Source organism: Haloarchaeobius caseinilyticus, assembly GCF_051207395.1.
GTDB lineage: Archaea > Halobacteriota > Halobacteria > Halobacteriales > Natrialbaceae > Haloarchaeobius.
This window is the reverse complement of sequence record NZ_JBPJZC010000002.1, coordinates 111,361-166,097: the sequence shown is the minus strand read 5'-3', so window position 1 is coordinate 166,097 and position 54,737 is coordinate 111,361. Positions and strand designations below refer to the sequence as shown.

Genomic DNA, 54,737 nt, shown 5'->3' with positions numbered 1-54,737 from the left:
GATGAGCACCAGCGGCGTCTCGGTCATCTCGGCGAGGCCGAGCGGCTCGGACATCAGTGCGAAGCCACCACCGGAAGACCCGGACATAGCCTTTGCCCCGGCGTGACTGGCACCGAGTGCGAGGGCGGCCGCCGCGATCTCGTCCTCGACCTGTTCGGAGATGCCGCCCATCTCCGGCAGGTTCTGGGACATGATGGTGAACACGTCAGTCCACGGCGTCATCGGGTAGCCGGCGATGAAGCGGCAGCCAGCGTCGATGGCACCGTAGGCGATAGCGTTCGAACCCGAGACGAGGACCTGGTCCTCGTCGTGCTCGCCCGTCGGGACGCGCAGGTCGTGGTCGAAGTCCCACGCCTCGGCCATCTCGTAGGCCTCGCGCAGGATGTCGACGTTCGCCTGCAGGACATCGCCGGACATGGCGTCGTCCATCAGGTCCTCGATGTGGTCGAGCTGCATACCGAGCAGTGCAGCGGTGACACCGACACCGGCGGTGTTCCGCATGACCTCGCGACCGTGTTCCTTGGCGAGGCCACGGAGGTCGACCGGGTAGAGGTTCCAGCCGTTCTCCTCGGCGCGGGCTTCGAGGTCTATCTCCTCGATGTCCTCCTCGTCGAACAGGCCGGTGTCGTAGACGATGACACCGCCCTCACGGAGTTCGTCGAGGTTCTCCGTCAGCGGCTTGATCTCCTCGTCGCCGTAGACGGCTTCTTCTTTGGGGTTGCGAGCGAACGAGTCGCCCAGTGCGAGCAGGCAGTTGTACCCGTCCCCTCGAGACTGTACGTCGTGCCCTGCGGCTCGAATCTCCACGTACGTGTGGCCACCACGAATGCGGGATGGGTAGTGGCGGTGTGTGAAGATGTTCAGACCCGAGCGCATCAGGGCCTTCGCGAAGTTCTGACTCGTCGAGTCGATCCCGTCACCGGAACCTCCTGCGATTCGCCAGATGAGTTCGTCATCAGTCATTCGAAATTCACGGCCCCCAGTGAGGCCTCAGTATCCGAAACTTCGACCGAGTTGGACTAAAGCCTTTGCTATACATTAGCACAGATTAATTGTGATAAACACGAAAACAAGTTTCAAATTCACCACCGAGTGCACAACGGCTCACCCCACAGTAAGGGGCTTTTCAAGGCCCTCAGCGACGTATTGTACGCATGAGTCAAGAGACGAGTCGACGAAACCCAGCCATAGGGTTGCCACTTCGTGTCACGAAGGCGAGACCGCTAGAACGACGATTTCGGTATCAGTTACTCGGCCCACTCCCGAACGTACTGCTTCGGTCACCGCTCCGCGGCCTCTACCCGGAGTCTCTCACACTCGCCCGTGTCACCGACCTCGTCGAGGACCAGACGACGATAGCGCGCGTGAGCCTGCACCGACTTCCACACACCGAAGAGACGTATATCGTCGCCCGCGGCGACTGGTGGCGACCGCTGTTGGAAGCCGGCACACTGGAACTCCTCGTCGACGGCGAGTGGGTTCCGGTCACCGTCTCGGTGACAGAGCGACGACGCAAAGTCGCCGAGTTCGCTCGTGACTACGTCGACGCACACGGCAGACCTGCCGGGACCGACATCGGCGTCCTCGTCGAAGGAGACGGCGACGCGCTACGCGCGCACTACCTGCGGGCGCTCGAAGGCACAGTGCTGCTCACCATCGAGTCGCGCGACGGTGGCAAGCGGGCGGCGGCTCCCGAAGCTCCCACGGTCTCCGCCGGCAGCGAGCGCTGAGTTTTCCCGGCTACGCCCCTATCTCTAGTATGGCTGCGCCGGAACGGTGGGAAGAGTCCCCCGAGGAAAACCACGCAGACTCAGAGTCAGAATCAGAGTCAGCGCCAGCCAGCCAACCGCCTTCTGAGGAGGAAGCACCTGAAACAGCCGAAAACACGCTGCCGAGGGAAGCGGCTGGCGACGCCGACCAGACACGGCGGCCGGTCCGGGTCGAGCGCGTCGAGCCAGCGCCACGACTCTTCGTCCGATTGCTGAACCCGTTCGTGAAGCTATGGCTCCGTTCACCACTGCACGTACTGTTGAGCCACACCTTCTGCCTCCTCTCGTTCACTGGTCGAATCTCCGGAAACGAGTACGTCGTGCCGGTCACCTACTGGGAGGACGGCGACCGAAATGGTGGTGACGACCACGACCTGTCGGTCGCCACCCACTCTGGCTGGTGGAAGAACTTTCGTGGAAACGCCCCGCTTCGACTCTGCTTGCGTGGCGAGTGGGTCGACGCCACAGCCTGGGCCGTCTGCGACGACGACGAAGTCGCCACCTTCGTCCACGAGCGCCTGGTCGAAGAACCAGCGGACGCTCGTCTCCTCGGCATTCAGTTCGAAGGGTACGACGTTCCGACGCCTGCAGAACTACAGCCGGCTGTCACTGGAACTGTCCTCGTCAGAATCCGACTCGCTGTGCCACCCGAACCGACGAGACGGCATCATCGGGCACCGCACTCGGGTCGAATCGGGTGATGGGATGCACATCAGACGAGTCAGGGAGACCCCTACTCGGGCCGACTCGGGTGATAGTCGGTCCGGTACTCACCAACGTCGCCGTCGAGTCTGTCGGGGTTGACGCGCCCGCTCAGTAGCATGAAGTCGACGAGCGTGAGCGAGAGCATGGCCTCGACGACCGGGACGCCGCGGGGCGGGAGGACGGGGTCGTGGCGACCGATCACCTGTGCTTCGACCTCCTCGCCGGTCTCCCAGTCGACCGTCTGCTGTTTCTTCGGAATCGAGGTCGGCGCGTGCAGCGTCACCTCGCCGTAGATGGGTTCGCCGGAGCTGATACCGCCCTGAATCCCGCCGTGGTCGTTCTCGACCGGCTTCGGGTCGCCATTTTCGCCGAACTCCCAGTCGTCGTTGCGCTCGCTCCCGGTGTACGTTCGCGCCTCGCGACCGAGACCGAACTCGAACGCCGACGCCGCGGGCACGGCCATCATCGCCTGCCCGAGTCGTGCAGAGAGGGAGTCGAACCGCGGCGCGCCGAGTCCGCGGGGGACGCCGCGTGCCTCGAAGTAGATGCTCCCGCCGATGGAGTCGCCCTCTTTCTGGTACTCGCTGATTCGCTCGCGCATCTCCTCGGCGGTCTCGGGGTGGGCACAGCGAACCTCGTTCTCTTCGGTGTGTTCGAGCATCTCCTCCCACGTCACTTCGGGCGCTTCGATGTCGCCGATCTGGTTGACGTGGGCTTTCAGTTCGATGCCCTGGCTCGCCAGAATCTTCTGTGCGATTGCGCCACCGGCGACCCAGTTGACCGTCTCGCGCGCCGACGACCGGCCGCCGCCGCCCCAGTTGCGCGTGCCGAACTTCGCGGAGTAGGTGAAGTCGCCGTGGCTCGGTCGCGGGGCCGTGATGAACGGCTCGTACTTCTCGGAGCGCGCGTCCTTGTTCTCGATGACCATCCCGATGGGCGTCCCGGTGGTGTAGCCGTCCTGCACACCGGATTTGATGGACACCGCGTCGGGTTCGCCCCGACTCGTCGTAATCATCGACTGGCCCGGTTTGCGTCGGTCAAGTTCTTTCTGTACGTCGTCTTCGTCGAGTTCGAGACCGGCGGGACAGCCAGAGACCGTCACGCCCATCGCCTCGCCGTGGCTCTCGCCGAAGGTCGTCACCTGAAACAGACGACCGAATCGATTCCCGTTCATACCCCCGACTCCGGTTCCCGGGAATATAGGGTTTGTACAAGCCGCAAGAAGCACCCCCGTAGAAGACGCGCCGACGTGTCGACGTGTGTGCGTCGAGGTGTGCGTTCAAGTACGAAGCCGCGGCCAGCGTCGTCGTGCCCTGACGACCTGTTCCCGTGTGGTCCGCGGGTGTGCGACGAGCCCCACGGGAAGCTCACGAAAAGTCGCCTGTTCGCCTCACTCAGTCAGTTCCGAGAGACGTACGGCCGCCACCTGCGTCAGCATCTCGTCGGGGTGAAGCCCACCGTGCATCCCGACCAGTTCGAGGTCCTTCGGGTCAGTGTCACCCCACCACGCCATCAGGTAGCGGTGGGTAAGTACGAGGTCGCCAACCCGTCGCAGGAACGGGTCAGACGGTTCGACATCGCCGAATAACTCTCGGTCGAGGACTGCTTCCTGCGTGAACACTTTCGCGTCTAGTTCATCGAGCAACAGCTCACGAACGTCTCCGATTCGGTCGGGTTCCAGATGGAGGTTCACGTTGCGTGGGCTCCCGGAGAGTCTGACTGGTTCCCCCGTCGCATCCGTCTGGAGCGCGTCGACGAGTTCGTCGTACTGGTCGAGGTTCACGTTCAGGTCGGGGTCGGTGTTCACGTGGCCGTGATCGGCCGTTACGAGCACGAGTGTCTCTTCGGCGACCGTGTCGTCGACCTCCCCGAGCGAACGCTCAATCGCATCGAACACGTCATCTATGGTCTTGCGGTACTCCGTGGAGCGAGTCCCGGTGTAGTGTGCCTGATGGTCGACGTGGGGCAGATAACAGAAGGTGTACGAGGGACCATCGGCAGCAGTGAGTGCCGCTTCGACCGTCCCCGGGAACTCGTCCAGCGACTCGTACCGGTGTGTCGTCGCTCCATCGTACGTTCCCGGGAACGGCAGTACGTGATGGGACTCGACGCCAGCCTCGGCCAGTGTCGGATAAATCGGCTCGGCGTTGCACACGTCGTCCTCGGTGAGACCGTCCGGGTCTGTGCCGGTCTTCGGCTGGAATTCCAGCGCAACGAACGGCTTCGCTCCGAGCGGGTCCCACACGTCCCAGCCGACGATACCGTGTTCTGCTGGGAGCGCGCCCGTGTGAAACGTCGTGATAGCGGCCGCAGTCTCGCTCGGGTAGATGGACGTGAGCGGCGTCACTCGCGCCGTCTCGCTCAGTTCGTCCAGAAACACGTGATGTTCGCGCTCTCGTTTCCACTGGTTCCAGCCGAAGCCGTCGACGAGGAAGACGAGAACGTTCTCCACAGCAGTGTCCACGCCATCGAACACGTCGGTGGGGAGCGTCCGGCCGGTTTCAACGCCGAGAAGCGACGCGACCGTATGCGGGACGCTCGCGAAGCAGTAGCCGTCGTAGTCGGGAAAGAGGTAGCCGTCTTCGAGCAAACGCTCGTTGAGAACTGTCTCGATAGAGGTCCGAAACATGGATACCAGTTCGAAGACCGCGTAAAAGGGTATGACGGTGGTACGTCACGACGAGTCACCGTCACGACCCCGTCGTTTCGACCCGCCTTACCGTCGAACGTCCGCACCGAGGTCGTACAATACGTCGAAGAAGTCCGGGAAGGACACGTCGACGTGTTCGCCCCCCGTGACGGTCGTCTCCCCGTCCGCGACGAGTCCGGCGATGGCGAGCGACATGACGATTCTGTGGTCGTGGCGGCCGTTGACCGTCGCACCGGTCAGGTCGCTTTCGTCGCCGTGGACGACCAGCACGTCCTCGTGTTCGGTGACGCTGGCACCGAGTTTGGTCAACTCCTCGGCCATCGCGGCGACGCGGTCGGTCTCCTTGTAGCGGACGTGTTCGACGTTCTCGATCCTGGTCTCGCCATTAGCAATAGCACCGAGCGTCGCGATAGTCGGGAGCAAGTCCGGCGTGTCGCCCACGTCGACCGTGACGCCTGTGAGGTCGGCCTGTTCGACCGTAATCTCGCCGGCGTCGCGGTCCCACTCCACTGGGGCACCCATCTGTTCCACGATATCGACGATGGCGGTGTCACCTTGCGAACTCGGCTCCGCACCGCGAATGACGACCTCGTCGTCGCCAGCGACAGCACCGGCCGCGAGGAGGTACGAGATGGAGGAGAAGTCGCCCGGAACTGCGTACCCGTCGCCAGCGTCGTAGGTCTGTCCGCCAGCGACGCGGAAGCCGTCGTCGGTTCGCTCGGCCGTGACGCCGAACGCGTCGAGCACGTCGAGCGTGATGTCGACGTACGGCGCGGACTTCAGTTCGGTCTCCAATTCGACCTCGATGCCGTCTTCGGTTACAGCACCGGCCATCAGGAGCGCAGTGATGTACTGGGACGACACGTCACCGGGAATCGAGACGCCGTCGCCCGAAATCGGTCCCTTCACGACGAGCGGTGCCTGTCCGTTGCCGCGGGTGCTCTCGGCTCTCGCGCCGAGGTGGTCGAGTGCGTCGAGGAGGGGACCCTGTGGCCGCGAGCGGAGCGAGTCGTCACCAGTGAGAACCGTGATTCCGTCAGCGAGGCCCGACGCGGCGGTCACCAGTCGCATCGTCGTCCCGCTGTTCTCACAGTCGAGTACCTGGTCGGGCACGCCCGGCTGCCCGTCGAAGCCGGTCACGTCGAGGTGGTCATCTTCGATATCCACCCCGCCACCGAATCCTTCGACTGCTCGCATCGTCGCCCTCGTGTCGGCACTCACGAGTGGTGCGGAGACGGTCGTGCCCGCGGAGAACCCTGCGGCGAGAATCGCACGGTGTGTGTAACTCTTCGACGGCGGTGCTTGCGCAGTTCCCTGCACCCGTGACCGAGCGATAGTGACGTCCATGTGCTTCGCCACGAAGGGTCCCGGCAAAGACCTCCCGGTTGCGGTGACATTCTCGGCGCTGTCGATGAACGACACCAGTGACGGCTCCCGTGAAAAGCGACGTGTGCGACCGACCTCGAGGGCCGGTTCACTTCTGTTTCGTGGCGATTTCCTTGACGACTGCATCCGTGGCGTTCCGTTTCACGCCCTCGATGCTCTTCTTCGCGTTCTCCTTTCGGGTGAACCCCTCGCCCGCTGTCGCGAGTATCTGCCCGTTCGCGTGGCGCAACCGCCAGCGGTACTCGCCACGCTTGTCCTGGTACAACTCGAACGTCGCTGCCATAGACTATGATAGGTACTAGCGGCCGATAAACAATCCTCTCGGTCGCTGAGGAGTGCTCGGAAACCTACTCCCGTCCGGGTGTCTTCCCGAGGCGCTCGATACCGATGCCTTTGGGCGGAAGATATTCGACTGCCCACTACAGACGTAGTATCATGTCGGGTAGAGAGGATTCACTCCTCGCGCTGGACCTCCACGTCCACAGCGACGCGTCCTACGACGGGCACGAGCCGGTCGAACTCATCCTCGAACACGCAGCCGACATCGGCCTCGACGGGGTCGTTATCACCGACCACGACCGTATCGAGGCGTCCCGTCGGGCAGCCGACCTCGCGGCCGAATTCGGACTGGTCGGCGTCCCCGGCGTCGAAGTCTCGACGGCCGACGGCCACCTGCTCGCCATCGGTGTCGACGAACGGCCACCCCGGGGAGAACCGCTCGCCGACACCGTCGAGACGGTCCGACAGTTCGGCGGAGCCGCCGTCGTTCCGCACCCGTTCCAGCGAACCCGACACGGCGTCCGCAAGTCGAAACTCAGCGACTGCGACGCCATCGAAGTGTACAACTCGATGCTGTTCACCGGCTACCAGAACCGCCGCGCGCGCCGCTTCGCGCGAAACCGCGGCTACGGCGAAGTCGGCGGGAGCGACGCGCACTACCTGATGAACGTCGGACGGGCCTACACGATTTTCGAACTCGACGACCCCGTGGATAGCCCCGCCGACGTCACCGCCGACCAGATCGTCGACGCGCTCCGCGCCGGACAGACGCGAGTGAACGGCATTCGCACCCCGATTCTGCAGAGCACACAGCAGTACGCCATCGGAGCCGCGCGTAAGAGTCTGTACGAAGTGACCTCGCGGATTCCCCGGATGGCGGCGCGGCCGAAGGCGGTCGCCGAGTTCATGTCCGAGTCGTGACCGCGATTCGCTGAGAGTGATAACGAAACCCCAGTGACAACGCTCCCAATACGTCGGTGGGTGTGGGTTTCTCCTGTTTCCTCTGGCATCTATCGCGAATACGCCGCGGTATAGTCCAGCACACACTATAAAGAATTTAACGAAATAGATATCTGATTATTTATAACGTATGCCGATGCAATTCCAGACTACTAGGTGATGAAAATATATTTGCTCGTGTCACTGTTCGTGGTGACACAGACGGTAGTTCCGCCCGCTGGCGTCGGGGAGACTGGACCGCACGCTCGTGGACTGCTCGACGACAACGAACGCCCGCTCACCGATGCTGGCCTCGACCAGCGCGTCGAGTTCGGGACCACGGTCGTACTCGATGGACGGGGAAGTAACGACCCGGACGGTTCGATCACCGCCTACGAGTGGCGTATCGAGACGCCGACCGGAGCGATACATTCGCCAGCGTGTGCGACCTGTGCCGAGACACAGTTCCGCCCGAATCAGACCGGCCGCTACACGGTCACGCTGACCACGACCGACGACGACGGAGCGACGAGTACGGACTCACTCTTCGTGACCGTCACCGCGGGCAGCGGGCCGAGTGTCTCGCTTTCGGGGACCGATACCACGACGGTGGGGACACCGACGACAGTTCTCGCGTCCGTCTCCGCAGGGGACGGCTCCCTCGACCGAATCGAGTGGTTCGTCGACGGCACATCAGTAGGTACGCGCCCGGCCGCCGCGCCCGATTCGAACCGTCTCCGACCCGCGTTCCCGCTAGCTGGAACGCACGTGGTCCGCGCGGTCGTGTACGACGAAGTCGGTCGCACTGCAGCGGCGACTCACAGCATCGTCGTCAGTACCCCCACTCCCCCGCCGAACGGGACCCCACCCAATGGCTCCGTCCCACCGGGCGGAACCCCACCGAGTCCACCTAGTGGCCCGGGGAACGGCTCTGCATCGCTCGCCTCGATTTACGCTCCGACCGTCAGCGGGCCCCGGGTCGTGACCGGCGAGGCCCCACTGGCCGCCACGTATTCGCTCGACGGTCTGCCACCTGCGTCCGACCTCCACGGTCTGACGTGGTTCGACGCTGCGACCGCCCGAGGAACAGCACAGACCCTCTCGGTCGAGTGGGAACCGGGCGACAGGCAACTGTTCGCAGTCGTCGAGTACCGGGATGGCTCGACCGATATCGCGACGTTCACCGATGGCTCCACGCGCGTCGTCGCCGACCCCAAGCCCGACGTGTCGCTCTCGAATCTCGACAACGCCAACCACGTCGCCGGCGACATCGTCGCCACTGACGACTACGCGAACCTGCTTCGGGTGACAGTGACCGTCGACGGAGAGATACAACTCAAGAAGGACGGTTCAATGAGAGGACGAAACCCGACACTCGGTGACCACGTCGCCTCGTCGTTCTCCTTCGAAGACATCGACCCGAACGAGTCTCACACGGTGACGATAACCGTCGTCGACGGCCGTAACCAACGAACCACGATTACCCGTGAGGTCGAACCCGTCGGCGAGATCGAGGTCGTCCGCGCCGGCTTCGTCAACGGTCCCGTCGACTCGATGCACCGGCGTATCGACCCATCACGATACATCGCGCACCACGTAGTCGAGGTGGAGTTGAACGGCAACGATGCTGAGGATATTACGGCGTCGTACTTTAATCCAAGAGAACAACTGAAGAGGTTGGATCCAATCATTCACGCGGGCACAGAAGTAGTTGATAATGACACAAAAGTTCTGCTCCATTCTTATTGGGCAGGTACAAGAGCCGATGATTATACCATAAGACATAAAATCTCGCGTGGGGGTTGGAGGAATACCACGGTAACTGGTGAGTCTACACTTGACGTGGAGCCAAGCGATCCCGAGTTAGTTCTTACAACCGAAATAACGGGGACTGAGCCGGCAGAAAGGGACTGGGGCATAATAGTAGACGCAAGCCGGTCTTTCGACCCAGACCACACCCAATTGAAATTTGACTGGACAAAAGGGGCAAACGCTAGAGATGGACAGTCCGGGATCGGAAAGTTCTCTTCCCGAAAAATGGGCGGCTTAATCGTCACTGACCACAATGGTGGGCGAAGTTCCCAGATGTGCTGTTTCCTCCAGTACTTCGCACCCCAGATCCGAGATATTGAAGAAACAACTGAAGGCCCATACAACGACACAGATACCGTCCGATTCAATGTGACTTCGGACTGGTATGCGTTTACTAAGGTGTCCTCTGAATATTCTATTCCGCTCTCATATGAATCTGAATCACCAGCAGTAAAGATCGTCAGACAGGGTGTCCGAATGGATTATCCAGATGATGTTCCTCAGGATTCAACGTCGAATCGACTTCGACGATACGTCGGCATCATTGAAATCAAGGCAAAGGCGTTGAATGGACCGGATAAGCAGCCAGTACTTTGGCTCGTGAATCAGGAAAACCCCAGCCGGATTCGAAACGGGATGACTCTTTCTGGTGTCGAAATCAACAATTCTGAGCAAAAACGGGTCTTCCGGACGAATGCGACTATCAATAGCATTGTATATCAGGTACGTAATCAAAATGGAGAAGATAGCGTAACTGTAGACAGTCATCAGGAAGTTCAGAGGTATCTACAGAACGACTATACTGTGTCGAAGGAGGGTAAGGAGATTACAGGAATTCAATTGGAGGAACTCGTTGAAGTCACAGAACAAGTGAGTGAGACTAGAGAGTTCGATTCTATTGAGGACCGAAAAGCGTTCGTCATGGCCTCAACGAAGTGGCAGGCAGACGGTCGAGAGATTACAAAAACTACGGAGTTAGATACTCAATTCGAGTGGCGTAATGGGGTGTGGGGACATGGAAACTACACGGGAAAAACACGAATCGTGGCTGTCCCAGCCCAGAGGCAAACAATATACCAATATCTCTACAGAGTTCAGCGTTCCAGTTCCAAGACGATCACCGTCAAAAAGCCAATAACTGTGGCGAAAAACGTCACAAAAGAGCGACGAGAGCGTGTCTGCAACGGTCTCGTTGGTTGCTATGTTCGAACAGTTGAGTATGAGACGACTGTTGAGGTGACAGTCATGAAAGAAGTGACCAAGCAGGTGACGGACACATACTGGGATACGGAAAAGTACTGGGCTGAGATGCCGAGATCACCTGGCCACCGGGCTACTGGTAAGCAAGACGAGGTTATTGTTACACCTGCAAGTGAAAATAAGCAGTATCAGTATGAGATAGAGCGAAAAGTTACAGAGTCTAATACTGTGTTTTTTGCAACCAAGACTGTCGAACGGGTCGTCCCTGAATGGAGAGATTACCTGCTCGTGTCTGATCCAATAAGAGCAAATGAATTAGCGAATATGAATGGTGTCCGTATTGGTCAAACCAGTGCTGAGAAATACTGGGTGATGACTAAGCCGGCTACTACAACAGAGATGGTCTACGAGTATGAGAGTAAAGATAACGTCATCAGAACGATCGCGTTCGTTAGTGGGGACGAGAAGATAGAGCGATTTGGTCAAGAAAGTGAGGGGCTAGTAGTAGAGGATGCTGGAACATTTGTGGAAGAGATGAGCAGAGAGGGTGCGATATCTGAGAACGAATTCCTTTCTATTATTAGAAAATATTATATTAATTCGGAGTGTGGTGATAGAGATGACTGCTGAGAAAATAAAATCGGCGGTACTGGTGGTGTTACTACTCAGTTCGATCTCTCTAAGTGCTGCTGGAGTAACTGGCTCTGATAAATCCGACGTCGGATATGGAAGCGAGTACTCAAAAGAGATGGTCTCAGTAGACGGGGTTAAATTCAATATACAATTCTCAAAAGAGAATCTTTCCGTAACAGTTGTCGGTGAAAACACAAAGATGGATCGCGTAAGTTCGTGGCTAGCCTTGTCAATAGGACGAACAACCATACGAAATGAGTATGTGAACCTGACAGGAGGTGAAACATGGACCAAAAAATTCGACCTACGCAGCTACATACCTGCTGATAAGCAGAACCATTCTCTCTCAATTGGCACATTTGGAAACCATACTTCGTTCAACTTCTCCCTCGACGTCTCCTCTGCGGACCCGAAAGGCGTCGAACTCCCCGAGATTCAGAACGTCGAAATCGACTCTGTAGAGGTCGACGGCGAGGAGACGGCGGTCGCCAGAATCACGGTACGGAACGAAGCGAGAGTGCAGTATCTGACGAATATTCGCGTCTCGACGCTGCACACGAACACAGACGGACCGGACTCACGGGTACCGATGGAGAACGACACGAGGGTCGTCGTCGTCAGACTCAACGAGGACCCGGACATGAAGGTGGCCGGAGAGGTCCGCCTCTACACGCGGTGGATTCACAACGACTCGTTCATCCAGGACCAGGTCGAGTTCGTCGGCACGCCAGACGGTGAGACGGCGGTGTGGAATCGGTCGTACGAGCCGATAATGGTTGAGTACGCAGACACGGACCCGGACGAGGTGTATCACTACCAGAACGCCAGCGTCGAAGAGCAAAACGACGCGATTTGGCGAGAACGGCTCGAACCCATCGCCATCGTCGCTGTGGGGTTCCTCGTGGTGTTTCTCGTCGTCGTCGCAGTCGTCACTAGACTGCGGCGGTAGCGAGGCTACAGCTGGCTCTGCACGTTTCGCACGATTTCGTCCACGTCGAACTCGTCTTCGCTCTTGTCGAACACCGGGTCGCCGTCGACGCGGACGACGAAGACGCCGTGGTCGCCGGTTTTCAGGGTCACCGACTCGATTTCTTGGCCGAACGTTTGCAACAGCACGTGCTGGACGTCTTCGGCACGGTTCAGGAAGCCACAGGGGTGACAGTACTCGATTTCGACTGCGGTCATAGTCGACCTAGTCTGGCGATAGGGGAAAGCGCGTCGTTCGGGGTCAGTTCTGTGGGTACGTCTGGGCGAGGGCGTCGAGCGATTCGTGGTGTTTCGTCGTGTGTGGAGCGGTGAGCGGCGAGACGCTGACCTGTCCGTCGACGACGGCGCGGCGGTCGGTTCCTTCGGGGTCGGGGATGTCGCCGGTCGCCATGCGCTCCCAGACGCGGTCGTGGAGCGAGACGGTGCCGGATTCGACCGTCGCGTCCATGTCGTAGAGGTGCGACGGCTGGGTAACTGCGATTTCGGCTGGTTCCTCGCTCGGCAGTGGCGCGTTGACGTTGAGGTAGTCGGCTTGTTTGAAGACGCCAGCGCCGAGGGCGTGCCGGGTGAGGTACGTGGTGACTCGCGCTGCCTCGTCGTAGTCTTCGAGCGGGACGGAGATTTCCGACCACGGTCTGTCGTCTTCCGGGTCGAAGGGGACGTACAGCGAGACGGCGATGGCGGGGACACCGAAGAATGCGGCCTCGACGGCGGCACTCACGGTCCCGGAGCGACCGAGGACGTAGTGGCCGAGGTTCGCACCGCGGTTACAGCCGGAGACGACGATATCGGGGTCGGGAAAGAGCGCTTGCAGGCCGGCGACGACACAGTCAGATGGCGTCCCGTGGACGGCGTACCCGAGTTCGTGTTCGTCGACCTCGACGTCGTTCGATATCGACCGGCCGACGGCGCTCTGGTCGGTCGCGGGTGCGACGGCCGTGACGTTTCCTACGTCGGCCAGTGCGTCGTAAATGGCTCGAAAACCGGGGCTGTCGATGCCGTCGTCGTTGGTCAACAGGATTTCGAGGTCGCTCATGCGCGAGGCGACGGCGGGGGTCTCTAAAAGCCCACCGTTCAGGCGATGGCGGGGAGGAGAATCGAGCGCAGCGGATGGGGGTCGCTCAGACTGGCTTCGGGATGCGGTCGATGACGGTCTCTTCGTCGACGACGAGGTTGTACGATGCTTCGTCGTCGTTCCAGAGGGCGAGCACGGACTCGAACGCGAGCAGGTCGCCGTACTCGGCGTCGTTGAGCCCGCGATTCAGCGAAGTCTCTTTCACGCACACCGCGTAGTGGTCGGTCGATTCGGAGCCGTCGCTGATTTTGAAGAGTGGGTTCGCGCCCGATTTGGAGTCGGCGAGGTTCTGTGACAGTTTGACCGCGAGCAGGTCGATGCGACCGGAGATGTGGTCCTCCGAAGCGGCCATCTTCGCGTACGTGTTCACGTTCGGCGTCACGTCGAGGATTCGTTCGTCGTCGTGGCGCAGAATCGTGTACGAAAACTGCACGTCGACGTTGACGAACTCACCGGGTGCGTGGTCTTCGTCGTCCTCGGGCGTCGCCTCGTCGAGGCGGCGCTGGAAGTCGGGGACTGCCAGGTCGGGCCGTACGTCGAACGACCAGCCGCGGTCGCTCGGTTCGTGGCCGGGCCACAGACGAACCGTCGGGGAGTAGACGGTCGCCGTGTCGGTGACGGCGCGCTCTACTTCCCGGAGTCCAGTACTCGTGTTCTTGTCGGCGGGGGCGAGCGCGACGAGCGAGCCATCGTCTGCGACCGCGTCGAGGTACTTCCGGAGGACTGCCTCGGGGTCGTCGAGTTCGTTCAGGACGTTGCCGAACAGGACGAGGTCGTAGGGGCCGCGTGGCTCGAACGCCTCGGCGGTCGACTCCGTAATCTCGGTGTGGAAACTCGGCGCAGTACAGGCGAGAAGGCGTTCGAGAACGGTCGTCGCCGACGACGGTTCGACTGCGTGGTAGTCGACGAGCACGTCGTCTGGCAGGAAGTCGTGGAGGCCGAGTGCCGGGCCACCGACGCCTGCACCGACGTCTAAGACGCGGAGTTTGCGCGGGAGCAGTCGCTTCGACACGAGGTCGTTCAGCACGTACTGCATCGCCGCGTAGAAGTCCGGCAAGTGGTAGAGGGCGTATCCGAGCGAAGCGACTTCGTCGTACTCGACGTTCCGCCGCCGGTAGTAGTCGTCCTTGAGTCGCCGAATCGCGGTTCGGAGCGTGTCGCCAGACTCGCCCTCGAACCAGGCGTAGCCGTACCGGTCGGTCAGTAGGCCTTCGAGTTCTGTGCCGTACACGTCGGGCAGCGCTTCGACCTGTTCGACGGTGTTCGTCACCGGGTCCTCGCCGACCGGGACGAACGTCCCATCGTGTCGTTCGACCAGTCCCAGCGATAGCGCCTCGTCACGGAGGGTCTGTTTGACCACCGCCGGATGCGGCTGGCTGCTGACGTAGTCTGCAATCTCCTCGGGGTCTATCGGTCTGACCTGTCGCAGGTACTTCGCGTTCTCGACTATTTCGTCTCTGTCACTCATGTCGTGTCATCGTCGTCTCTATCGTCGGTCTGTGTCTGCGTGCTGTCTGTCAGTGGACTGCCTGCTTGCGGACTCCCGGCCTCGCGGTACAACTGCTCGAACGTCGGTTCGTCGGCGTCCGCGATTCGTCGGGCAGCGTCGGCGACTTCGTCTGCACCGTCGAACGCGGCCTGAATGCCCGCGTAGACGTGGGCATCGCCGCCCGTCACCTGTGCGGCGAGACCGTCGAGACCGGCCGAAATCGGCGTGTGAAATCGCTCGTCGACCTCGTCTGCGGCGAGAGCGAACGCCAACACGGCGGCGTGTGTCTTCGCCTGCACGGTCGACATCGCCTCGTCGTGTTCGGCCGGCGTCGTCTCGAACAGTCGGTTGCCCGCCTCGGTCATCGCTTCCCGGATTCGGTCCGTGACCGGTCCCGGCGAGTCGGCGACGAGCGGGACGTTCCCGGGGGCGTTCGCGGGTGCGAACAGCGGGTGAAAGCTGACGCGTTCGCAGTCGGCGGCGTGTTCGCGCATCGCCTCGACTGGTGTCTCCATGGTGCCCGTCACGTCGAAGACGGCTCGTTCCGCTCGGTGTGCGTGTTCGGCGATGGCCGCGCGAACGACGCCCATCGGGACGGCGAAACAGAGGGCGTCGAAGCGCTCGTCGGTCGGCTCGTCGTCTTCGCCGTCCGCAGAATCGAGCGAGACTGCACGGCCGTCACACTCGTCGGCTGCGGCTTCGGCGGCGGCTACGTCGGTGTCGGCGAACGCCACGTCGCCCGGGACGGTTCGACCGACCCAGCGACCCATGGCACCGGCTCCGACGACGAGTGTCTGCATCGATTTCGGATAGCTCACCGTGCCGGAAAAGGTGTTCGGTCGGACTTACATCCAGCCAGCGAACATGAACAGACCGGTCGTGACGACGACCAGCACGAGGAGACCGATCATCAACCAGTTGAACGCGCCGTGGGGGGTGAACAGGCGAAGATTCATTGCTATCCGAAGGTTGTCCAACCGACGGTTTAACTGTTGATATTCACCGCGCTGGCAGCCAACTGCGAGACGACACCAACGGCGGACCGTGTCTGGTCAGTCGACGACCAGTTCGATGGGGTAGTCGGTCAGGTTCTCGTAGCCGTCCTCGGTGACGACGACGATGTCCTCGATACGGACGCCACCGACTTCGGGGTCGTACAGGCCGGGCTCGATGGTGATGACGTGGCCCGGTTTCAGTTCGTTGTCGTCGAAGGAGATAGACGGGCCTTCGTGAACGTCGAGTCCGACGCCGTGGCCGGTCGAGTGGATGAAGCCAGTCTCGGTCGACGGGTCGGTGAACACCGTCGGGAAGCCAGCGTCTTGGTACACGTCGACGACTGCCTGGTTGACCGCTTTCCCGGTCGCGCCGGGTTCGACCGCATCGAGTGCGGCCTTGCGGGCCTCGTCGGTAATCTCGTACCACTCGCGCTGGGTCTCCGTGGGTTCACCCTTCAGGAACGTCCGGGTCATGTCCGAGTGATAGCGCGACTCCTTGTTTCGCGGGAAGATGTCCACGATGACGAACTCGCCCTCGTGGATGGGACCGGAGCCACGGTCGTGCGGGTCGGCGGCGTCGGCCCCGGCGGCGACGATGGTCGTATCCAGCGAGCAGTCGTTGCGAAGCAGGGAAATCTCGATTTCTTGCTTGACGAACTCGCTCGTGAGTGCGCCGTCGCCTTCGGGGTTCTGGAGGACGCCGTCTTCGACGCTCGCCCCACGGATGAGTTCCTCCGCGCGAGCCATCGCTTCCTCGTTCGCGCGCTGGGCCTCGCGCACGTGGTCGATCTCCTCCTCGGTCTTCACGGCCCGGATATCGTCGATGACCCCGTCGGATTCGGGCTGCACGTCGAACCCACGCTCTCTCAGTTGGTCGGCGACGCGGACGCCGAAGTCTGCCTCGACCGCGACCGACTCGACGCCGAGGTCTGCGAAGAACTCGACGAGGACCTCGTACAAGGCGTCGTCGCCGTGTTCCTCGCGCTTCGCGTGCAGGTCGTAGTCACTGTGGCGCTTGACCACGTCGGCCCGGCCCTCCTTCTTCGCGCGGCCGTACTCCAGTGAGGAGACGAGCAGTCCAATCGCGTCAGGTGTGTACACCGCGACGAAGGGGTCCGGCGCGCCGAAGCCGGTCGTGTAGTAGAGGTTCGAGTTCGACTCGTCGTCGTAAAACGCGTAGCCGTCGAGGCCCTCGTCCGTGAGGAAGTCGTCCAGCGACGTGAAATCGGGTTCCATGTCCAATCTCTGTTCAGGCAGCGATAAAAACGGTCCCGGTTCCCGCCGTCCGGCGCACTCCCGCACGACACACTTGCTGCTCAGCCCAGAATCGCGACGTCCACCCGGTGTGGGCCACTCGGGAGGTCCACGTCGACCGCATCGACGAAGTGACCACGAACCGCTTCACGCCACTCGGCGACGACGGTGGCGTGGGCCTCGTGATGTGCCTCCACGTCGTACTCGCCCTCGCCAGCAGCTGCGGGTTCCGTCTCGTCGGCGTGTGGGTACGCTGGCGCGGCCTCGTCGACGAACTTCTGCGCCGAGATGTGAAGCGGTCCAGGGCCACCACTCCCGTCGTCTGCAGGTTCGGCACGCTGCACGAGGTGGATTCGTGCGCGGGTTCGCCCTCCGAACGGCGCGGTGATTCGTAAGACCACCTCTCGGCCCTGTGCGGTCGCCTCCAGTGCCGTGAGGACGTCGTCGGCGTGGACCGCGATGGACCGAATGTCGGTCGGGTCGTCGCTCTCCCCTGGCATACTCTCGTCTGTGGGGGCGACGCTATTCAGGACAGCGGTCGACGCAGCGTGTGGGGGACGACCGCAGCGAATCAGGAGTGCGACTTCACTGCTTGTGCGTGAACAGCAGCACGTCGCCCTCGTGCGTCGTCACGCACAGATTCAACAGCTTGCTCAGTTCGAGACTACTGTACTCGTCTTCGCACACGACGAGGTCGTCGAACGGTTCTTCACAGGCCGGACACGCCATCGCGACCGTGTTCTGGTAGTTCTTGATGCCACCGACGTGTTCGCGCGGCGTCACTGACCGGACGAGTTCGTCGTACGTCTCGTCGTCCATACTCCAAAAATTGGCGGTCCCGTGGCATAACTCTTGACCGTCGACGCGGAGCGTGATGGCCCGACACTCCCGTCGGGACCGAGCCAGCCGCCTCACTCGATGCTGAACTCGTCGTCTTCCGGCACGTCCGCTTCGAGCCACGAGAGCGAGAAATCGACGTACCGGCGTGTCTCAGAGTCCATCAGCGACGAGTCGTCGTCGATGGAGACGTCGAACTGGACCATCTCGGGCGGTACGACGGTCGCGCTGTCCTTCCCGACGAGGAACGTGACCTTCCCCAGTCGTCCGGAGTCCGCAGTTCCCTCACCGGCCGTTCGCTGCGTCTCCGTTCGGTCGTCCGACGTGTGGACCGCGTCGTCGACGTTTCGTGTTGTCGATTCAGCAGTGCTCGACTGCCTGCTGGGTGCCCCCGTCTTCGTCGACTGGTGCTGGTCGAGCTGGTCGGCGAACGCACGCAGATACTCGGCGACTTCGGACCGTGACAGCTCGCGGGTTGCTTCGATTTCGGGCATGTGGAAGGGTTCGTCGGGCACTCTGTTGAGATGGGTGTTTGCGTGTGCAAGTCGCACTCAATCGTCGTCGTAGAACGATTCGACGAGGCGACCCCCGGCGTCGTAGTAGAAGACCCGCTCGTCACCGTCGTCGTCCTCCTTGTACAGGTATCGGAGCACCCCGTTCTCGTCGTATCCGTACGTCCTCTCGTCGCCGTCGTCTTCCTCCCGGCGGTAGTACCTGAGCACGCCATTCCCGTCGAAGCGGTACTCCTCCTCGTCGCCATCGTCTTCCTCAACGTCGTAGTAGCCGCCCGCTGGACCGGTGCAGAAGTGGCCTTCCTCGTCGCCGTCTTCCCACGACGCGTACTCGACGCAGTGCGGTCTGACGGTTCGGGTGCGTGGCTGGGCGAGTGCTGGCACAACGGTGACTGAGAGTGCGAGCACGCCGACGCCGGTTTGGAGGTATCGGCGTCTCGAAATGCCGGTCGGTTTAAGCGAGTTCCACATCATCTCCCATGTATAGTAAGGGAGTCCAGAGATATCACCGGGACGTAACCGGGATGTAACAAGAGTACGCGCCCGCCGAAGCCCGTCGCTCGTCGGTTGGTCTCCGTAAAATTCTGATGGACTCGCCGGGGTATAAAAACCCGGAAGGTCCTGTACAGGTTCAGGGATGCATTTTCACTCGTCTTCGTGACAGTACTCAGATGGCTGTGCTCACAGCTGGTGAGGGGTTCTTCTATCATTTATCCGTCAAAAATTCTCGGCGTAGTTCCATCCGCTCGCGCTCGGTGCGTTTGTCGTAGTGCTGCTCGAGGACTTCCTTCGAGGCGTTCATCCGGTCGGAGACGATTTCCTCGGGGACGCCGTCGCGGAGGTGCGTCGTGATCGAACCGCGCCGGACGCCGTGAGGACTCCGCGAACTCGGACACTTGCCTGCGGTGTCCGATTTCATCGCCTCGCACGTGTCCGGGTCGCGGTCGTGCGGGCACCCCCTGAGCATACACGGCCGGGTCCACTGGTAGACGTAGTTCCGAATCGTCCCGCCCGCGATTCGTCCCTGCACCGTCGTGATGAGCGGTTCGCGGCCGTAGTCGTCCGTGGTGTTGACGCGGTTGTGGTCGATGTAGTCCTGAATCACGTCGCAGTAGTGCTCGCCGACCGCGATGATGCGCTCGGCGGCCTCCTGATTTTTCAGCGGTGTGTCGCTCTCCGGACGATGCCGGACCTTCATCGACTGCTGCTCGTAGCTGAAGTCTCTGAGGTCGAATCCGCGGAGCGTGCCGAGTCGGATTCCCGTGTGCCACAGGACGGAGAAGATGACGTGCTCGCGACCCGCGTACTGGAAGCGCTCCAGGTGGTCGATGATCGCGTCGGCATCGTCCTCGTCGAGTTTCTCTTCGCGGCTGGCTTCGGCGGCCGAGACGTTCGGGAGCATCACCTTCTCGCGGAGACCCTCCTCGACGGCGTCGATGGTCGCACAGAACTCGAGGAACATCCGGACCGTGGCGAGGATGCCGCGGAGCGTCACCTTCGAGACTGGCCCGTGGCTTTCGCCGCGACCCTGTCGTCGCCAGACGCGGAACTGGTGCAGGTTCCGTCCGGTGAGGCGGTTGATGTTCTCGATGTCTTCGTCCTCGCACCACTCGACGAACGAGTCCAGGCGGTAGCGTTGGTTCTGGATACTCGACTTCGACAGCTCGGGCTCGCGGTGGTCGAGGTAGAGGTCGACTGCAGTCCGTGGGTCGAGGGGCTGAAGCTTATCCGACATCCTTTACCCCCAGACCTCTCGACACTGCCAGTACTCGTCGCAGGTACGCTCGCGAACGAATCCGCGACCGTCACACGTGACGCAGGTGTCGTTCCCGTCGTGGACGCACTGCCCCTTCGCGTGGCAGATGTCGTCGATACAGCCGACGACTTTCCCGCGACCGTCGCAGCGCGGACAGTCGACGACCGACTCCGAGCGCTGTGGTGGGATGTCGCGCGTGAGGGCTGCGTGGAACCAGCACAGGCCGCCGTGCTGGGTATCGTCGAAGCAGCCGATTCTGTCGAAGTCGTCGTAGTAGGTGCAGGTCTGCGAGCGCGTGCTGGGTCCGTCGGTTACCCCCGTAACGTGGTCGGACTCGTGGAGTGTGCTGGTGTCTGCGTCGACGTCGGCGAAGTACTCGGCTGCGCGCTTGCGCGGGTCGAAGCGGCTATTCATCGAGCATCGCCTCCTTCGCGCGCTGGACGCGCTTGAACTCGTCTTCGCTGCCGCCTGCATCGGGGTGGGCTTCCGAGACGCGTTCTCGGTAGGCCGAGCGAATCGCACTGCGCTCGGCGTCGGCCTCGACGCCCAGGACGGCTTCCGGTGCGGGGTCGCCCGCGATGGCGTCTTCGCCAGCGCCGGGGAGCCGGGCCGCGGCGAACTCCGTGTCGCCCGTGGCGACTTCGCGCTGTGAGCGCATCCGGGTCTCTTTGAGCCAGAGGTAGACTTCGCGGACGTTGTCGCGTAGCTCCTGGTAGGCGTCACAGCCGACGGCGAACTGGTCGCCGTCTTTCGACCACTGGAAGACGAACCCGGGGTCCTCCGGAATCGCGTTGTGGAGCGGCAGGCCGTTCGACTTCGTGTGTTCGTTGCCGATGGAACACCGCCAGTCGTCGGGGTCGAGGCGTTCCAGTTCCTGCTCGATGTCCGTCGTGGTCCGGCCGAGCGTGACGCGGAAGTTGCTGGTCCGAGATCGCTCTCTGGCTGGGGTGCGCTCGCCGAGGCTCGCAGGCCAGTCGAGCGACATTAGGCGTCACCTCCGTTGCCGTCGCAGGGGAGATGATTCGGGAGATTCCCGACATCGTCCGTGCAGAAGGGGCAGGTGAGCCGCCGGTTCTTCGTGCCTCTGGCCCGCCCAGGGTGTTCGTTCGAAACTGACTCGCCGCCGTCGGTCTCGACACGCCGGACGGTCGCCCAGCGACCGAGTTCCGTCTCCAGGTCGTCGTCGCTCTCGGGGAGTTCCGAGACGAGGCCGTCCCACATGATGCGGACGGGCCGGAGTTCGAGGTCGACTTCGACGCTCGACAGCGGGCGCGTGCCCTCCGTGTTCTCGTGTAGACCGGTGACTGTCCCGTACTCGGTGACGATGTTGCCGTTCTGGTGGTACTCGACGGCGACCTCGTCGTCGACGGTGAGCGTCTGGATGTTCGACGGGTCGCGGTGGTCGTTGTCGGGCTGGGCGTCGAACTGGCCGGTGACCTCGCTCGCGCGGTGGAACTCGTCGACCGCCATCAGTTCTCACCTCCGTCGACATCGAGGTCGATACCGAGTGCTTCGAACTCCGCACGCGGGAGCGCGTCACGGTCGATTTCCGTAACTCGCTTCGCTTGGAAGTCGCCGCCGTTCCACTCTTCTTCGGTTTCGAGGTAGCCGATCTCCGCGACGCGCCACGCTGGTAGTTCGCCGTGGCGACCACCCCACTCGATGAAGCGGTAGGAACCGGACTCGGTCATCGCGATGTTTGCGACCGAGATGTGCTCGGTTGTCCCGTCCGTAGTGCAGAGGACTTCGACGAACGCGGGCGTGTGGGGCCGCTTTAGGTCGTCTGGACTAATCGGGTCGACGTTGGAGTTGAGGACGTCCATCAGTCCTCACCTCCGTCGGTCGCGGTCTCGCGAACGTCGACGCCACAGACTTCCGCGAGTCGGGCCGCGCGCGCTTCGAGCATCGCCTCGGCCGCAGTCGTCAGCACGTACTCGTTCGTGCGCTTGTCGAGCGGTCTCTTCGCGAGCAGGCCACGGTCGACCAGCTCGTCGAGGTTCTGGTAGATGCGGCCGTGGTTCAGGTCCTCGCCGTAGCGGTCCTGTAGTTGCTCCTTGATGCCGAGTCCGTAGGCCGTCTCGTCGTCGGCTTCGAGGCAGTAGATGGCTTCGAGCGTGTCGCGCTGGAAGGCGTGGAGGTCGGTCCAGTCCGAGCCGCCGTCGGCGATGAGGATGCCGTCCTCCTGCAGAATTTCCGCGTCGTCGTCGCAGTCGTAGTCAGTCGTCTGTGCGGGCGTCTCGTCATCATGCGAGACACCACCGTCAGTCGTCGATGCGGGCGATTCAAGGCCCGCGGGCGTATCTTCGTACATGGCTTTCGTGCCTGAGTCACGAAGGCCCACGCGGGCCGATGCTCCAACATCGGGCCCGCAGTTTCTCAGCGAACCCGTGCTCGGAGAGCGGCGGGTCCGCGCGGAACCTTCGTCACCCATCAGGTTGTGGGTCCATAACTTAACTCTTACCCACAGCTTGATGGGTGAAACCCACCAAGTATTGGGCGTAATGTCTGACATGAAAACGCTAAAACCACCGGGCAACGGGCTATGCGCCAATGCGCCCGCGTCTGGCTTCGTGGATGACTCCCGTTGACCGCGATATTCTGGAACTGCTCCAGAATGAGCCAGGCGTCCGTGAACTGGTTCTGACCCCCCGGCTGATTGCCGAAAATACTGACTGGGGACGAGATACGGTGCGCGAGCATCTACTCGTTCTTCGTGACCAGGGTCTGGTCGAATACTACGACGAGTCCGCAGGCATCTACCAGCTCTCCGACCGCGGTCGTTCGTACCTCGGCGGCGACCTCGACGTCGACGAACTCGAAGACGACGAGGAATAACTGGGCCGTCGACCCGCCGGAATGTCTCTGTTTCGTACGTCACGCCCCCTTCTCAGATAGCTACTGTAAAAGGCGAAGGGCGGCAGTCATCGGAAACAATCGTTTAGAGCGTTGAGATATTGGGCTCTGACCAATTATTGGCTGAAAATTACTCTGCCCAAAAGACTATCCGGCGGCGGCAAGCTCTTTTCATAAGATATGAGCCCGTATACGTCCGCTGAATCACTCACTGAGTTAGTAACTATTCAACTGGATGAAGACCGGCGATCTGCAATAAACAAGTCTCTCTCAGAGATAAAAGAGGCTTTTAAACCGGAACCCTCTGATTGGAAACCCGGCACACCAGCCAATGATGTAACGTTGTGGCGGTATATGGACTTCACTCAATTAGTTTCAATCTTAGAAAATGAAGAGCTATGGTTTAGCTGTTTATGCCAGTTCGATGACCCCTATGAAGGACTGTTGCCGAAAGGAAGTCGAAACGAAGGAAGAAGAGATATTGACATTCGATACTATATAAAAGAGAATTCAGGAGAAGAGTCTGTAGAAGTTGATGAAGAGCTCTTGAAAACCTTCTTTTCAGACACTTCATTCGCTAATTGCTGGAATATTAAAGATATTCAGTCTGTCGCTCTTTGGGAGCAATATCTCCAAAGCGATGAGGGAGTGGCAATTAAAACAAACATTCAAAATCTAAAAAATTCAATTGATTCAGACGAAGACATCATCTTTGGAGAATTGAAATATATCGATTTCAACGACCCTGACAATTCTATCCCTTCTTCTCCGCATGCCCCTGTATTTCATAAGAGAGAGTTTTTTGAACATGAAAATGAATTCAGAGGGGTCGTGATCGACCACTCTGCCCCGTTCAATGATGAGATACCAAAATCATCTGATGGGAAGCCGAAGGGAATTCCAATAGATATTGATACAGATACCCTAATCGAAGATATTTACGTATCGCCAACAGCACCTAGTTGGTTTTCTGAATTGGTTGAAGATATTGTCAGTAATTACGGCATCGATTGTGAACCCATCCATTCAGAACTTTACGATAGCCCTTGAAGTAAATCTTTGATGGCAATATTGTGGAGCTCTTGCGCCGCTCCAGCACCCTCTAATTCTGGTCGAAGTTAGTTAAAGGAGCAACAAAATACTGGACTAAATCACTACTACACGTTCGAGTGGTGTGCCCGCGTGAAGTGGTTCATAGCTGGGTATAATACCCCTAAGCGATTGCCTTTCCACAGCTCTCGATTCTCTTCGGTGTGGAGGAGACAACGCGGCCTCGAGCATAGTCTCGGCTGCGCGCGTCAGCAATACTTGTTCGTCCTCGGATAGACTCTTCAGACCGATCGGTTCGGTCTTCTGCTCCCGATGCCACTGACAAAGATACCATTCTGGTCTTCTAATTCTCGGGTTGGTATTTACGGAGGAACGACTGAAGGATGGTCGCGAGGCTGCCGAAGACGGTTCCGAGGATGAACGCAAAGCTACTACCGGGGAGGGTTCCGGTGAAACTGAGGATGCCAGACACTCCGATTACGACACAGAACGCGAGAACACCGATTTTGATGATGTATTGCTGGAAGGCGTATTCAGCTTCGTCACGCTGTCGGCTAATCTGTTGCATCTCCCGCCATTCCTTGAGGGCTACCTTGATTACCTCAGTGAGGCTTTCCCCCTCTGCGAGTTCGTTGAGCGCGGTCGCAGCAGGCGGTTGGTCTGGAGTGGGCCTGTTTTCTTCCTCGACCCGGTCGACCATCTCTTGACTGTTATCCGTACCATCGTCGCTCTCGAAGAGAGGTTCGGACTCTGAGGCGTCGTCTCCGGTGTCGCCTTCGTTCGATCCCGAAGAATCAGGAGCGTCCTCGGGCGTATTGGCCACCTCTGCTTGTTCGTCACGCCGACCCTCCCGCGGTTCGTCTGACATGAACGGAGACATGGGTGCGGGTGCGTTTGAACTCTTCGCACACTGTTTCAGAGGATTTGACCGGTAAGAAGGTGTGCGCACGGACGGCACACGATCTGCAGTGCTTTCGGATAAAATCGACCGTAGTTTGAATAGTGCCAGTGGAAAGTAAGACCACATGACCGACTTCGCCCTCCAACGAAAGTTAGAGATCGGAGAAAATCTCTCTCAGGAGGAAGTCGAGGACGCCTTCGGAACCGATTTTGGCTACCAATTCAAAGGAATCACCTATCGCCACCCCGATGACGGGAAGTACGTAATCCTGCTCGCCAACGAGGGAACGATCTACAACGACGAGTTCGGAGGCGGCGACGAATTCGTCTACACTGGAGAGGGTGTCAAAGAGAAAGGCGACCAGTCGGAGACAGCCGCCAATAAGGCACTGCTCGATGCCCGTGATGACCCAATCCCCATCTATCTCTTCACAAGCAAAGATGGCGTCGACGCCTACGAATACCGGGGTATTGCGACAGTAGAAAACCACGAATATGTGAGCGATGGGACCCGGATGATCTACCGGTTCCACATGCGCGAGCGAGGAGCCGATAGCTGGGAGGAATACGAGCAAGGCCCCGAAGCACACGACGACTACACTACCGACAAGCGACTCACGTGCGACCGATTCTTCGGCGGTGTTCAGAACCGTGTCGAGAACCTCCACGAGTTCCTCCAGTTCGTCGACCAGGAGTCACGCTCCGAGGCCGACGTCCACCAGTGGCTCCGAGATTCGTTCGATGCAGAGGGCGAATCGACGAGGAGCAGGTATCTCAACTTCCTCCAGAGCCTCGGCTTGCTCGACGCATCTGGTAGCGAATACCGAATCGGAGCAGCGGGAGAGCACTACCTCACCGAGCCCGACGACGAGACGCTCTTTGCACTCCTAGATGGTGCCGTCGCCGGATTCGACCTCCTGCTTCATGCACTCGCCTCGCGGGATGCACTGACCGACGAGGAACTACGCTTAGTCCTCAACAGCGGTCCGTATGGTCACGACATGGATGGTACTGGCGTCGCCGTACGCCACCGTGAATGGCTCCAGGCTCTGGGGTACGCCGAGCGGGAGAATATGGGGACAGGGCCGAAGAGAGCCAGACTCACTGAGTCCGGGTACGAACTCTGGGAGGCCTACGAAGACGGGCTCGTCACTCAGATACAGACCGGCGAAGACGACAGTGGACCGACGACCGCTCCACTCCAGGATATCGCCGACGACCCAACGCCCGAGTCGACTGGAGAATCACCAGGAGAGGAGACCATCTCCTACGAATCGAACAAAGAACACCAGCGAGCAGCAACTACTGAGCACGAACAGGCGGTCGGCCGGCTTCGTTCCGAATTTGAGGACCGTGGGTTCACCTGCAAGAAGACCCGTCACAGCGACCTGATTGCCTATAAGGAGGGTTCCCCGGTGTTCGTGTTTGAAGTGAAGTCAACTGGGACAGGCGACCTGTGGGCTCGTGTCCGGAAGGCTGTCGGGCAGGTTCTGGAGTATGAATACACCGACGTGATCCAGCGAGAGGAGTTCCCGGGAGACTCGGTGCCCGGCCTGTTCCTGAGTAGCGAACCGCCTGAGCCGATGAAGGACTATCTCTCACACCTCCAGTCCGGACACGGAATCGAAGTGATGTGGTGGGATGACGGGCTCGCGGGACCGTCATTCGGAGACCTCGACGTCGACGAGCTTGAGGGCGAAGAGTAACTGGGTCGTCGACCCACCGGAAATCTCTGTTTCGTGCGTCACGCCCCCTTCTCAGATAGCTACTGTAAAAGGCGAAGGGCGGCAGTCATCGGCAAATGAGGCCTCTGAGAGGAACGTGATTCATTGGCAAATGGCAAGATTTACTGGAAAATTCAATTTGCAACAAATACTTTATACTGCAGTATCATATCTGACGGCCTACGGGTGCATTTCAATGGAACTCAAGCAGTGGGAAACTCGAAACTATAAATCTATCAAATCTGGAGAGTCAATCGACTTTGGAAACATCAATGTGCTTGTTGGAAAGAACAACACAGGAAAGTCGAGCGTAATAGATGCAATCCGCGACTATCGGGAGGCCTTCATCGTTGGAAACAGCGTTAATGCCGAGTGGATTAACAAGAGGGTTACCCGAGACGGCGATGCTCAGCAATTAGAATTCTGCTTTACCTTCAGATTGGATGACAAAGAACGAGAATCGCTATTTCAGGACTTAATTGAAACTGACCAAATTTCGGAGCGACAAAAGGACCTGTGGGACGAAGATACGTTCCGTGAAATTACTCACGAATTGAAACTCAAGCCTTCATTTGGAAGACGGAGTGAGATATCTGGCGAGTCGAATATGTATTCAGAATTTGAGGGCAATCGTGTGAAACTTCGAGAGGGAGACTTAGATGACGAGGAAGTCTCATACCTAAACTTCAACACACTCGCCAATATTGAGTATGACGGAGAGAGAATAGATTGGGTTCCTGTGAAGAAATTATTCGAATCTACACTAGATTCGTGGGAATTCATTGACGCGTTCAGACGTCCGGAAAACGAAAAAGACGCAGTTGAAAGGGACGACCTTGACGAGGGAGGTGACAATCTATCGCAAGTGCTGCTGACGCTTGCTGCAAACAACTACAAGCAATTCCGAAAAGTATCGGATACCTACAGCAATGTGATGGAAAACATCGACTCAGTCAAATCACCACTCAGAGGTGATCAAACAACTGTTGAGATTAAGGAGAAGGGATTCTCGGGGTCATTCGACCTTAGTGAGATTTCCGCTGGGTCGAAGGAAGTTCTGACCCTCATTACACAAATTGTCCTTGCTAACGAAGGTTGTAACATGGTCTTCGTCGAGGAACCCGAAATTCACCTGCACCCAGGAGCGCAGAGAGAGATATTCAATCTCATATTAGAGGAACTGGGTAGTTTAGATGGCCCTCAAGTGGTTCTGTCCACTCACTCTAGCGTATTTGTTGATCACGAACGAGCAGATACCATAATCAGCGTAAAGCGTGATGGGCCGACTACCCTCTCTCAGTCGGAAGAAGACGACATTAATAACGATCTCAAGGACCTTGGTTACCGCTTTAGCGGAATGTTGAGATGCGACGCTATTGTAATCGTCGAGGGGACATCAGACAAGACGATTTTGAAAACCGTCGCTGAGCATTACGGATTTAATTTCGAAGAAAACAGAATCGGGGTCGCAGACATGGACAATAGCGTAACCTTGGTGAAACATTCTCGATCATTGGTTAAGATTCTATCTGTGTTTTCGATTCCATACTTGTTCATCTGTGATTCGGACCTCACCGAGCACCTTCCAAATTACGATGTAAGTGGTGACGATGATCACCTCGCGCCAATAGCTATCGAGGGTAAGATTCGAGATTACATCAACCGTGCTGATGATGGTGAGGTTTGGTGGGAAGAAGCAGACGAAGACCAAGTCTATGTCTGGAGGGAAGAAGAGATTGAAGCATACTTGCTGTCGGACAGAGAGGCAGTAATTAATTGGTCGGCGGTCGATGAGGATACTATCGACGGAATATTGGATAATGAGGAGTTGGATCCCGATGAAAAATTAGAAGAGATTTGTAGAGAGAAGAGGCCGCATCTAAGTGAAGACCTGGACTCGTTTATTAAACCCACTGACACATCTGATCTCGCCAGCCGGGTCGGTCTGGATCGAATCCCTGGAGAATTTCATAATGTGATGATTCGGATTGGAGAATTAGTCGGAGAGGGCGAAACGATTGAGGAGAGAATACCGGAGTAATTCATGAGTCCAAACAACAATAAGAATCAGCGTTCCGAACTGGAAATGCGATTCGACCTAAACGTGCTCAAACACTTAGGTCTGAAAATGTACACCAGCCTGCCTGCTGTAATCTCAGAATATGTCGCAAATGCGTGGGACGCTTGGGCTGAGAACGTAATCATTTCTGCTCCTCAGGACGAGAGTATGAGTCCTGATTATTCCATCTCTATCTCAGACGATGGGAAAGGGATGACCAAGCAGGAGGTGAACAACGCGTTCCTCGTTATTGGCCGAGATCGTCGCCAAGACGAGGAAAAAGACACCGTTGAAAAAGATGGTAAACAGCGGAAGGTTATGGGGAGGAAAGGAATCGGGAAGTTGGCCGGGTTTGGAGTGGCAGATGTTGTCGTTATTCGGACAGTTAAAGATGGCAACTTCGTCGAGTTCGAGATGGACTATGGCGAGATGAGGGAAGAAGCAAAAAACGATCCTAACGCGACTACGACGTACAATCCCCGCATCATCGATGAGGGGGCCACCAATGAAGACAGTGGCACTACGGTGACTCTCAAGAAATTCGAAAGGGAGAACCGTCCTCGTGAAAACTATATTAGGCAGCGAATTGCCCGTCGGTTCAGCGTAGTCGGCGACAATTTTGAAGTCTACGTCAATAGCGAGGTAGTCTCTGGCGAGGAGAGAAATCTGAAAGACCGTTGTGAATTTCTCAGAGAATATGACGAGATACCGATTGATGAGGAAGAGAAGTACAAAATAAACGGCTGGGTCGGAACTCTTCCAAAACCAACTCCTTCGAACGTCCAAGGTGGTGTGACGGTCATGGCACGAGGAAAAACTGCCCAAAAGGCGTCCACCTTTGGAGTTGCAGAAGGTGGGACGCGCGGTCAGATGGCTCTTCAGTATCTCGTTGGAGAGATTCACGCAGACTTCCTTGACGATAATAATGACCTCATCGCAACCCACCGAAACGAAGTACTGTGGGACAAGCCGATCGCATCCGAGTTGCGGGATTTCATCGTTGCAGAAATCGTAGATATCTGTAAACAGTGGCCCGATAAGCGGAGAGACGAGAAGGTCAAGGAGATGAAGAAGGAGGAACCGTATGAGAGATATATCGAACCGCTTGACGACCGAGAAAAGAGTCTTGCAGACAAGTTTTTAGGAAAACTTGCTAGGCAAGGGGATTACGACGACAACACGGTTCGTGAAATGGCTTCGTACGTTTCTTCTGGAGTACAGCAAAAGTCATTCCAAGAACTTCTACGAGAGATTGAAAAATCTGACATCTCCAACACGGAGCAGTTAGTCGAACTTTTCGACCAATACGAAGTTTTAGACGCGATGAATTCGCTTCGAATTGTGCGAGGGAGGTACTTTGCCATTCAGAAGTTCGAGCAGCTTGTGGAGCGAGATGATGCAAATATCAAAGATCTCCACGGGTTCGTGAGTGACAACCCTTGGCTGATCGATCCGAGATGGGACTATTTAGAAGAAGAACTAGATGTGCGTGAAGAGATTCACGACAGCTTCGATAACACGAAATCCAACAGCCGTGTCGGATTTATTTGCCTTGGAGGTGCAGATACAATCCGCTTAATCGATATTCGGAATCCAGACCATGTTTTGGATGTCGATGACCTCAACCAATTCAAAGATTACGTCGACTATCTTAGAGCAATCTCGGATATGAGTCCAATTGACGGGCGTGGCGTAGAGGGCTATATTATAGCGAACGACAAAGAAGATAACCGCCAGGTTGAGTCCGAAATCAAGCGAATGAAGATGGACGACATGAGAATCCGGACTTATGATGATATCAAACAAATCGCTCGACGTTCGCACAAAGCGTTCTTGCAAGTGTTCGAACGGAAGGCGGACAGGACAGATAGCGAGATGCTGAGGACGTATATTGATGGCCAGTCTTCACTTTCAGAGTTTGGCGTTGATCCTTACTGAACCTCTGGGGAACTCGCTGTTGACAAAGGGTATCTGCTCGGTCTCTCTCATCTCTCAGAGGTACTCTGAACTGAATAACACACACGATGTCCCAGGTAACTGCTGAACATTGTGGTTGGAAACAGGGCTTTGCATTTGGTCTCGATTATGAGCGCACCCGTTGAGCGGACCGATAGATGTACCCAATTGAAGCTTAGAACTACCATCAGTGAACTCCCCAGGAAATCTTAGATGCAGTAGAAATTTTGTGGAAGAAATTAGACGTCGGACTTTTATCCGAGGAGCCTGATAGACCCTATAACGAGGTGAGCATCTATGTCTAAGCCGAAAGTGGTCGATTTGTTCTGTGGCGCAGGTGGTGCGTCGATGGGGTTCGTGAGGGCTGGCTATGAGGTTGTTGGGGCAGTCGATGCGGACGAGACTGCTCTCGACACATACAAAGAAAACCTCTGTGGCGACCAAACTGTAATCGACGAATACCTTGGAGAGGTCAGATTTGATGAACCACTGCGTGCAGACCTGAGCCGTGGGTACATAGACGATGAGGTAGACGAGGGGCTCCCTGAGATTACCTTCGAAGATATCAGGGGCCGTTTCGATTTGGAACCGGGAGAGGTAGACGTAATTTGTGGATGTCCGCCGTGCCAGAATTTTAGTAGTCTACGGGATACGGAACCCTGGCCCGAGGAGAAGCCGAAAGATAACCTCTTACGGGCGTTCGTAGAGTTCATCGAGGAGGAGGTTCCTGATGTGGTCTTCTTCGAGAACGTACGGAACATCATGACTGCTGGTGACGATGTCCCGTCGATGTATGTCGACTGGCTCAAGCGGTCGATGTCCGATATTACTCGTGAAGGGGACTCAGAGGATGAAGGTGGATACGGTGTTGCGCTTGATGTCTTGAACACGGCGGACTACGGTGTTCCACAACGTCGTGATAGGACCATCGGGCTGTTCGTATACGGGAAGGATGACGAAGAGATGTCCCTACCGGAGCAGACACACGCCGAAGAGCCATGGGAAGACAGCACGCTTCAGGAGTGGGTTTCAGTCAACGAAGCTCTCGGTCGACATGACGACCTGAAACAAAACATCGAATCTGGAGAAAAGCAGATAGATGTTGAAGGATATCCCGACGACCCAGAACATCGCTCACGTCGGCATCAAAAACGAAGCATTGAGCGAATGGAAGCGATTCGCCGGCACGGTTGGGGCTGGCGAGACCTCAAAGGAACTGACGATGAAGAGTACATCGTCAAGGCCCACAGGAACTTAGAAAGCGGAGCAGACGCAGCCTACGGAATTATGGATGGAGAAGTTCCTGCACCGACGCTGACGACGCGGTGTACGACACCGAGTTCTGGACGTTTTACCCATCCGAGGATGAACCGGGCCCTCACCGCACGAGAGGCAGCTTTACTCATGACCTTCCCCCGATGGTTCAAACTACCAGATCAGAACGATGCCGCCGAGCGTGTCGTGGGTAACGCTGTCCCGCCCTTACTGGTCGAACGCGTTGCTGAGTCAATTTTGGACGTGACTCTTGACCCGGTTACAGCGGACTGAATACGCCAGCGTGTTCAGCCACGGAAACGATTGCACCATCGATCCTCGGGAAGGTACTTGGAGAGATTACCCGTAACTGTCGCAGTTGTATCTGATACCCTTCCCTTTTCCTCTTGACTGAACCACTCCTGCTTCCTCCATCGCCCGCAGATACTCTCTCCTCGTACTCTTCGCTCGCACCTCACTCGCCTGCTCCTCGTACAGTTCGTGCAACGTCGACGCCGACACCTCGCCCTGCTCACGGATAATCTCGTGCAGCAGTCGCTGATGCGTACTCAGGGTCTCGACGTACCGAGTCGCAATCTCGGCCCGAGCATCGTCAGCCACAGCGACCACGTCGTCGAGGCCGACCGTCTCCCGATCTGCATCCAGACACCGCTGGGCGGCGTGGCGAAGTAACGAGATACCCAGCCGCGCGTCTCCGGCCGCCACGTCCGCCACTCCTTCGACCACCTTCGGCTTCACCGAGCCCTCTCGAAAGCCGACCTCGACGCGGTCGTCGAGGATGTCCACCAGCTCGGCGTGACTGTAGCGTTCGAGCGTCACCGACCGCGCCGACCGGAGCCGCGAGGCGACCCGCTGGTCGAGGTCGCGGAACAGCGTGTCCTCGTCGACGCACACCAGGACCATCGACACGTGCGGAATCTCGTACAGCGACTGCAACACGCTCTGGTCGTCGAGGATGTCCACCTCGTCCACGACCGCGACGAACTGCCCGTCGAAGTCCCGCAGGCGCTGGAGGAACAGCCGCGACGGCGTGCCCTCCATCCGCAGGTCCATCGCGAGGTTGCCCGACCGGGTCAGCTCGAACAGCGCGCCCGTTCGCGACGACTCGCTCATGCAGTTCACGTAGCCCCAGTTGACCCCGAAGGCTTCCCCCTCCAGTCGCTCGCAGGTGTACTTCGCCAGCGTCGTCTTCCCCACGCCGGACGGACCGGTGAGGATGACGTCCTCGCCGTTGCTCCCATCCGCGAGCGGAGCCAGCGCGCTCGTGAGCGCGTCGATGGCTCCCTCCCGGTGGTGGAGTTCCTTCGGCACGAACTGCTGGTCGAAGGCGCGTGCGTCCTGTATCATGCGTCCTCCTCGGCCACTTCCAGAGCGGCCTCGAGTTCGTCGACGCGCTCGCGGAGGTCCCGAATCTCCTGCTGCTGGCAGGTGTCGATAGAGAGCATGATGGTCTCGCGGTGGTTCGGACCGTACCAGTAGCCTGCAGCGTGCGCGACCCGATGCACGTGTTCGACGACTTCCTCGAACGACTGTTGGTTCTGGTACACTAGGGCTCGCTGGAACTCTTCGACGTCGCTCTCCCAGTCCGCCACCTGCTCGCGGTAGGTCGGTATCGTCTTCCCCATCGGAATCACACTCGCTTCCGTTCAGCTGGGTCCATCGCGTCGACCTTCTCGCGACACCTCTGCGCGTAGTCGATGACTGCCGCCTGCGGGTTGTCGCCGACGCCGACCGTGTCGGTCGAGTCCTCGGTCGCGCTGTAGGTGTCGTCGTCTTCTCTCGATACTCGGATGCTGAATAGTCGACTGTTCCAAGCCATCACGAGGTGGGAGGTGAGGGTATCAGATAAGCTTCAGAGTGGTCGTTCCGGAAGTTCCGGAAGTGGGCTATCCCTCGACGAGGGGGTGATTCAGAGACTAAGAAGGGAGAAATGCTGCGTTCCGGAAAGGGGCCGGAAAGCGTTCCGGAAAAATTCCGGAAGTGAACTACGCTGTTGGTGTCGGGAGTAGCTATGACCGCCAACGTGTGTTCAATAAGTGTGAACTACCGCGTCAGTCCCAGCCGTCCTGATCGTCGTCGTCCTCGTCCCACACTTCGTCATTATCGAGCGGGGATGCGTAGCGGTCTATCCAATACCCGATGTGCCACCCCGTTACGTCGCCCTCGAGGTCTTTGATGTAGATCGTTCCGCTCGTGTAGTACTCCAGTGCATCATCCGCGTCTGGTGAGTCACCCCAGAAGCTGGGGCAGCTCCCATGTTCGAGATCACACTCACTCCCTGGATCCTCTCTCACTACGATGTCAGCGTCCGAATTGATGCCGACGTACTCGATGACCAAGTCGTCTGGCTGACTCGGACTATTCTGTAGGTGCTCCACGACCGCTTTCGTCTGTGACTCCAGGTCACTGCTGGCCGAACTGGTGATTCCGACCGTAATCGGAACCTCCTGCCAGCCGATACTCCTGTTCCGGGCGTCGGTAATCGGTTGCCGGTCCGCGGGACCTGATGCAGCCATCAGTGGCATCGGCTCTACTCCGTGACCGAGCCCGAGGATATGACCAAACTCGTGCTTTATCGTATCTGTAGTCGAGTCGTCTGTGTAGCCATCTGTAATTCGTACCTGAATCTCGTTGTCAGCCGGTTCAGTCTGACTTAATCGCGGGGCACAGCCGAGAGTAGTAGAAGGTGATATCGAGTATCCGCAGTCGTCAATCGACTCGACGAGTTCTACCTCGATGTCGGGGCTCTGGGCATTCGGTCTGTACTCCCAGATGATGTCATAGTCACCGTAGCTGGAATTTGACCAGTACTCCAGTGAATCACGTACCAGAGGGCTAATATCGCGGTCTGAATTGCTCGAGCTATCGACGCCGACGATGACCGTGTCCTTCTCGGTCCAAGGGTCTCGGAGCGACGGGCTGTTGACTTCCCAGCTGTTGTAGTCGCTCACTTCGTAACCGTATATTCCAGCCAGTGCCTCTCTAGCGAGCATTTCTGTGTCCTCGCTAGTGTACCGACTCGATACGTTGAGCGTGAGCGTCTCCTTGATGACGGAGTCAGAGGTTACTCGTTCGGTGCAGAAGAGGAAGGTGTCACTGCTGTACTCGCCAGCACAGCGAATTATCGTCGGGTGGAAATTGAGTAGGAGATCCGGATTCGAAGCATCGGGAGCAAACTCGAGTTGCACTGGGTCTTCCCGATAGCGAGATGCGCTCTCACGGTCGGTCTGCCAGTGAGATACCGCGTCCTCCGCAATGGCGGTGAAATTCACGGTTTGGTTCGTTGGCGCAGAGACACCGACAGTGATAGTCTCCGAGTCGAAGGGGTTCAGCCGAGGAACAGCGGTTGCCGTCGGAACCGAGGTCGCTGTTACAGTGTTCGTTTCCGTCTCGGCGGTGGTGGCCGTATTCGAACTCGATTGGGTTATCGTAGAATCAGGTGACTGAGTCGGCGGTTCTGTTTCTGATTCGGTTACGGAACTACATCCGGATAGAACGAGGAGGACAGCAAGCAGAATGGTGAGCAGTTGCTGACGAGCCATGAAGACGTATATCCAGACATAACAAATAATATTTCTGGTAGATTTGCGTACGCTGAACAGGCGTGGAAGAACGTCGGACTTCTAAGAGAAGTCAGACGCGAAGTCGCGTTTTCGCCGCGAATCGAACCGATATTCGTCGAAGCCGAGGGTCTATGTGTCTGTGTTCTCATGAGTAAACAGGCATGAGAATTGAGACGGTGAAGAGCCGAGACCACGTCGACGAGCCCAGGCCAGCTGTCTGGCTCGAACCAGACGAGTACCAGGAGCTGCTCCGCGCTGCGGAGAGCTTCCGCGACGAACTGATTCTCCGACTCGGTGGCGAGGTCGGACTTCGTTCGTTCGAGATACCGCAGATCGAGCCGAGCCACGTGAAGCGCACCGTCGTCGAGGACGGCGACTACTTCTTCCTACGCGTGCCCGAGGGCAAGGATACGACCGGCGGCGGTGGGAAGTCTCGCGACGCCTATCTCCCGCGGGACGTGGAGCGACTCATCCATCGCTACCGACGCAACGCGGAGATCGGCGAGGACGAACCTCTCGTCGACCTCGTCCCGCGGTCAGTCCAGCGAGTCGTCCAGCGGACCGCGGCAGCCGCTGCTGAGCAATCTGGAGAGCGGGACTTCGCGATGGTTCGGAGCCACGACCTACGTCGCTACTTCGGTCACCAGTGTCTCGCAGAGAAGCGGATGAACCCGCGCGTCGTGATGGACATCGGCGGGTGGGACAGCTACTCCGCGCTCGAGCCGTATCTATCGAAGCCGTCGACGTCGACTATCGTCGAGGAGTTCGAACGGTCGGGGATGGCGTAGGAGAGAATTGTTCGGTGTCGCTCTCTACTAAACGAGCACAGGCAGCCCTGCACTCTCGGTCTATCAGTGGGATTCGCGACTCATATCCGAAACAGATGTGCAGTGGTTGATGAACTCAACCTCTGTATCCAGAACACAGTTTGTATTAGCCTCTGAGAGGTTCAACAGAGCCAGAACCGGTTATTTGACCAAGGCGACTTTCGCGTGGTCGATTCGCTCGTACCAGTCCTCGGGCATCATCGCGTCGACCTCAAACTTCCACGTTTCGCCTGCGCCGAGGTCGGTGATGTTCGTGTACCCACCTGCGATGACAGTACCTTCCTTCGAGTAGACTTTGGCGCGTGCCTCCAGGTAGCCTTTCGTTACGTCGGTCGTATTTGTCGCTCGTCCGACGACCTTCGGAGACGAATAACCGTCGGATGGCATCTCGATAGAGTGACTCTCTAACTTAGCCCAGTCCGCAGCACTTGACGTAAATCGGTCGGCACTTTTCAGTTCGACCTTTCCGCTCGCAGGTTCGTCACTACCGTAGTATTGGGTTACGAACTCCCAGATTTCGCCTGAGTCAAGATCTTCCATGAGGACAGTGTTCGAATCGAGAAGGTTGTCTTCATCATCGTAGAACTTGACAGTCCCCTCCACCCATCCGAGGCGGGCACTTCCCGTGTTCTCGATACCACCGAGAACTCCGTACATCGTATCGTACTCGGTTTCTGCAGTGAAGAATTCCGAGTGGATTACTTCAGCGCTCGCCGTCCCCTGCGAAGTCTCGGTTTCGGTCTCAGTCTCGGTCTCTGTTGTCGTTTCTGTGCTAGTCTGTGTATTAGTCCCAGTGCCTCCTGTTGAAGCTGTGGTGGTCATTTTAGAGGTAGTGCCAGAACTGTTCTGATATGTCGCAGGCTCTTCCTCCCCTGTACACCCAGCTAACGCAACAGTCCCCGTGGTTCCAATCAGCGTAAGATACTCTCGGCGGCGCATACCAACGTAGTAGACACCAAAGCTGATATGTTTGTCCCCTAACCTAACACCGAGGTGTCTCAAATGTCTCTGGCCTATTTCTCGTTCAGTCTCCCGGTCTGCACATTTATTGTGCCGGCGACGACCTGCGGGTTGGCGACGCCGTACATGCCGGAGACGAACGTGTAGAATCCGACGGCGAACAGGAGTGCAGTCGAGTGCGACACTTCGCGCTCGTTCATCGTCGACCTCCGGCGCAGCTCGCAGTCTTTCGAGTGGGTGCGGGTCGCTCCCGGGCCCGGCCGCGGCCGCCTACGCGATGAGCTTTCGTTCTGCTTCGGTCGACCCGGTTCTGTCGACCCCCACATACACGCGTTAGCTTAACTAATAGGGGTAGGTGGGGGTGGGGGTGGGTGGGTGTCCGCCTGTGTCTGTGACGGTCACATAACATCGAGGTCACACTCGCGGATGAGGTAGTTCTTGACCTGCTTGGACTCTGACTCGGAGAGTTCCCAGTCCATCTTCAGGAGGTCTCGGTTGAGATACTCGCCACCACTGGCTTCCTGTATGTAGTCGTCGACGCGTTGCTTCTCAATGATGGCCTCGGCGACCTCCTTCGGAGTCATCTCCTCGGCATCACCCTCGGATTCCTCTTGGATGCGCTGGAGCAGTTGCTCGTTGAGGTCCTTCGTGTAGTTCTGTTTCTTCGCCTCGTAGGCCTCGCGAAGCCCGTCGCTCGGCGGGTTGAAGTTGATGTACTTCCACCGCTTGAGCCAGCCGGACTCGTCCTTCATCCGGTGGTACTTGAAGTAGTTCTTCCCGCTCTTGCGGTTGGTATCGATGAACTGTATCTTCGCCTTCGACGTGTTCGTCTCCTCGTTGACGGACACCATCTCGATGTAGTGGTGGAACCGGCGGCGGACCTGCGAGTCGATGAGGTCGAGTTCGGGCACGGTGAGGATGGCGAAGCGGTTCTGTTCGCGCCAGGTCTGCAGCAGGAAATTCAGCACTTCGTTCGCCATGTCGTACCAGTTCCGCGAGTTCGCGGCGACGCCGGCCTCGTCGAGGACCACGCCGGTCCCGCTCGGGTAGCTCTTGTCGCCTGCGACGCTGAGGAACTCTTCGACGCTCATGGCGTACTCGTCAGTGCTGAACCCGGGCCAGAGTGCTTCGGCGACGCGACCCGCGCCCCAGGATTTCCCGCTGCCGGTTTCGCCGACGAAGATGGCGACCCAGTTCTTGTTTGCCTGGTGGAGCCGTGGCCAGATCTTCCGTCGGAGGATGATGTTCCGCTCGACAAGTTCGGGCATCTGCGTCGGCGGGGGAGCGATGGCACTGCTCATACTGCCTCCGTTTCAGCGTCGGGGACGGTCATGTCGGGCTGGAAGCCGAGGCGGCCTGCGGCTTCGTGGAGTACGCCGACGATGTCGACGAGAATGTCGCCGTCGAGAATTTTCACTCGGGTGACGGTGTCCTCGCGTCGGCCTCGCATCCCGGTCTTGACGACGGTCGTCGTCTCGACGGCACGCTCCAGGTCGCGGATAACATCGAGGCCAGCGTAGGACTGCTCGACATCTTCGGTCCACTCGCGGATACCGAGTTGTTCGTCGATGCTACCGACGACCTCGCGACGCGGGACGGTCTCGGTGTACATCCAGTCGTCGCTGAGTTCGACCGTCTCCCACCAGTCGTTCTCGCCGACTTCCGGCCGGTTCCGGAGTGGGCGGAGTGCGTGGTAGTAGTCCGAGATGGCTTGTTGGAGCTTCATCCGGACCTGTCTCGGGGCGGTGCCGTGGTTGAGCATCTGGGCTTGCTGGAGTTCAGAGCGGGCCTCGTAGCACTGGAGTTGGGCGTGCTCGATGATGCGCTCACGAACTGACTTCGGTCCCTTCGACTCGTTGCGGTTGTACTCACTCGACATCGTCAGCGGCCCCCTTGAGGTCGATTTCGAGGACGCCGTCGCGCTTGCCGCCCTTGTGGTAGTGCTGGATGAATTTCTCGGGGACGGTCTCCCAGTCGTCGGGGTTGATGCCCGCGTTCTTGAGCGCGGCCTTGTCGATCGTGAGCTGGAGTGAGCCGTTCCGGTCGACCGGGCTCATCTCGGACTCCAGTATTACTGGCGTCTGTCGTGAAGACATAACACGGCCGAGTAACCCTCTCTGTAATAACATCTTCCCTCGGGTGTGAACCGTCTGTGAACTGGGTGTGTATCTCGGCGTGGGGGACTATCACGGATGCCGTAACTTTCAGCGCACATGGGTGTTTCACAGACCCAACGGACGACGACGGTGGGATCCACGGGACCCGAGTCGCCGTCTGTGTCCAAAGCGAGTAGCACAGACCCGTACGAGCGGGGCAAGCAGATCGGCTGGCAGAAAGCCGAGAACACGGTCGAGACGCTGAAGTCACCGATGAAGACGAAGGCGGCGATGCAGGGGATGATCAAGGGCATCGGTGGTGCGATCATCGCCGCGTTCATGGTCATCGTCGTGCTGTCGCAGGTCTACAGCCTCGACATCATCTCCACCGGTTCAGGTCCGTTCGCGAACCTGACCGGGGACTTCGTGACGTACGGAACGGCCGCACTCGGCCTGGTCGGTGTCGGCATCATCGTCGGCGCTGCGAGCTACGCGATGGCGATGTTCGGTGGCGGCGGCATGGGCGGCCGCTAACCGCGACCAACTCCCCCTACTTTCAGAAGTCGAGAGCTACCAATGAAGAGTTCAATTTTCGTCCTCGTCGTCCTCGTCCTGTTCGGAGTCATCTGTGTCCCAGCGCTGGGTGCATCGTACTCGAGCGCGCCAACTGGGACCGAGACCGTCGACAACGAGACGAGCAACATATCCACGTCATCGTGGACGGCGGTCTCCTCTGCGGGCCAGACGTGGTACGACAACGAAACGGTCTGGTACAACGAGTCCGCGGTCGCCACGTCCGAGTACGAGTGGAGCACGTCGAACGGGTCGATTCGCGCAGTCGAGAACGGCACGCTCGCCAGCGCATCGACCGTGAACGTCACGTACACCTACGAGGCCCGCGGTGACTGGGTCCAACTCGGTGAGGGAGCAGTCACGCTCCTCGTGGCTGTGCTCGGTGTTCTTACGCTCCTCGTCGCTGGGTTGTTCCTGCTGGGAACGGCCTCACTGTTCGCGAGTGCGGGTGGTCGGTGATGCTGGAGTCACAGTACGTGCTCGTGTTCCTGCTCGCTTGCGCGACGACCTACTTCGCGTTCTATCGATACGAACTGCACGTCGTCGTGAACCTGCTCGTCGCGGTGTTCTGCTGGGGCACGCTGGTCGTCGTCAGCGGGAGTGTTCGAGTTGCGAGTAACGGCACGAAACTATCGTTCGGAAGCCCGCTGATGCAGGCGCTCAGCGTGTTCATGCTGCTGGTCTGTGGGTTCGCGCTCGTGTTCGCGATCTTCGGCGAGTTCCCGAACGACTCGATGCTTCAAGATACCAATGAGACAGAGTAGACAGCGCGTCTCCCGGGAAGACATGGCGGCCCTCGAGGACCGTCGGGTCGCCGCCCAGGAAGGCGCTCGAATCGGTGCAGCACAGGCACAAGAAGACGACCCGATGCAGGACATGGACCAGACGGACTTCCTGTCCGCACTCCGGAATCCGGACATCGAGTCCGACGAGTTCGACGAGCTGGAGGATATCCTCAAGCCGCACCTGTCGGGCACGCTCGTCACGTCGTACTACGACGAGGATGACCGCCAGTCCATCAAGATTCACAACATGGCGCTCACCCATCGCGTGCTCAAAGAGCGTGACCGCGGTCGGCTCTGTACGGGGCCGTTCCTCGAACACGCCCAGGGCGTCGACGGGCGCGACGACAAGGCCGTGAAAGAACGGTTCACGTCCGACGAGCGGCGGGCCGTGAAAGCCGCGCTCGAAGAGGTCCGAACCGCGATGCAAAACCTCGCGATCGACCACGTCGGCCTGTCGAAGACGGCGGACACGACGGTCGAGACCCGCGTCCAGAACATGGACAGTGACGGAAAGTCGAAGTCTCGCCTCGGGCGGGCCAGTGAGAAGGTGTTCGGCCGATGACGGACGACGACCCCGATCCACTCGCTGAACCGGGTGACTTTGATACCGGGACGCGTGCCGTCGTCGAGGAACGTATCGAGACGGACGAAGAGAACGACGCGAAGCCTGTCGAGGACGACGCGCTGCCGGGACAGGGTCACGTCGAGGCGGCGGGTGACTGGCTCGCGAAGTGGTCACTGCGTGTCGGAATGGTGTTCGTTGCGCCGTTGCTCGCGATGCTACGGTTCATCCCGAAGACGAGCATCCTCGGTGACAAGCTCATCCAGGCTGGCTACAACGTCAAGAAGAAGACGTCGAACGCGGACGTGCTGGTGAACTCCATCTACGGGGACGGGATGGTCATTCCGCGGGCTGGCTACTGGAACTCGTCGACGCAGCAGTACGAGACGAACAACGGTGAGACGTACTCTGCGAAGGGTGAGGGCCAGCGGCCGTATCACATGAACGGGAAGACGCCGGTCGTGTGGTCGCTGCGGGGAACGGCGGAGACGTTCGCGCCGGTGCAGGCGTACGCGGCGACGCAGCGAAAGCTGGGTAACTGGATCGCGCGAAAGCGCAGCGACGGCTCGCAGGAGATTTACGTCGGTGGTAACCCGCCGGATGGTGCGGATGGGTTGATTCTCGACTGGGATGCGGTCTGGGAGATGTACTTCCAGCAGGTCGACCAGGGCGACCTCGACAAGCAGTACGACCTCGGTCGGATGGAGGAGATGGACGAGAACTCGGGGAAGCAGGCGCTTCTGTACCTGCTGACGTACATCGGTGGCATCGCGTCGGCACTCGTCATCATCTGGTTCCTGACTGAGTTCGTCAGTGGCGGTGGCGGCGGTGGTGGAGCTGGTATCGGGCTGAGTTACATCCAGTTGCCGGGAGTGCTGGGGTGACCGAGGATGGGTCGTATCCCCATCCCGGGGCGTAGCGGTGGGAGTGACGACGGGTCTGGTTCTGGTTCGAAGTCCAGCGGGTCGTCCTCTTCGTCGCGGTCGTCGCCGTCGCGGACTGCTCGCGTTCGGCAGAAGCTGCGGGAAGTCAAGCGGCGGACGCCAGTTATCGGCTCGGACGACTCGTCGAGTGGCTCGGAGAGTTCGAGTGCTCGAGCATCGTCGAGCAGTTCGAGCGGCCCGCCGGATGACCTGAACGCGAGCCGTCGGCTGTCTGGGTCTTCGTCGTCTTCGTCCGGTGGTTCGGGAGGTTCGCAGTCGTCGAGCAGTCAGAGTGGCGGCCCACCGGATGATCTGAACGCTGAACGTCGTGCTTCGTCGGCTGGATCTTCATCGTCTCCTGCTGGTCGCAATCCCGAGAACATCAACCAGGGGCGTCGCCGGACGGGGAACAGTAAGAGTGGCGGGAGTCAGCCAGTCAACGAGTATGTCCTTCGGGCAGCCGGAGTTTCGAATTTGACTCGGGGGCCGGAAGGCGTGGTCGAACGACAATTCGCCGAACAGGTTGTCGAGAACAATCCGGACCTCACCGATGTTAGCCAGGTCCGTGTGACGAACGTGACTGGTGTCGATAAGGCGATTGCGAACCAGGACGTGAGTAACCCAGGTCGGTTCATCGACGCTGACATCGAACTGACCGAGTCCGGGGAGCAAGCAGTGCGGGAAGGCTACCAGCAAGCAGTTGAGCGAACGGGCTCGACCGGGCAGTACCTCCTCGACCGTGAGCAGGACATCGCGCAGGAGCGAGCGGAGGCAGAGTTCGCCGAGGACGTTCGGACGAATCAGTTCGCTCGTCAGCGGTTGCGTGAGCAGTTCGCCGATGCGAACGGCGTCGATAGTTCGGAATTAGACGTAGCTGTCACGAGGAAAGGCCTCAACGTCGGGCTGAGTGAAGGAGGCCAACGCCAGGCCCTCGTCGCTGCAGCTGCTGCCCAGTCCGATGCGTTCAGTGAGGAGGACTTCGTCGCGGGTGTGTCTGGTGGCGAGTTCGTAGCTGACCTCGACCGGAACGCTCGCCGAGCCGAGATTCGTCGACAGGTCGCTGCAGAGAACAACGTGCTGTCGGAGGCCGACGTGCGTGTGGCGTTCGAACTATCACCGCAGGAACGGAACCGTGCGGCCGCGGCTGGAGCCAACGAGAACGAGCGAGGCCGTGCTGAGGAAGCGGTGGTTTCGCTCACGGAAGGCGGACGCAGGAAGCTCATACAGCAGCAGGTCGCCGAAGACACGGCAGGCGTGGAGACAGAGGATGTCCTTGTGTCGTTCGATGAGTCTGGCCAGGCGAACGTCGAACTGGCCGAGCGATTCGGTGACGATGGTAATCGTGTGTTCGGTATCGGTGGGATTGAGGATGATTTAGAGAACGCCGCCGAAGCCTCCGGGGACTTTCTGAGAGACGTCGGAGGCGCGGCCGGTGAGGCAGTTGGATACGCGGCAACTGGAACCACTCGAATCGGGCTCGAACTCGCTGGGAAGGACTCCGAGCGAGTCACCAAACCGTACATGGAGTTCTTCGAGGGCGCAGGAGAGGGAGCGGCTTCGATGGCCAACGTCCCTGCGGTGTTGAGCAGCCTCGACGAGACCGGTGAGTTCCTCGGATACAGTGCGGCCGAGATTGTGCAGGGCAACGCTGGGGAACTGGGACGAGATATCAGCGTCGAGACTGGCCGTCTCGGTTCTGGGGCGAAGGACGCTGTCCTCTCGAATCCCATCGGGTCTGTCGGGACTGTCACCGGAACACTCCTCGGTTCGTACGGAGCGATTCGTTACGCGAGTGCTGCGGGGTCGACCTCGGGGATGGCTGCACGGTACGCTATCCAGCCTGGCGAGGAGTTGCTGTCGGCAGGCGCGACGCGGGCACTCCGAACGACCAGCCGCGGTCGCAGAATCGCGGACCAGCTCCCGGGCGGGAAGATCGACACCGAAGAACTCGCTGTACTGGGAGCGAAGAAAGTCGGCGGTCGCAGTAAGGCGGCTGCGAGTAAGGTCCGACGGAGTCTGGCTGGTCGTATCGAGAACCCGCGGTTGCGGGAGCTGGTGTCGACGCCGGTCGACTTCGAGGGGCAGACTGGGATGTCTCGCTCCGAGTTCTTCGACCTACCTGGCGAGCGCCCTGTTGGACTGTCGGGGAGCGATGTCGACGCGGCGATGGGCGTCGAGGGGCCGAGCAGAACGCGCATCACCATGGCACGGACGAAACGCCGTCTCAGTCGAACCCGACGCCAACTCGGGGAACTCTGGGGGAATCGAGGTTCGCAAACCGAGCGTGCTCAGTTGAACCTCGTTGGTGGTGAGGGTCGGAACAGCACTCCGCTCGCAGAAGTCGAGGAGGCACCGAGTCGGAGTTCGTTCCGTGATTACTCGAAGTCTGAGGTGCTGTCGAACAGTCCGCGGGACTTGATGCAGGGCGACATCTACGACCGGTCGCTCGCGGCACGCCGGTCTTCGAGCGGGACGCTGGACTACGAGGACGGTCGGCCGGGAGGGTACAGCCGTGACCCGACGCCATCGCGTGGGGCGCAGTCTCGCCGTCGCCGTGCTCAACGCTCGTCGTTCGAAGCTGAGAGCGAGTTGGAGCTCGAGTCTGCGAAAGCGGAACTGGACTGGCTCGCGACGGAGGCCGAGGCGTCGTCACTACAGGCCGATCGGGAACTCGCTGGCGTGAGTGAGCGTCTGCTGGCTGCTGAAGCGTCGAGTCTCGCAGAGGACACCGCACCGACTACAGCGTTCGAAACGCAGGAGACTGGACAGTACGAGAAGCTCTGGGAAGAGACTGGACTCGAGGAAGAGTTCCGATTCGAGCAGGAAACTGAAACCGAGCAACGGCAGGAGTACAGAGGGAACTACGAATCTGAGTTTGAGTATGGTTATGAGTTCGACTACGAGACAGTGGTTCCAGACCCAAGGACGGGCGTCGAACCTGAACCGAGGCGAGTTCCTGACCCAGACTTCGACGACGACCCGCAGTCTCAGCCGCGGTGGCCGGCTGAGGATGCGTGGGGTTCGGGTTCGGAGACGTGGGAGAATCCGTTCGCGGATTCAGAGGACGTGGTGAGTGAGTTCTTCGGAGGTGGCCGGTAGATGGCGACGTTCTACCACTTCGTCGTCTCGGCGGTCGTGTACGCAGTCTGGATGCTATGCTACGCGGTCGTCGACCAGGTGTTTGGCATCATCGTGCCGATGGCACAGAAGCTCGACCCGGGCGGGATGATGTCCCAGCCGGTGGGCTGGATGGACGTTATCCGGGACCAGTACCCGCTGATGGGGTTGCTGGGTATCTTCATCACGGTGCTCGGTGTTGGCGTGTTGGACTCGCGGGGTGCGATATGAGTCGCATCTTGCGCGCGGTCGCCGCCACGATGTGGCTCGTCTCCGCGGGACTGTACGTGCTCGCGATGGCTGGAGTGCTGCCAGAACTGTGGGGGATTCTGTCCTCGATGCCGGCGGTGACGAACGGTCCGTGGTGGGAGATGGCTCAGCGTTTCAAGTGGCTCGCGTCGGTCGGCGTGCCCGCGCTGTTGCTGCTGACGCCGATCGTGTACTGGCTGGTCGGCGGTGTGAAAGAGGAAGGGAATAAGCGGAGATACCGGATATGAGACGGAAGAGTATCGTTCTGTTCGCGGTAGTTGCATCGTTCCTCATCGTGAGTCACGCACCCATTGTAGCTGCAGATCCGGGGCTGGTGGTGGGCTCTGAACACAGTTCTGAGAGTGATTTCACTAATGCGTCACTGACGAATATGAGTGTCTCTGGAAGTGGAGAGAGCGCTTCCGTGGTACTGAATCCACCTGCTGCAGGAGGGTTTAGTGACGACTACGAAGACGGGAGTGTCGATGGGTACATCGGCGAGACCGGGAGTTTCGGTACGTATACTGGGAACGCCTATAGCGGTACGTACGGGATTTCTCGAACCGGTAATGACGGCGCGCACGGTGGGGTCCTGACTAACACTGATTTGTGGGCAGGTGGAGACCAGAAAACGGCCAGTATCTGGATGTACTGGCCTGGGCAAAACAACGCTCCGAACCGACGGGGCGGGGTGTACTTGGCTGATTCGAGTGGTGATGGACTGGTTGCGTTCTGGGACCAAGACTCATCTAAATCTGGGGACGATAAAGCGATACTGCGGTTCGACGAGGTTAGCTCACCGACCACTTATGAAGCAACTGCGGTAGAATCATCGGACACGCCGCTGTCTGCGGGTTATTACAAGGTTGTAATTACTCATGACGGTGGCAGTTCGTACGAAGCATGGCTGGAGGATACTAATGGCAATACGGTCATTGGCCCGATATCGAAGACGGACTCGAGTTTCACTCCAACTCGTGCTGGTGTCTGGTTCTACGACAGTGACGTTGAGGCTGACCTACTTGAAACTAATTCGGACCTGGGGGCCACGGGAGAGTTCACGACGGGCACGTACCTGTCTCCTGAACACTCCGTCGAAAATGCTGAACAGGCCGATATCAACATCAGTGATGTATCGAACGTAAGTGCCGACCTGAGTGTAGAATATCACGACGGCTCGTCATGGCAGACTGGTGCTTCTACTACAGTGGGGTCTGCTGGGAACTACTCACTTTCACTGCCAGATGTCTCATCGTCACGATGGCGGGTCCGTGTGGACGTTTCGAAGACTGGTGAGAGCCCAGAGTTTAGACTTCTGGAAGAGTCGATTCTGTTCGATAGTTCTGCTCCTTCAGTAGAGGCGGCGAGCGTGGTTCCGCCAGCTGGGAGTTCGACAAACAATGAGAATGTCAATCTTTCAATACCGGTGTCAGATTCGGACTTCGGGACTGCCCAGGGAGACTCGGTAACTGTGGAGATTTACGTCGACGGAAATCTCACCGACACGCAGGCAATCAACTCGAACCAGACAGTCTCGACGACTGTCGCTGTTCTTTCGAACGGGTCACACTCGTGGCACGTTGATCTCTCCGATTCGTATGGGGAAACGGTTAGTTCTCAATCGTTCTCGTTCGACGTTCTTCACCACCCCGCGAGCCTGAACAATTCGAGTGCAATCCCGCAGAACGGTTCGAAGGTCACGGAGCGAGATTTCAACCTCTCGATTTCGCTCACTGATACGGACTTCGACGAGCCCTCCGGTGACGAGAACGTGGTGGACTTCTACGTCGATGGATCGCTGGCTGGCTCGGAGACCGTCAGTGAAAACGGGACTGTCTCGTTGCCTGTTTCGGTTAGCACGGGTGGCAGCCACACGTGGCATGTCGAGGTGACGGACGAGTACGGGTTTACCACTGAGAGCGAGTCGTTCACGTTCGATACGCCGAACACGCTCTATATCCGGAATGAGCTGAACCCTGACCAACTCATCAACGAGAGCGTCTCTATCACTGTGCGGCTGTTCGGGAACGAAACGACGCAGCGGCGGGAAGTCACCGACGGAACGCTGAATCTGACTGGGATTCCGTTCGGTGAGCGAATTGTCGCGACGACCGAGGCTGAGGGTTGGGTTGACCGTCGAATCATCATCCGAGACCTCGGCCAGCAACAGGACATCTACCTACTCGACGAAAACGCGACGACGGTTCCGCTCACGTTCGAACTGACGGACAAGAGCGGGAACTTCCCGACGAGTGAGAGCGTGCTCATCATCCAGAAGGCACTGAACGTGTCTGGGAGTGAGTCGCTGGTCTGGCGGACGATTGCCGGCGATGACTTCGCAGCTGACGAGACGTTCCCCGTGACGCTCGCCTACCAAGAGCGCTATCGCATCCTCGTCCGGAACGAGGACGGCGACGAGCGGAACCTCGGTTCGTTTATCCCGACCGAGGGCGGTCGTCGAGTGCTGACCATCGGGTCTGTTTCGTGGCAGCCACCGGAGGGCGACAGCGTCCTCTTCAACGTCACGCACGACAAGCCTGCGAACGTGGTGAAGGTCGCCGTTGATGGCGACGAGTCGTTCGACTCTCTGCGCGTGCTCTTGTACGAGCGCGGGAACCGGTCGGCGCCTGTCTTCGACGCCACGTCGTACGATGTCGACCAGTACTGGGAGATGGTTCCGTACGGAAACAACACGACGGAGGACAAACTCGTCGTCGAGGCGATCGGGAAGCGCGACGGCGAGGTCGTGTTCAACGGGAGTGAGCAACTCGGGTCGGTCAACGAGGAGCCCATCGACATCGACCAGAACTGGCTGGCGCTGTTCGTCCAGATAACCGTGGTCGGCGTGATCGGGTTGGTCGCGGGGAACATGCACCGGACTGGCGGCATCATCGTTGTCGCGGTCGCGTTCGGTGTGACGTGGTTCGGGTGGTTCACGTTCCACCCTGCCTCGCTGGGCATCTCGGGTGTCATCGCGCTGTTTGCGGCGACGCGGCCGAACGGAGGTGGTGTCTGATGGGGATGCGAGCAGTCTCTATCTTCATGTTCATCCTCTGCCTGAGCGCGTCCAGCTATTGGATGAACCACTCGGGGATGAACGACCACATGGGTGTCTCCAAGGACACCGGCCTCCAGGACGACATCGAGGAAGTCGACCAGTCTGACGAGGGGTTCTCGTCGAACGTGCCTGACGTGGCGGACTACCTCGGGTACGCGGTAACGGCGGTGAAGAGCTTCGTGAACATCTTCATCGTCCTCGGGCCGATCGAGACGGCGTTCAAAAACGTCGGGTTCCCCGGCTGGTTGGTGTTCCCGGTGATGAATCTCGTACTCCGGCCGATCTACACGCTGGCTGGCGTGCAGATGATTCGCGGGGTGATGGTCGAATGATGGACATCAGTCCCATCCTCGACGACCTGATCAGTGGGAACTGGCAGGAGTTCCTGTTCGGGTACGTTGGTGTCTCGGTGAGCGAAGCCGTGTTCTCCGTCATCGTCGTCGCCATCGTCGTGTTGCCGACGTACGCTCGCACGCAGGACATGACGCTGCCGGCTATCGCGCTCGCACTCCTGTCCGGGTCGTTCATCCCGTTGCTCCCCGGCGGCCTCGTCGGCGTCGCGTGGGGCGTGCTGTGGTTGTCTGGCGCGGTCGCACTGTTCGGACTCGTCCAGGTGTTCCGATGACGCCACGCGACGTTCTCCGCGAACTGCTGGAGGTGTTCTTCCTCCCGGCGATTATGGCGCGCGGCGCGCTGAACCAACTCGGGTATCTGTTCGTGACTGCGGAGCATCCGGAGACCGAGCCCGTGCGCGAACTGACCCCGTCGCTTCCGCTGGAGTTAGAGCAGATTCAGCCGTGTGCGGTGAAGTGGGTGCATCTGTTCTCGACGATCGGGGCGGTGATGTTCGTCGTCTACTTCCTGACGGTGACGGCGGACGCACTCGTCGCTGACTGCACTGGCGTCTTCGCGAAAAAATGCGCACACTACACGACACCGCAGAGTCTGCTGGGCTGGGTGTCACTCGTGTACATTCTCGCACAGTGGCTGTTCGTGGCGCTGTGGGACCCGCTGGTGTTGCTGACCGTGGGTGAGGACGAGGTCGTCGACGGAGGTGAGCGAGCGTGATGCGCGCGCTGCAGGTCATGCTGGTGTTGCTGGTGCCGGCGAACCCGCTGCACGAGCTGACTCACGTCGCGTTCGCGCGGCCGTTCGCGTCCTCGACGTCGGTCGAACGTTCGGGGTTCGCCGTGTGGGCGAACTTGGAGTGGGAGGCTGGGACGCCGGTCGCGTGGATTCGGCTGGCGCATCTCGCGCCGACGTTGACCGGTGTGACCATCGCCTGTGTGAGCGCGCCGCTGCTGCCGTTGTACGCTCGGTTCGTCGACGTGGTCGGGCAGGCGACGGCGTCGCTGGTGGGCGTGCCTGACGCGGCTCCAGAACTGTCTGTGCTGGTCGCGGTCTCGATGCTCGTGAACTGGCTGGCATTCACCTGGCCGTCGTACTCAGATATTTTCCCGTTCGGTGGTGAGCGATGAACTGCGCGAACGCGTGCGGTGAGACGGCGACGACGCGAGTGCCGTGGCCGGGCGGCGAAGTGTTTGTGTGTAACGAGTGTGCGCCGTTAGTTCGCCGTATTAATCCTATTGTCGGGGAAAATAGTACTCTGCCTCGTGACTAGCTATTAGTAGGAGTGTGAATGAGGATCACTGAATTGTGTAAAACCCATCTCGGAGCAGTTCCTTACTCGAACTGTACTGAGTCTTTGAATGAATAGACTGATATACTTTCCATTGGAATGACTATTCTAACTATAAAATGACGCTCTCCGACCAGGACCGGGCGCATGCGACAGAGAAAGTTTCCCCTTTTACTGCCCAAAGCGGGTTGGACGATGATTTGCCTAACGTAATCTGGAATATGCTTAAGGAACTCGCGGACCGACCGATGGTTCCTGATGGTGTGAATCTGGGGAGACGTACAATATACGAGCTATGCGACCAGAGACCTATCGGTCCTGTAACTCTTGATATCGAACAACGACTTTTAGCAGAGTTGAGTGAGTATCCGTTCGAAGCACGTTATAACGAAGGACTTGGGGCTGATGATTTGAATCAAATTATTGATCGGCCTGAATGCTCGTTTCCCGCTGTCGAACTTGCAATCGAGATGTACGACCCTGACGGATACGATATCCAACCAGCTGGGCGCGGTACCGCCCGGCAGCTCAGGGTTTTAGTGTTGGCAGTGAACCACGAATCAGTATTGTACTACGACCCACTTCGATATGGAAAGGTCAACCGGGATCAGATAAGTGGAATCGAAACGTCTGAAATAGACAAGCAAGCCTTTGTCAAGGCATGGAAAGGCCGTTCCGAAACGACTAGTACTCTCTGGGTCGAAGAGACCGAACAGAGTCGCCTAATGGAGTTCAACTGATGGGCGAAGATTCAAATCAAAAAGAGTCGGAGCGGGTTATACCGGAGACAGTCAGAGTCGCCGCAACAGACGATGTCGAGGCACAGCGTGAGATGGTCAAACGACGACTCCAACAGGTCTACGGGAGTGGAACGTATCTTTCAGACTTCTACATCGCAGACTCCGGCTCACTCGCAATATCCATCGGGAATACTTTCCCGAAGGATGTCAGTGATTGTCGACCGAACCGTGATCGAGTCATAAAGTACATTGCCGTTGATGATATCGCAAAAATCTCAGGACAACGAGATGGAAGAGAGTACTATATCGACCTACCTTCACGACCGACTGTTGAGCAGGGATTCTTTGATGAACAAGAAAACCTCAGGGACGAACTTGATCAAGCTATGGCACGGGCAACATACGAGAAGATTGCTACAACGCCTGCTGTAGAAAACCAGCTTAATCCGATTAAACAGATTCTTCGCTGGACCCGACTTTATCAACCCGTTCCGTTCGATGAGGTACGGAAAGCACAGGACAAGAAGGGTGATAAGACACTCAAATACGTCCAGACGCTCGAAGAGCTGGGGTTTATCGAACTTCGGGATAAGCATATACATCCAAAGCGTCCTCTTGAGAAGTATGATTTAGGTGAGGTTCAAGGAGATGAATTCAATAAACAAATTCTTGGTGAGGTCATTGAGCAGGGATTTTACCGATTGAGTCGCGATCTTCAACTTGGCATTCTTAGGCACCTTCCGAAATTCGCCAACGGGTATTATGTAGCTGCACTTGAGGCGAACGAACCAGACCTTCACTTAGACATGGACACCATTCAGGAGAATATGGTTGACTGGTACGGCCAATCCGCTCGTTACCACAGATTCGAACTCCGTGACAAGCTTAGCTTCCTTGTCCGAAACAACATTCTTGAGCAGGAAGGAGACAAGAATGATGAGTCTGATCTATATTTCACTGCGAATCAAACAGTGTTCGACCAGATGAGCGCCACAGCATCCTTATAATTGCTATACACGACCTGTTAGCGCATTTCGGTTCCAATGCACTCAATAATGTCAGTTACTTCTTGCTCTTCCACAGCGAGTGGCTTCAGTTCCCTCTGGTAAGAGTCGTCGGGGGACCAATCTTGAAGTCGTGCCTCAAGTATCTCAATACGATCACCGCCCTCGTTGAGACACTTGAGAAGTGAGTCAGCGACTGTCTCTGGTCTTCTATCAAGTGCAATCGATAACTCTGAAATGATTACGATGTACCGATTAGTTGATTGGACATTTTTGACGTCAAGAGAAGAGGCTGCATGAATGAATTGTCTGTGTAATTCCGTCAGCAATGTCTGTTTGAGTGGTCCCGGATTCGGCTGTTCGTCAAATATCTCGAAGATGCCGGTCAGGTCAGTTTCCAACTGTCTAATAATCATATTGGCACGTTTGCGCTTGACTGGATTTGACAAGTCAGACACCCACACCTGTTCTAGAAGAACGACATAATTGGAAATGATGGCTGAGAAGAAAGTATTTCTCAACCCGCCCGACTCTGACTCCTCCTTGATTTCTAGCTTCTCTATTTGGCCCTCAACAAACTGCGCGTGATGTCGGATGACCAACGCTAGTGGAGAAGAACTATCGTGAACTGTGATTTCATCTGCGAATTGCTCGTACCCCGACAGCACCGACTGGTCGTTACCGTACTCGAAGGCTGCCGTAGTTAGATCGTACAAATGTTCGAGTTGTTCGATAGCTTTTGGAACCTCATTGGCACTCAGCAACGCACTCACGATATGTCGTTGGGCTATCGCCGTCCGTTTCACTCTAGACAGGGGTCCTTTTGCCCCATATTTCGCTGCAGTCGTCCAGTAATTCAATAATTTCTCGATGTCCAAGTCTTCGGTGTACGAAGCTGGACTCGGGCTGATGAATCCAGCCCCAATCACCACTGGTGGAGTAAGGAACCGATTTGTGACGCTCCAGAGTTGGTGAATCGCTTGTTGGGTGGTATACTCATCGTTATCATTGTGCGCCGCGACGAGAATCCGCTCGATAGTAAATAGTGGTGTACGCGTGGGTGGTGTTGGTTTGGATGGTTCTTCCGTTTTCGATTCGGTGAACGCTTGTCGAGAGACGCTTTTAGCGGTTCGTTCAAGCAGATGTTCCGGAGTGGTTAGTTCGGCCAACAGCTGACGTGCGATGAGCAGGGATAAAAGGGAAGCAGTCGTCAAACCCGCTCCGAGGCCCAACGGAGTGTTCCATCCAGCTGGAACATACGGTATTGTGCTCGGAAGAGACAACGTTTCCATGAGGTAGATATTAGTTAAGATTGCAAACGTGTAGTAAACAAGCAATGCCGCGAAACCACGTGATCTGCTCAGTTGCTCCAAGGTCAACGGTGTAAATTGCGCTGCGCTTACCTGTGAAGCGAGCACAAATATTGAAAATACGATGCCGACAAAAGCTCCTTGGACAGCTGCCATCGTTGCAAATGGTTGACTTCCAAGAGTTGTGTCCCGTGTGAGATATGCTAGTAGAAGTCCAGTAATCAAGGAGACAATGGTGATCCCAGTCAGAAGGAAGCGTTTGCGGGCCACGTGCTACCTGTGACTGTCGGTGGCTGTGGACTTATCGACTTTGGCTGATTACTCTAATTTCTACTCCCCAGTCAGAAGTATTCTATTCGGATAAGTAGAAGAGTAGTAGTGCCATATCTGGTTAGCTCAACAAACTCTAACTAGCACCATTTCAAGTGTTTCATGTGAAACCGCCGCTGTGGAGGTGGGGCGGGGCTGTGTATTTTTTTGGCCTTGTGGCCTTGGCCGCACTGTCCAAGGGGATGTTCCCGGTGGTCGGGAACGGAGCTGCCCCGAACGTCGTCGTCGAGGAACTCCACTGGAATCAGAGGACCAGTAAAACAACTACAGTCGTACTGAACGCAAACAGCCACAATCAGAGTTGTTGAAAAGAAGGTGCAGAAAAGAGATGCCTCTCAGCCGTCGGCGCGTTACCGGGCGAGCGCGCCGAACACCCCGCTGGTCTTCTCGCCGTCGACGACCGCGATGACGGACGAGCCGTAGAGGTCGACCACGTCGTAGCCGCTCTTGTGCCACGCCTTCCGACCCTCGGCGAGCACGTCGTCGATGCGCGGGTTGTTCGTCGACTTGAACTGCGAGAGCATCGTGTCGATGCGTACCGTCTGGACGCTCCCGTCGTCGTCGACCTCGACCTCGGCGCCATACTTGTTCATCCAGAGTTGGAACGCGCTGCTCGACGCCTGGCGTGCGTCCATCCCGAGAATCTTCGCCGCTCGGTCAGCAGCGCTCTTGACGTGGTGTTCGGCGGACTCGAGGATGGCCTTCAGCTCGTCGTGGAACTTGCGCGAGGCGAACGAGACAGTCCCGTTCTCGTTGTCGAGGACGGCACTGAGTCGCTGGAGTGCGCGGTAGATCGTGCTGACGCCGCGGCCGGTTCCCTCCGAAATCTCGGTGTAGTGTTGGCCGCCGCCGTCCGTGACGAGTTGCTCCAGGACGTCGACGTCGGCGTCGGTCATGTCCCGCAGC

60 protein-coding genes (2 of these 60 only partly in view) are annotated in these 54,737 nt (G+C 58.4%); 27 read left to right on the top strand and 33 right to left on the bottom strand.

Annotation, left to right across the window (positions count from 1 at the left end; translation table 11 throughout):
• A protein-coding gene (locus ACSC1P_RS12125) for a 2-oxoacid:acceptor oxidoreductase subunit alpha (protein ID WP_435360447.1) crosses the window boundary here: on the bottom strand, positions 1-963 show its 5' portion. Its footprint begins 945 nt before the window's first position; the window shows 963 of its 1,908 coding nt (coding positions 1-963); the start codon lies at positions 961-963; the stop codon falls past the left edge of the window.
• Positions 964-1,154: 191 nt separating this feature from the next.
• Here ACSC1P_RS12125 and ACSC1P_RS12120 point away from each other — a divergent pair, with 191 nt between their 5' ends.
• Positions 1,155-1,730, top strand: a complete 576-nt coding sequence (locus tag ACSC1P_RS12120) for a hypothetical protein (protein WP_435360446.1) — start codon at positions 1,155-1,157, stop codon at positions 1,728-1,730.
• Between the two features lie 29 nt (positions 1,731-1,759).
• Entirely contained in the window at positions 1,760-2,470 is a 711-nt protein-coding gene (locus tag ACSC1P_RS12115; protein WP_435360445.1) for a nitroreductase/quinone reductase family protein, read from the top strand.
• Between the two features lie 32 nt (positions 2,471-2,502).
• On the opposite strand, the gene aroC is transcribed toward ACSC1P_RS12115, so the two are convergent.
• From aroC to ACSC1P_RS12095, 4 genes are all read right to left on the bottom strand, one after another.
• Positions 2,503-3,648 carry a chorismate synthase gene (gene aroC / locus ACSC1P_RS12110; protein WP_435360444.1) on the bottom strand — a complete coding sequence of 382 codons (1,146 nt, stop codon included), beginning with the start codon at positions 3,646-3,648 and terminating at the stop codon, positions 2,503-2,505.
• A gap of 216 nt (positions 3,649-3,864) precedes the next feature.
• Positions 3,865-5,103, bottom strand: coding sequence for an alkaline phosphatase family protein (locus ACSC1P_RS12105; RefSeq protein WP_435360443.1), 1,239 nt, complete (start codon positions 5,101-5,103; stop codon positions 3,865-3,867).
• A gap of 87 nt (positions 5,104-5,190) precedes the next feature.
• Positions 5,191-6,471 carry a 3-phosphoshikimate 1-carboxyvinyltransferase gene (gene aroA / locus ACSC1P_RS12100; RefSeq protein ID WP_435360442.1) on the bottom strand — a complete coding sequence of 427 codons (1,281 nt, stop codon included), beginning with the start codon at positions 6,469-6,471 and terminating at the stop codon, positions 5,191-5,193.
• Positions 6,472-6,598: 127 nt separating this feature from the next.
• Positions 6,599-6,793: a YegP family protein gene (locus ACSC1P_RS12095; RefSeq protein WP_435360441.1), complete on the bottom strand. Its 195-nt coding sequence runs from the start codon at positions 6,791-6,793 to the stop codon at positions 6,599-6,601.
• Positions 6,794-6,945: 152 nt separating this feature from the next.
• Here ACSC1P_RS12095 and ACSC1P_RS12090 point away from each other — a divergent pair, with 152 nt between their 5' ends.
• From ACSC1P_RS12090 to ACSC1P_RS12080, 3 genes are all read left to right on the top strand, one after another.
• Positions 6,946-7,710: a CehA/McbA family metallohydrolase gene (locus ACSC1P_RS12090; RefSeq protein WP_435360440.1), complete on the top strand. Its 765-nt coding sequence runs from the start codon at positions 6,946-6,948 to the stop codon at positions 7,708-7,710.
• Between the two features lie 216 nt (positions 7,711-7,926).
• Positions 7,927-11,370 carry a PKD domain-containing protein gene (locus ACSC1P_RS12085; RefSeq protein WP_435360439.1) on the top strand — a complete coding sequence of 1,148 codons (3,444 nt, stop codon included), beginning with the start codon at positions 7,927-7,929 and terminating at the stop codon, positions 11,368-11,370.
• Entirely contained in the window at positions 11,360-12,322 is a 963-nt protein-coding gene (locus ACSC1P_RS12080; protein ID WP_435360438.1) for a hypothetical protein, read from the top strand. The genes ACSC1P_RS12085 and ACSC1P_RS12080 overlap by 11 nt, the downstream gene beginning before the upstream one ends.
• Positions 12,323-12,327: 5 nt before the next feature.
• On the opposite strand, the gene ACSC1P_RS12075 is transcribed toward ACSC1P_RS12080, so the two are convergent.
• The 15 genes from ACSC1P_RS12075 to ACSC1P_RS12005 form a co-directional block, all read right to left on the bottom strand.
• Positions 12,328-12,558 carry a SelT/SelW/SelH family protein gene (locus ACSC1P_RS12075; protein ID WP_435360437.1) on the bottom strand — a complete coding sequence of 77 codons (231 nt, stop codon included), beginning with the start codon at positions 12,556-12,558 and terminating at the stop codon, positions 12,328-12,330.
• A gap of 43 nt (positions 12,559-12,601) precedes the next feature.
• Positions 12,602-13,396, bottom strand: coding sequence for a 5'/3'-nucleotidase SurE (gene surE / locus ACSC1P_RS12070; RefSeq protein WP_435360436.1), 795 nt, complete (start codon positions 13,394-13,396; stop codon positions 12,602-12,604).
• An 85-nt stretch (positions 13,397-13,481) separates the two neighbouring features.
• Complete coding sequence (locus ACSC1P_RS12065) at positions 13,482-14,903, bottom strand: small ribosomal subunit Rsm22 family protein (RefSeq protein ID WP_435360435.1); 1,422 nt, start codon at positions 14,901-14,903, stop codon at positions 13,482-13,484.
• A complete protein-coding gene (locus ACSC1P_RS12060) occupies positions 14,900-15,724 on the bottom strand; it encodes a prephenate dehydrogenase (RefSeq protein WP_435360434.1) in 825 nt (274 codons plus the stop codon). The genes ACSC1P_RS12065 and ACSC1P_RS12060 overlap by 4 nt, the downstream gene beginning before the upstream one ends.
• Before the next feature lie 252 nt (positions 15,725-15,976).
• Positions 15,977-17,155: a M24 family metallopeptidase gene (locus tag ACSC1P_RS12055; RefSeq protein ID WP_435360433.1), complete on the bottom strand. Its 1,179-nt coding sequence runs from the start codon at positions 17,153-17,155 to the stop codon at positions 15,977-15,979.
• A gap of 80 nt (positions 17,156-17,235) precedes the next feature.
• Positions 17,236-17,673 (bottom strand): DUF8009 family protein, encoded by a 438-nt coding sequence (locus ACSC1P_RS12050; RefSeq protein WP_435360432.1) that lies wholly within the window; start codon positions 17,671-17,673, stop codon positions 17,236-17,238.
• An 85-nt stretch (positions 17,674-17,758) separates the two neighbouring features.
• The gene (locus ACSC1P_RS12045; RefSeq protein ID WP_435360431.1) at positions 17,759-17,992 is read right to left on the bottom strand and encodes a DUF7385 family protein; all 234 of its coding nucleotides are present in this window, start codon (positions 17,990-17,992) and stop codon (positions 17,759-17,761) included.
• A 92-nt stretch (positions 17,993-18,084) separates the two neighbouring features.
• Entirely contained in the window at positions 18,085-18,504 is a 420-nt protein-coding gene (locus ACSC1P_RS12040; RefSeq protein ID WP_435360430.1) for a hypothetical protein, read from the bottom strand.
• Positions 18,505-18,561: 57 nt separating this feature from the next.
• Positions 18,562-18,996: a hypothetical protein gene (locus tag ACSC1P_RS12035; protein WP_435360429.1), complete on the bottom strand. Its 435-nt coding sequence runs from the start codon at positions 18,994-18,996 to the stop codon at positions 18,562-18,564.
• Positions 18,997-19,228: 232 nt separating this feature from the next.
• Positions 19,229-20,257: a tyrosine-type recombinase/integrase gene (locus ACSC1P_RS12030; protein WP_435360428.1), complete on the bottom strand. Its 1,029-nt coding sequence runs from the start codon at positions 20,255-20,257 to the stop codon at positions 19,229-19,231.
• A gap of 3 nt (positions 20,258-20,260) precedes the next feature.
• Positions 20,261-20,692 carry a hypothetical protein gene (locus ACSC1P_RS12025; RefSeq protein WP_435360427.1) on the bottom strand — a complete coding sequence of 144 codons (432 nt, stop codon included), beginning with the start codon at positions 20,690-20,692 and terminating at the stop codon, positions 20,261-20,263.
• The gene (locus ACSC1P_RS12020) at positions 20,685-21,263 is read right to left on the bottom strand and encodes a DnaJ domain-containing protein (RefSeq protein WP_435360426.1); all 579 of its coding nucleotides are present in this window, start codon (positions 21,261-21,263) and stop codon (positions 20,685-20,687) included. Before ACSC1P_RS12020 ends, ACSC1P_RS12025 begins: the two co-directional genes overlap by 8 nt.
• Positions 21,263-21,748: a hypothetical protein gene (locus tag ACSC1P_RS12015; RefSeq protein ID WP_435360425.1), complete on the bottom strand. Its 486-nt coding sequence runs from the start codon at positions 21,746-21,748 to the stop codon at positions 21,263-21,265. The genes ACSC1P_RS12020 and ACSC1P_RS12015 overlap by 1 nt, the downstream gene beginning before the upstream one ends.
• Positions 21,748-22,101 (bottom strand): hypothetical protein, encoded by a 354-nt coding sequence (locus ACSC1P_RS12010; RefSeq protein WP_435360424.1) that lies wholly within the window; start codon positions 22,099-22,101, stop codon positions 21,748-21,750. The genes ACSC1P_RS12015 and ACSC1P_RS12010 overlap by 1 nt, the downstream gene beginning before the upstream one ends.
• The gene (locus ACSC1P_RS12005) at positions 22,101-22,589 is read right to left on the bottom strand and encodes a PadR family transcriptional regulator (RefSeq protein WP_435360423.1); all 489 of its coding nucleotides are present in this window, start codon (positions 22,587-22,589) and stop codon (positions 22,101-22,103) included. Before ACSC1P_RS12005 ends, ACSC1P_RS12010 begins: the two co-directional genes overlap by 1 nt.
• 239 nt (positions 22,590-22,828) lie before the next feature.
• Here ACSC1P_RS12005 and ACSC1P_RS22120 point away from each other — a divergent pair, with 239 nt between their 5' ends.
• Both ACSC1P_RS22120 and ACSC1P_RS11995 read left to right on the top strand, forming a co-directional pair.
• Complete coding sequence (locus ACSC1P_RS22120) at positions 22,829-23,113, top strand: ArsR family transcriptional regulator (protein WP_492764734.1); 285 nt, start codon at positions 22,829-22,831, stop codon at positions 23,111-23,113.
• A gap of 198 nt (positions 23,114-23,311) precedes the next feature.
• Complete coding sequence (locus ACSC1P_RS11995; RefSeq protein WP_435360421.1) at positions 23,312-24,181, top strand: hypothetical protein; 870 nt, start codon at positions 23,312-23,314, stop codon at positions 24,179-24,181.
• A gap of 343 nt (positions 24,182-24,524) precedes the next feature.
• Here the strand turns inward: ACSC1P_RS11995 and ACSC1P_RS11990 are convergent, their stop codons facing one another.
• Positions 24,525-25,049: a hypothetical protein gene (locus ACSC1P_RS11990; protein WP_435360420.1), complete on the bottom strand. Its 525-nt coding sequence runs from the start codon at positions 25,047-25,049 to the stop codon at positions 24,525-24,527.
• Positions 25,050-25,206: 157 nt separating this feature from the next.
• On the opposite strand from ACSC1P_RS11990, the gene ACSC1P_RS11985 reads away from it, so the two are divergent.
• The 4 genes from ACSC1P_RS11985 to ACSC1P_RS11970 all read left to right on the top strand — a co-directional run bounded on the left by ACSC1P_RS11985 (position 25,207) and on the right by ACSC1P_RS11970 (position 32,368).
• A complete protein-coding gene (locus tag ACSC1P_RS11985; RefSeq protein WP_435360419.1) occupies positions 25,207-26,787 on the top strand; it encodes an SRA domain-containing endonuclease in 1,581 nt (526 codons plus the stop codon).
• 214 nt (positions 26,788-27,001) lie between these two features.
• A complete protein-coding gene (locus tag ACSC1P_RS11980; protein WP_435360418.1) occupies positions 27,002-28,846 on the top strand; it encodes an ATP-dependent nuclease in 1,845 nt (614 codons plus the stop codon).
• A gap of 3 nt (positions 28,847-28,849) precedes the next feature.
• On the top strand, positions 28,850-30,802 hold the full coding sequence (locus ACSC1P_RS11975; RefSeq protein ID WP_435360417.1) for an ATP-binding protein: 1,953 nt from the start codon (positions 28,850-28,852) through the stop codon (positions 30,800-30,802).
• A gap of 315 nt (positions 30,803-31,117) precedes the next feature.
• The gene (locus tag ACSC1P_RS11970) at positions 31,118-32,368 is read left to right on the top strand and encodes a DNA cytosine methyltransferase (protein ID WP_435360416.1); all 1,251 of its coding nucleotides are present in this window, start codon (positions 31,118-31,120) and stop codon (positions 32,366-32,368) included.
• Positions 32,369-32,434: 66 nt separating this feature from the next.
• On the opposite strand, the gene ACSC1P_RS11965 is transcribed toward ACSC1P_RS11970, so the two are convergent.
• The 4 genes from ACSC1P_RS11965 to ACSC1P_RS11950 form a co-directional block, all read right to left on the bottom strand.
• The gene (locus ACSC1P_RS11965) at positions 32,435-33,442 is read right to left on the bottom strand and encodes a Cdc6/Cdc18 family protein (RefSeq protein WP_435360415.1); all 1,008 of its coding nucleotides are present in this window, start codon (positions 33,440-33,442) and stop codon (positions 32,435-32,437) included.
• On the bottom strand, positions 33,439-33,720 hold the full coding sequence (locus ACSC1P_RS11960; protein WP_435360414.1) for a DUF8156 family protein: 282 nt from the start codon (positions 33,718-33,720) through the stop codon (positions 33,439-33,441). The genes ACSC1P_RS11965 and ACSC1P_RS11960 overlap by 4 nt, the downstream gene beginning before the upstream one ends.
• 5 nt (positions 33,721-33,725) lie before the next feature.
• A complete protein-coding gene (locus ACSC1P_RS11955) occupies positions 33,726-33,914 on the bottom strand; it encodes a hypothetical protein (protein ID WP_435360413.1) in 189 nt (62 codons plus the stop codon).
• Positions 33,915-34,146: 232 nt separating this feature from the next.
• Positions 34,147-35,637 carry a hypothetical protein gene (locus tag ACSC1P_RS11950; protein WP_435360412.1) on the bottom strand — a complete coding sequence of 497 codons (1,491 nt, stop codon included), beginning with the start codon at positions 35,635-35,637 and terminating at the stop codon, positions 34,147-34,149.
• A 182-nt stretch (positions 35,638-35,819) separates the two neighbouring features.
• Between ACSC1P_RS11950 and ACSC1P_RS11945 the strand changes: the two genes are divergently transcribed.
• The gene (locus ACSC1P_RS11945) at positions 35,820-36,446 is read left to right on the top strand and encodes a site-specific integrase (RefSeq protein WP_435360411.1); all 627 of its coding nucleotides are present in this window, start codon (positions 35,820-35,822) and stop codon (positions 36,444-36,446) included.
• Positions 36,447-36,626: 180 nt separating this feature from the next.
• On the opposite strand, the gene ACSC1P_RS11940 is transcribed toward ACSC1P_RS11945, so the two are convergent.
• The 5 genes from ACSC1P_RS11940 to ACSC1P_RS11920 form a co-directional block, all read right to left on the bottom strand.
• Positions 36,627-37,424: an FxLYD domain-containing protein gene (locus tag ACSC1P_RS11940; protein ID WP_435360410.1), complete on the bottom strand. Its 798-nt coding sequence runs from the start codon at positions 37,422-37,424 to the stop codon at positions 36,627-36,629.
• 74 nt (positions 37,425-37,498) lie between these two features.
• Positions 37,499-37,645 carry a hypothetical protein gene (locus tag ACSC1P_RS11935; RefSeq protein ID WP_435360409.1) on the bottom strand — a complete coding sequence of 49 codons (147 nt, stop codon included), beginning with the start codon at positions 37,643-37,645 and terminating at the stop codon, positions 37,499-37,501.
• Positions 37,646-37,843: 198 nt separating this feature from the next.
• Positions 37,844-38,746 carry a hypothetical protein gene (locus tag ACSC1P_RS11930; protein ID WP_435360408.1) on the bottom strand — a complete coding sequence of 301 codons (903 nt, stop codon included), beginning with the start codon at positions 38,744-38,746 and terminating at the stop codon, positions 37,844-37,846.
• A complete protein-coding gene (locus tag ACSC1P_RS11925) occupies positions 38,743-39,324 on the bottom strand; it encodes a hypothetical protein (protein ID WP_435360407.1) in 582 nt (193 codons plus the stop codon). The genes ACSC1P_RS11930 and ACSC1P_RS11925 overlap by 4 nt, the downstream gene beginning before the upstream one ends.
• Positions 39,314-39,541 (bottom strand): hypothetical protein, encoded by a 228-nt coding sequence (locus ACSC1P_RS11920; protein WP_435360406.1) that lies wholly within the window; start codon positions 39,539-39,541, stop codon positions 39,314-39,316. Before ACSC1P_RS11920 ends, ACSC1P_RS11925 begins: the two co-directional genes overlap by 11 nt.
• 150 nt (positions 39,542-39,691) lie before the next feature.
• On the opposite strand from ACSC1P_RS11920, the gene ACSC1P_RS11915 reads away from it, so the two are divergent.
• The 5 genes from ACSC1P_RS11915 to ACSC1P_RS11895 are packed head-to-tail and all read left to right on the top strand — an operon-like array spanning position 39,692 to position 42,345.
• Positions 39,692-40,075 carry a hypothetical protein gene (locus ACSC1P_RS11915; RefSeq protein WP_435360405.1) on the top strand — a complete coding sequence of 128 codons (384 nt, stop codon included), beginning with the start codon at positions 39,692-39,694 and terminating at the stop codon, positions 40,073-40,075.
• 42 nt (positions 40,076-40,117) lie between these two features.
• Positions 40,118-40,573 carry a hypothetical protein gene (locus ACSC1P_RS11910; protein WP_435360404.1) on the top strand — a complete coding sequence of 152 codons (456 nt, stop codon included), beginning with the start codon at positions 40,118-40,120 and terminating at the stop codon, positions 40,571-40,573.
• Positions 40,573-40,878 (top strand): hypothetical protein, encoded by a 306-nt coding sequence (locus tag ACSC1P_RS11905; RefSeq protein ID WP_435360403.1) that lies wholly within the window; start codon positions 40,573-40,575, stop codon positions 40,876-40,878. The genes ACSC1P_RS11910 and ACSC1P_RS11905 overlap by 1 nt, the downstream gene beginning before the upstream one ends.
• Positions 40,865-41,461, top strand: a complete 597-nt coding sequence (locus ACSC1P_RS11900) for a hypothetical protein (protein WP_435360402.1) — start codon at positions 40,865-40,867, stop codon at positions 41,459-41,461. Before ACSC1P_RS11905 ends, ACSC1P_RS11900 begins: the two co-directional genes overlap by 14 nt.
• The gene (locus ACSC1P_RS11895) at positions 41,458-42,345 is read left to right on the top strand and encodes a hypothetical protein (RefSeq protein ID WP_435360401.1); all 888 of its coding nucleotides are present in this window, start codon (positions 41,458-41,460) and stop codon (positions 42,343-42,345) included. Before ACSC1P_RS11900 ends, ACSC1P_RS11895 begins: the two co-directional genes overlap by 4 nt.
• On the opposite strand, the gene ACSC1P_RS11890 is transcribed toward ACSC1P_RS11895, so the two are convergent.
• Positions 42,315-42,494 (bottom strand): hypothetical protein, encoded by a 180-nt coding sequence (locus tag ACSC1P_RS11890; protein WP_435360400.1) that lies wholly within the window; start codon positions 42,492-42,494, stop codon positions 42,315-42,317. The two genes, ACSC1P_RS11895 and ACSC1P_RS11890, sit on opposite strands and share 31 nt — an antisense overlap.
• Positions 42,495-42,879: 385 nt before the next feature.
• Here ACSC1P_RS11890 and ACSC1P_RS11885 point away from each other — a divergent pair, with 385 nt between their 5' ends.
• The 10 genes from ACSC1P_RS11885 to ACSC1P_RS11840 all read left to right on the top strand — a co-directional run bounded on the left by ACSC1P_RS11885 (position 42,880) and on the right by ACSC1P_RS11840 (position 52,194).
• Entirely contained in the window at positions 42,880-45,483 is a 2,604-nt protein-coding gene (locus ACSC1P_RS11885) for a hypothetical protein (RefSeq protein ID WP_435360399.1), read from the top strand.
• Positions 45,484-45,732, top strand: a complete 249-nt coding sequence (locus ACSC1P_RS11880; protein WP_435360398.1) for a hypothetical protein — start codon at positions 45,484-45,486, stop codon at positions 45,730-45,732.
• A complete protein-coding gene (locus ACSC1P_RS11875) occupies positions 45,729-45,998 on the top strand; it encodes a hypothetical protein (RefSeq protein ID WP_435360397.1) in 270 nt (89 codons plus the stop codon). The genes ACSC1P_RS11880 and ACSC1P_RS11875 overlap by 4 nt, the downstream gene beginning before the upstream one ends.
• Positions 45,995-48,766 (top strand): MerC domain-containing protein, encoded by a 2,772-nt coding sequence (locus ACSC1P_RS11870; protein ID WP_435360396.1) that lies wholly within the window; start codon positions 45,995-45,997, stop codon positions 48,764-48,766. Before ACSC1P_RS11875 ends, ACSC1P_RS11870 begins: the two co-directional genes overlap by 4 nt.
• Positions 48,766-49,140, top strand: a complete 375-nt coding sequence (locus ACSC1P_RS11865) for a hypothetical protein (protein WP_435360395.1) — start codon at positions 48,766-48,768, stop codon at positions 49,138-49,140. The genes ACSC1P_RS11870 and ACSC1P_RS11865 overlap by 1 nt, the downstream gene beginning before the upstream one ends.
• Positions 49,137-49,433 carry a hypothetical protein gene (locus ACSC1P_RS11860; protein WP_435360394.1) on the top strand — a complete coding sequence of 99 codons (297 nt, stop codon included), beginning with the start codon at positions 49,137-49,139 and terminating at the stop codon, positions 49,431-49,433. The genes ACSC1P_RS11865 and ACSC1P_RS11860 overlap by 4 nt, the downstream gene beginning before the upstream one ends.
• The gene (locus ACSC1P_RS11855; RefSeq protein ID WP_435360393.1) at positions 49,430-49,876 is read left to right on the top strand and encodes a hypothetical protein; all 447 of its coding nucleotides are present in this window, start codon (positions 49,430-49,432) and stop codon (positions 49,874-49,876) included. Before ACSC1P_RS11860 ends, ACSC1P_RS11855 begins: the two co-directional genes overlap by 4 nt.
• Entirely contained in the window at positions 49,876-50,286 is a 411-nt protein-coding gene (locus ACSC1P_RS11850) for a hypothetical protein (protein ID WP_435360392.1), read from the top strand. The genes ACSC1P_RS11855 and ACSC1P_RS11850 overlap by 1 nt, the downstream gene beginning before the upstream one ends.
• Positions 50,287-50,566: 280 nt before the next feature.
• Positions 50,567-51,187, top strand: a complete 621-nt coding sequence (locus tag ACSC1P_RS11845; protein WP_435360391.1) for a hypothetical protein — start codon at positions 50,567-50,569, stop codon at positions 51,185-51,187.
• On the top strand, positions 51,187-52,194 hold the full coding sequence (locus ACSC1P_RS11840) for a hypothetical protein (RefSeq protein ID WP_435360390.1): 1,008 nt from the start codon (positions 51,187-51,189) through the stop codon (positions 52,192-52,194). Before ACSC1P_RS11845 ends, ACSC1P_RS11840 begins: the two co-directional genes overlap by 1 nt.
• Before the next feature lie 17 nt (positions 52,195-52,211).
• On the opposite strand, the gene ACSC1P_RS11835 is transcribed toward ACSC1P_RS11840, so the two are convergent.
• Both ACSC1P_RS11835 and ACSC1P_RS11830 read right to left on the bottom strand, forming a co-directional pair.
• Positions 52,212-53,657, bottom strand: a complete 1,446-nt coding sequence (locus ACSC1P_RS11835) for a hypothetical protein (protein WP_435360389.1) — start codon at positions 53,655-53,657, stop codon at positions 52,212-52,214.
• Positions 53,658-54,181: 524 nt separating this feature from the next.
• On the bottom strand, positions 54,182-54,737 hold the 3' portion of the coding sequence (locus ACSC1P_RS11830; RefSeq protein WP_435360388.1) for a DUF7845 domain-containing protein. Its footprint extends 1,058 nt past the window's final position; 556 of the gene's 1,614 nt are visible here — the last part of the coding sequence; the start codon falls outside the window, past its right edge; the stop codon is at positions 54,182-54,184.

Bases quoted from the DNA above. Each gene is read 5' to 3' on its own strand.
- ACSC1P_RS12105 (WP_435360443.1), bottom strand. From the start codon at position 5,103: ATGTTTCGGACCTCTATCGAGACAGTTCTCAACGAGCGTTTGCTCGAA.
- ACSC1P_RS12040 (WP_435360430.1), bottom strand. From the start codon at position 18,504: ATGCCCGAAATCGAAGCAACCCGCGAGCTGTCACGGTCCGAAGTCGCC.
- ACSC1P_RS11840 (WP_435360390.1), top strand. From the start codon at position 51,187: ATGGGCGAAGATTCAAATCAAAAAGAGTCGGAGCGGGTTATACCGGAG.
- ACSC1P_RS12065 (WP_435360435.1), bottom strand. From the start codon at position 14,903: ATGAGTGACAGAGACGAAATAGTCGAGAACGCGAAGTACCTGCGACAG.
- ACSC1P_RS12075 (WP_435360437.1), bottom strand. From the start codon at position 12,558: ATGACCGCAGTCGAAATCGAGTACTGTCACCCCTGTGGCTTCCTGAAC.
- ACSC1P_RS12090 (WP_435360440.1), top strand. From the start codon at position 6,946: ATGTCGGGTAGAGAGGATTCACTCCTCGCGCTGGACCTCCACGTCCAC.
- ACSC1P_RS11910 (WP_435360404.1), top strand. From the start codon at position 40,118: ATGAAGAGTTCAATTTTCGTCCTCGTCGTCCTCGTCCTGTTCGGAGTC.
- ACSC1P_RS11865 (WP_435360395.1), top strand. From the start codon at position 48,766: ATGGGGATGCGAGCAGTCTCTATCTTCATGTTCATCCTCTGCCTGAGC.
- ACSC1P_RS11935 (WP_435360409.1), bottom strand. From the start codon at position 37,645: ATGAACGAGCGCGAAGTGTCGCACTCGACTGCACTCCTGTTCGCCGTC.
- ACSC1P_RS11850 (WP_435360392.1), top strand. From the start codon at position 49,876: ATGCGCGCGCTGCAGGTCATGCTGGTGTTGCTGGTGCCGGCGAACCCG.
- ACSC1P_RS11995 (WP_435360421.1), top strand. From the start codon at position 23,312: ATGAGCCCGTATACGTCCGCTGAATCACTCACTGAGTTAGTAACTATT.
- ACSC1P_RS12010 (WP_435360424.1), bottom strand. From the start codon at position 22,101: ATGGACGTCCTCAACTCCAACGTCGACCCGATTAGTCCAGACGACCTA.
- ACSC1P_RS11895 (WP_435360401.1), top strand. From the start codon at position 41,458: ATGACGGACGACGACCCCGATCCACTCGCTGAACCGGGTGACTTTGAT.
- ACSC1P_RS11950 (WP_435360412.1), bottom strand. From the start codon at position 35,637: ATGGCTCGTCAGCAACTGCTCACCATTCTGCTTGCTGTCCTCCTCGTT.
- ACSC1P_RS12095 (WP_435360441.1), bottom strand. From the start codon at position 6,793: ATGGCAGCGACGTTCGAGTTGTACCAGGACAAGCGTGGCGAGTACCGC.
- ACSC1P_RS11925 (WP_435360407.1), bottom strand. From the start codon at position 39,324: ATGTCGAGTGAGTACAACCGCAACGAGTCGAAGGGACCGAAGTCAGTT.
- ACSC1P_RS12080 (WP_435360438.1), top strand. From the start codon at position 11,360: ATGACTGCTGAGAAAATAAAATCGGCGGTACTGGTGGTGTTACTACTC.
- ACSC1P_RS12015 (WP_435360425.1), bottom strand. From the start codon at position 21,748: ATGGCGGTCGACGAGTTCCACCGCGCGAGCGAGGTCACCGGCCAGTTC.
- ACSC1P_RS12120 (WP_435360446.1), top strand. From the start codon at position 1,155: ATGAGTCAAGAGACGAGTCGACGAAACCCAGCCATAGGGTTGCCACTT.
- ACSC1P_RS12050 (WP_435360432.1), bottom strand. From the start codon at position 17,673: ATGCCAGGGGAGAGCGACGACCCGACCGACATTCGGTCCATCGCGGTC.
- ACSC1P_RS11930 (WP_435360408.1), bottom strand. From the start codon at position 38,746: ATGAGCAGTGCCATCGCTCCCCCGCCGACGCAGATGCCCGAACTTGTC.
- ACSC1P_RS11980 (WP_435360418.1), top strand. From the start codon at position 27,002: ATGGAACTCAAGCAGTGGGAAACTCGAAACTATAAATCTATCAAATCT.
- ACSC1P_RS11880 (WP_435360398.1), top strand. From the start codon at position 45,484: ATGGCGACGTTCTACCACTTCGTCGTCTCGGCGGTCGTGTACGCAGTC.
- aroA (WP_435360442.1), bottom strand. From the start codon at position 6,471: ATGGACGTCACTATCGCTCGGTCACGGGTGCAGGGAACTGCGCAAGCA.
- ACSC1P_RS11855 (WP_435360393.1), top strand. From the start codon at position 49,430: ATGACGCCACGCGACGTTCTCCGCGAACTGCTGGAGGTGTTCTTCCTC.
- ACSC1P_RS11975 (WP_435360417.1), top strand. From the start codon at position 28,850: ATGAGTCCAAACAACAATAAGAATCAGCGTTCCGAACTGGAAATGCGA.
- ACSC1P_RS12045 (WP_435360431.1), bottom strand. From the start codon at position 17,992: ATGGACGACGAGACGTACGACGAACTCGTCCGGTCAGTGACGCCGCGC.
- ACSC1P_RS12055 (WP_435360433.1), bottom strand. From the start codon at position 17,155: ATGGAACCCGATTTCACGTCGCTGGACGACTTCCTCACGGACGAGGGC.
- ACSC1P_RS11835 (WP_435360389.1), bottom strand. From the start codon at position 53,657: ATGGCAGCTGTCCAAGGAGCTTTTGTCGGCATCGTATTTTCAATATTT.
- ACSC1P_RS11970 (WP_435360416.1), top strand. From the start codon at position 31,118: ATGTCTAAGCCGAAAGTGGTCGATTTGTTCTGTGGCGCAGGTGGTGCG.
- ACSC1P_RS11940 (WP_435360410.1), bottom strand. From the start codon at position 37,424: ATGCGCCGCCGAGAGTATCTTACGCTGATTGGAACCACGGGGACTGTT.
- ACSC1P_RS12030 (WP_435360428.1), bottom strand. From the start codon at position 20,257: ATGTCGGATAAGCTTCAGCCCCTCGACCCACGGACTGCAGTCGACCTC.
- ACSC1P_RS11905 (WP_435360403.1), top strand. From the start codon at position 40,573: ATGCTGGAGTCACAGTACGTGCTCGTGTTCCTGCTCGCTTGCGCGACG.
- ACSC1P_RS12060 (WP_435360434.1), bottom strand. From the start codon at position 15,724: ATGCAGACACTCGTCGTCGGAGCCGGTGCCATGGGTCGCTGGGTCGGT.
- ACSC1P_RS11955 (WP_435360413.1), bottom strand. From the start codon at position 33,914: ATGGCTTGGAACAGTCGACTATTCAGCATCCGAGTATCGAGAGAAGAC.
- ACSC1P_RS11945 (WP_435360411.1), top strand. From the start codon at position 35,820: ATGAGAATTGAGACGGTGAAGAGCCGAGACCACGTCGACGAGCCCAGG.
- ACSC1P_RS12020 (WP_435360426.1), bottom strand. From the start codon at position 21,263: ATGTCGCTCGACTGGCCTGCGAGCCTCGGCGAGCGCACCCCAGCCAGA.
- ACSC1P_RS12115 (WP_435360445.1), top strand. From the start codon at position 1,760: ATGGCTGCGCCGGAACGGTGGGAAGAGTCCCCCGAGGAAAACCACGCA.
- ACSC1P_RS11990 (WP_435360420.1), bottom strand. From the start codon at position 25,049: ATGTCAGACGAACCGCGGGAGGGTCGGCGTGACGAACAAGCAGAGGTG.
- ACSC1P_RS12035 (WP_435360429.1), bottom strand. From the start codon at position 18,996: ATGATGTGGAACTCGCTTAAACCGACCGGCATTTCGAGACGCCGATAC.
- ACSC1P_RS12005 (WP_435360423.1), bottom strand. From the start codon at position 22,589: ATGTACGAAGATACGCCCGCGGGCCTTGAATCGCCCGCATCGACGACT.
- ACSC1P_RS22120 (WP_492764734.1), top strand. From the start codon at position 22,829: ATGCGCCCGCGTCTGGCTTCGTGGATGACTCCCGTTGACCGCGATATT.
- ACSC1P_RS11920 (WP_435360406.1), bottom strand. From the start codon at position 39,541: ATGTCTTCACGACAGACGCCAGTAATACTGGAGTCCGAGATGAGCCCG.
- ACSC1P_RS11965 (WP_435360415.1), bottom strand. From the start codon at position 33,442: ATGATACAGGACGCACGCGCCTTCGACCAGCAGTTCGTGCCGAAGGAA.
- ACSC1P_RS11875 (WP_435360397.1), top strand. From the start codon at position 45,729: ATGAGTCGCATCTTGCGCGCGGTCGCCGCCACGATGTGGCTCGTCTCC.
- surE (WP_435360436.1), bottom strand. From the start codon at position 13,396: ATGAGCGACCTCGAAATCCTGTTGACCAACGACGACGGCATCGACAGC.
- ACSC1P_RS11900 (WP_435360402.1), top strand. From the start codon at position 40,865: ATGAGACAGAGTAGACAGCGCGTCTCCCGGGAAGACATGGCGGCCCTC.
- ACSC1P_RS11845 (WP_435360391.1), top strand. From the start codon at position 50,567: ATGACGCTCTCCGACCAGGACCGGGCGCATGCGACAGAGAAAGTTTCC.
- ACSC1P_RS11860 (WP_435360394.1), top strand. From the start codon at position 49,137: ATGATGGACATCAGTCCCATCCTCGACGACCTGATCAGTGGGAACTGG.
- ACSC1P_RS12025 (WP_435360427.1), bottom strand. From the start codon at position 20,692: ATGAATAGCCGCTTCGACCCGCGCAAGCGCGCAGCCGAGTACTTCGCC.
- aroC (WP_435360444.1), bottom strand. From the start codon at position 3,648: ATGAACGGGAATCGATTCGGTCGTCTGTTTCAGGTGACGACCTTCGGC.
- ACSC1P_RS11870 (WP_435360396.1), top strand. From the start codon at position 45,995: ATGAGACGGAAGAGTATCGTTCTGTTCGCGGTAGTTGCATCGTTCCTC.
- ACSC1P_RS11985 (WP_435360419.1), top strand. From the start codon at position 25,207: ATGACCGACTTCGCCCTCCAACGAAAGTTAGAGATCGGAGAAAATCTC.
- ACSC1P_RS11960 (WP_435360414.1), bottom strand. From the start codon at position 33,720: ATGGGGAAGACGATACCGACCTACCGCGAGCAGGTGGCGGACTGGGAG.